Source organism: Limnobacter sp. SAORIC-690 (assembly GCF_002954425.1).
GTDB classification, from domain to species: Bacteria; Pseudomonadota; Gammaproteobacteria; order Burkholderiales; family Burkholderiaceae_B; genus Limnobacter; species Limnobacter profundi.
Map to the genome: position 1 here is coordinate 626,659 of NZ_MQVZ01000001.1, position 57,186 is coordinate 683,844.

Annotated in this window: 59 protein-coding genes and 1 pseudogene (2 of these 60 cut by a window edge); 24 read left to right on the forward strand and 36 right to left on the reverse strand. The window is 51.6% G+C overall.

The genetic code is table 11. From position 1 onward, the window contains the following. Together BSZ31_RS02900 and BSZ31_RS16825 are read left to right on the forward strand one after the other, a co-directional pair. A protein-coding gene (locus BSZ31_RS02900) for a type II toxin-antitoxin system VapC family toxin (protein WP_206018532.1) crosses the window boundary here: on the forward strand, positions 1-185 show its 3' end. The gene continues 217 nt to the left of window position 1, outside the view; the window shows 185 of its 402 coding nt (coding positions 218-402); its start codon lies off the left edge, out of view; it ends in the stop codon at positions 183-185. 19 nt (positions 186-204) lie between these two features. Next, positions 205-357 (forward strand): hypothetical protein, encoded by a 153-nt coding sequence (locus tag BSZ31_RS16825; protein WP_168426824.1) that lies wholly within the window; start codon positions 205-207, stop codon positions 355-357. A 44-nt stretch (positions 358-401) separates the two neighbouring features. Here the strand turns inward: BSZ31_RS16825 and rfbC are convergent, their stop codons facing one another. The 4 genes from rfbC to BSZ31_RS02920 all read right to left on the reverse strand — a co-directional run bounded on the left by rfbC (position 402) and on the right by BSZ31_RS02920 (position 4,512). Further along, the gene (gene rfbC, locus BSZ31_RS02905) at positions 402-956 is read right to left on the reverse strand and encodes a dTDP-4-dehydrorhamnose 3,5-epimerase (protein WP_105027474.1); all 555 of its coding nucleotides are present in this window, start codon (positions 954-956) and stop codon (positions 402-404) included. A 3-nt stretch (positions 957-959) separates the two neighbouring features. Continuing rightward, positions 960-1,829, reverse strand: coding sequence for a glucose-1-phosphate thymidylyltransferase RfbA (rfbA, locus tag BSZ31_RS02910; RefSeq protein ID WP_105029713.1), 870 nt, complete (start codon positions 1,827-1,829; stop codon positions 960-962). Between the two features lie 86 nt (positions 1,830-1,915). Further along, positions 1,916-2,992 carry a bifunctional 2-polyprenyl-6-hydroxyphenol methylase/3-demethylubiquinol 3-O-methyltransferase UbiG gene (locus tag BSZ31_RS02915; protein ID WP_105027475.1) on the reverse strand — a complete coding sequence of 359 codons (1,077 nt, stop codon included), beginning with the start codon at positions 2,990-2,992 and terminating at the stop codon, positions 1,916-1,918. A gap of 32 nt (positions 2,993-3,024) precedes the next feature. Next, the gene (locus BSZ31_RS02920) at positions 3,025-4,512 is read right to left on the reverse strand and encodes a flippase (RefSeq protein WP_105027476.1); all 1,488 of its coding nucleotides are present in this window, start codon (positions 4,510-4,512) and stop codon (positions 3,025-3,027) included. A 107-nt stretch (positions 4,513-4,619) separates the two neighbouring features. Here BSZ31_RS02920 and BSZ31_RS02925 point away from each other — a divergent pair, with 107 nt between their 5' ends. Continuing rightward, positions 4,620-5,411, forward strand: coding sequence for a hypothetical protein (locus BSZ31_RS02925; protein WP_105027477.1), 792 nt, complete (start codon positions 4,620-4,622; stop codon positions 5,409-5,411). Further along, the gene (locus BSZ31_RS02930; RefSeq protein WP_105027478.1) at positions 5,404-6,507 is read left to right on the forward strand and encodes a glycosyltransferase; all 1,104 of its coding nucleotides are present in this window, start codon (positions 5,404-5,406) and stop codon (positions 6,505-6,507) included. The genes BSZ31_RS02925 and BSZ31_RS02930 overlap by 8 nt, the downstream gene beginning before the upstream one ends. Before the next feature lie 18 nt (positions 6,508-6,525). Here the strand turns inward: BSZ31_RS02930 and BSZ31_RS02935 are convergent, their stop codons facing one another. The 11 genes from BSZ31_RS02935 to BSZ31_RS02985 all read right to left on the reverse strand — a co-directional run bounded on the left by BSZ31_RS02935 (position 6,526) and on the right by BSZ31_RS02985 (position 19,569). Next, the gene (locus tag BSZ31_RS02935; protein ID WP_240605627.1) at positions 6,526-8,382 is read right to left on the reverse strand and encodes a nucleoside-diphosphate sugar epimerase/dehydratase; all 1,857 of its coding nucleotides are present in this window, start codon (positions 8,380-8,382) and stop codon (positions 6,526-6,528) included. Between the two features lie 77 nt (positions 8,383-8,459). Beyond that, on the reverse strand, positions 8,460-9,020 hold the full coding sequence (locus BSZ31_RS02940) for a sugar transferase (RefSeq protein ID WP_105029714.1): 561 nt from the start codon (positions 9,018-9,020) through the stop codon (positions 8,460-8,462). Then, positions 9,020-9,973 (reverse strand): SDR family oxidoreductase, encoded by a 954-nt coding sequence (locus tag BSZ31_RS02945; protein ID WP_240605628.1) that lies wholly within the window; start codon positions 9,971-9,973, stop codon positions 9,020-9,022. The genes BSZ31_RS02940 and BSZ31_RS02945 overlap by 1 nt, the downstream gene beginning before the upstream one ends. Beyond that, the gene (gene wecB, locus BSZ31_RS02950) at positions 9,970-11,094 is read right to left on the reverse strand and encodes a non-hydrolyzing UDP-N-acetylglucosamine 2-epimerase (protein ID WP_105027481.1); all 1,125 of its coding nucleotides are present in this window, start codon (positions 11,092-11,094) and stop codon (positions 9,970-9,972) included. The genes BSZ31_RS02945 and wecB overlap by 4 nt, the downstream gene beginning before the upstream one ends. Beyond that, positions 11,087-12,097, reverse strand: coding sequence for a polysaccharide biosynthesis protein (locus BSZ31_RS02955; protein WP_105027482.1), 1,011 nt, complete (start codon positions 12,095-12,097; stop codon positions 11,087-11,089). Before BSZ31_RS02955 ends, wecB begins: the two co-directional genes overlap by 8 nt. A gap of 16 nt (positions 12,098-12,113) precedes the next feature. Beyond that, the gene (locus BSZ31_RS02960) at positions 12,114-12,977 is read right to left on the reverse strand and encodes an SDR family oxidoreductase (RefSeq protein ID WP_105027483.1); all 864 of its coding nucleotides are present in this window, start codon (positions 12,975-12,977) and stop codon (positions 12,114-12,116) included. Next, entirely contained in the window at positions 12,974-14,203 is a 1,230-nt protein-coding gene (locus tag BSZ31_RS02965) for a glycosyltransferase family 4 protein (protein ID WP_105027484.1), read from the reverse strand. The genes BSZ31_RS02960 and BSZ31_RS02965 overlap by 4 nt, the downstream gene beginning before the upstream one ends. Next, on the reverse strand, positions 14,200-15,225 hold the full coding sequence (locus BSZ31_RS17745; protein WP_105027485.1) for a glycosyltransferase: 1,026 nt from the start codon (positions 15,223-15,225) through the stop codon (positions 14,200-14,202). Before BSZ31_RS17745 ends, BSZ31_RS02965 begins: the two co-directional genes overlap by 4 nt. Beyond that, positions 15,216-16,277: an O-antigen ligase gene (locus tag BSZ31_RS17225; protein WP_240605629.1), complete on the reverse strand. Its 1,062-nt coding sequence runs from the start codon at positions 16,275-16,277 to the stop codon at positions 15,216-15,218. Before BSZ31_RS17225 ends, BSZ31_RS17745 begins: the two co-directional genes overlap by 10 nt. 137 nt (positions 16,278-16,414) lie before the next feature. Then, complete coding sequence (locus BSZ31_RS02980) at positions 16,415-17,497, reverse strand: AI-2E family transporter (RefSeq protein WP_105027487.1); 1,083 nt, start codon at positions 17,495-17,497, stop codon at positions 16,415-16,417. Positions 17,498-17,562: 65 nt separating this feature from the next. Further along, entirely contained in the window at positions 17,563-19,569 is a 2,007-nt protein-coding gene (locus tag BSZ31_RS02985) for a S8 family peptidase (protein WP_146106567.1), read from the reverse strand. Between the two features lie 242 nt (positions 19,570-19,811). Here BSZ31_RS02985 and BSZ31_RS02995 point away from each other — a divergent pair, with 242 nt between their 5' ends. The 5 genes from BSZ31_RS02995 to BSZ31_RS03015 all read left to right on the forward strand — a co-directional run bounded on the left by BSZ31_RS02995 (position 19,812) and on the right by BSZ31_RS03015 (position 24,085). Then, positions 19,812-21,815: a PhoX family phosphatase gene (locus BSZ31_RS02995; RefSeq protein ID WP_105027490.1), complete on the forward strand. Its 2,004-nt coding sequence runs from the start codon at positions 19,812-19,814 to the stop codon at positions 21,813-21,815. A 290-nt stretch (positions 21,816-22,105) separates the two neighbouring features. Continuing rightward, on the forward strand, positions 22,106-22,474 hold the full coding sequence (locus tag BSZ31_RS03000) for a DUF4864 domain-containing protein (protein ID WP_168426825.1): 369 nt from the start codon (positions 22,106-22,108) through the stop codon (positions 22,472-22,474). 1 nt (position 22,475) lies between these two features. After that, complete coding sequence (locus BSZ31_RS03005) at positions 22,476-22,832, forward strand: iron-sulfur cluster assembly accessory protein (protein ID WP_105027492.1); 357 nt, start codon at positions 22,476-22,478, stop codon at positions 22,830-22,832. 59 nt (positions 22,833-22,891) lie between these two features. Continuing rightward, a complete protein-coding gene (locus BSZ31_RS03010) occupies positions 22,892-23,362 on the forward strand; it encodes a helix-turn-helix domain-containing protein (RefSeq protein ID WP_240605630.1) in 471 nt (156 codons plus the stop codon). Then, positions 23,363-24,085 (forward strand): nucleotidyl transferase AbiEii/AbiGii toxin family protein, encoded by a 723-nt coding sequence (locus BSZ31_RS03015; RefSeq protein ID WP_105027493.1) that lies wholly within the window; start codon positions 23,363-23,365, stop codon positions 24,083-24,085. Here the strand turns inward: BSZ31_RS03015 and BSZ31_RS03020 are convergent. From BSZ31_RS03020 to BSZ31_RS03065, 11 genes and pseudogenes are all read right to left on the reverse strand, one after another. Then, a complete protein-coding gene (locus tag BSZ31_RS03020) occupies positions 24,072-24,371 on the reverse strand; it encodes a hypothetical protein (protein ID WP_146106568.1) in 300 nt (99 codons plus the stop codon). The two genes, BSZ31_RS03015 and BSZ31_RS03020, sit on opposite strands and share 14 nt — an antisense overlap. 243 nt (positions 24,372-24,614) lie before the next feature. Further along, positions 24,615-24,920, reverse strand: a complete 306-nt coding sequence (locus BSZ31_RS03025; protein WP_105027495.1) for a hypothetical protein — start codon at positions 24,918-24,920, stop codon at positions 24,615-24,617. Next, the gene (locus BSZ31_RS17670) at positions 24,910-25,779 is read right to left on the reverse strand and encodes an RHS repeat domain-containing protein (protein ID WP_369907280.1); all 870 of its coding nucleotides are present in this window, start codon (positions 25,777-25,779) and stop codon (positions 24,910-24,912) included. The genes BSZ31_RS03025 and BSZ31_RS17670 overlap by 11 nt, the downstream gene beginning before the upstream one ends. A gap of 30 nt (positions 25,780-25,809) precedes the next feature. Then, positions 25,810-25,974, reverse strand: a pseudogene (locus BSZ31_RS17750) (hypothetical protein); the annotation flags it as partial. Positions 25,975-26,125: 151 nt separating this feature from the next. Next, positions 26,126-26,362, reverse strand: coding sequence for a hypothetical protein (locus BSZ31_RS03035; protein ID WP_105027497.1), 237 nt, complete (start codon positions 26,360-26,362; stop codon positions 26,126-26,128). Then, complete coding sequence (locus BSZ31_RS17675) at positions 26,362-27,393, reverse strand: RHS repeat domain-containing protein (protein ID WP_304466331.1); 1,032 nt, start codon at positions 27,391-27,393, stop codon at positions 26,362-26,364. Before BSZ31_RS17675 ends, BSZ31_RS03035 begins: the two co-directional genes overlap by 1 nt. A gap of 222 nt (positions 27,394-27,615) precedes the next feature. Beyond that, entirely contained in the window at positions 27,616-27,969 is a 354-nt protein-coding gene (locus BSZ31_RS03045; protein ID WP_105027499.1) for a hypothetical protein, read from the reverse strand. 1 nt (position 27,970) lies between these two features. Further along, positions 27,971-32,950: an RHS repeat-associated core domain-containing protein gene (locus tag BSZ31_RS03050; RefSeq protein WP_105027500.1), complete on the reverse strand. Its 4,980-nt coding sequence runs from the start codon at positions 32,948-32,950 to the stop codon at positions 27,971-27,973. A gap of 124 nt (positions 32,951-33,074) precedes the next feature. Beyond that, the gene (locus BSZ31_RS03055; RefSeq protein ID WP_105027501.1) at positions 33,075-33,356 is read right to left on the reverse strand and encodes a helix-turn-helix domain-containing protein; all 282 of its coding nucleotides are present in this window, start codon (positions 33,354-33,356) and stop codon (positions 33,075-33,077) included. Positions 33,357-33,379: 23 nt separating this feature from the next. Further along, on the reverse strand, positions 33,380-34,780 hold the full coding sequence (locus BSZ31_RS03060) for an aldehyde dehydrogenase family protein (protein ID WP_105027502.1): 1,401 nt from the start codon (positions 34,778-34,780) through the stop codon (positions 33,380-33,382). Then, complete coding sequence (locus BSZ31_RS03065) at positions 34,777-36,432, reverse strand: acetolactate synthase large subunit (RefSeq protein WP_105027503.1); 1,656 nt, start codon at positions 36,430-36,432, stop codon at positions 34,777-34,779. Before BSZ31_RS03065 ends, BSZ31_RS03060 begins: the two co-directional genes overlap by 4 nt. 150 nt (positions 36,433-36,582) lie before the next feature. On the opposite strand from BSZ31_RS03065, the gene BSZ31_RS03070 reads away from it, so the two are divergent. Together BSZ31_RS03070 and BSZ31_RS03075 are read left to right on the forward strand one after the other, a co-directional pair. Next, entirely contained in the window at positions 36,583-36,828 is a 246-nt protein-coding gene (locus BSZ31_RS03070) for an AbrB/MazE/SpoVT family DNA-binding domain-containing protein (RefSeq protein WP_105027504.1), read from the forward strand. After that, entirely contained in the window at positions 36,828-37,175 is a 348-nt protein-coding gene (locus tag BSZ31_RS03075) for a type II toxin-antitoxin system PemK/MazF family toxin (RefSeq protein ID WP_105027505.1), read from the forward strand. The genes BSZ31_RS03070 and BSZ31_RS03075 overlap by 1 nt, the downstream gene beginning before the upstream one ends. 21 nt (positions 37,176-37,196) lie before the next feature. On the opposite strand, the gene BSZ31_RS03080 is transcribed toward BSZ31_RS03075, so the two are convergent. Then, on the reverse strand, positions 37,197-38,750 hold the full coding sequence (locus tag BSZ31_RS03080; RefSeq protein ID WP_105027506.1) for an NAD(P)/FAD-dependent oxidoreductase: 1,554 nt from the start codon (positions 38,748-38,750) through the stop codon (positions 37,197-37,199). Between the two features lie 164 nt (positions 38,751-38,914). Here BSZ31_RS03080 and BSZ31_RS03085 point away from each other — a divergent pair, with 164 nt between their 5' ends. Both BSZ31_RS03085 and BSZ31_RS03090 read left to right on the forward strand, forming a co-directional pair. Beyond that, positions 38,915-39,343 carry a DUF4149 domain-containing protein gene (locus BSZ31_RS03085; protein ID WP_105027507.1) on the forward strand — a complete coding sequence of 143 codons (429 nt, stop codon included), beginning with the start codon at positions 38,915-38,917 and terminating at the stop codon, positions 39,341-39,343. After that, the gene (locus tag BSZ31_RS03090) at positions 39,334-40,398 is read left to right on the forward strand and encodes an AraC family transcriptional regulator (protein WP_105027508.1); all 1,065 of its coding nucleotides are present in this window, start codon (positions 39,334-39,336) and stop codon (positions 40,396-40,398) included. Before BSZ31_RS03085 ends, BSZ31_RS03090 begins: the two co-directional genes overlap by 10 nt. Here BSZ31_RS03090 and BSZ31_RS03095 read toward each other — a convergent pair. After that, on the reverse strand, positions 40,380-41,234 hold the full coding sequence (locus tag BSZ31_RS03095; protein ID WP_105027509.1) for an alpha/beta hydrolase: 855 nt from the start codon (positions 41,232-41,234) through the stop codon (positions 40,380-40,382). The genes BSZ31_RS03090 and BSZ31_RS03095 overlap by 19 nt on opposite strands. Positions 41,235-41,459: 225 nt before the next feature. On the opposite strand from BSZ31_RS03095, the gene BSZ31_RS03105 reads away from it, so the two are divergent. From BSZ31_RS03105 to BSZ31_RS03115, 4 genes are all read left to right on the forward strand, one after another. Then, complete coding sequence (locus tag BSZ31_RS03105; protein ID WP_206018535.1) at positions 41,460-42,425, forward strand: YncE family protein; 966 nt, start codon at positions 41,460-41,462, stop codon at positions 42,423-42,425. A gap of 2 nt (positions 42,426-42,427) precedes the next feature. Beyond that, positions 42,428-42,568 carry a hypothetical protein gene (locus BSZ31_RS17005; protein ID WP_240605755.1) on the forward strand — a complete coding sequence of 47 codons (141 nt, stop codon included), beginning with the start codon at positions 42,428-42,430 and terminating at the stop codon, positions 42,566-42,568. Positions 42,569-42,571: 3 nt separating this feature from the next. Then, complete coding sequence (locus BSZ31_RS03110) at positions 42,572-43,039, forward strand: hypothetical protein (RefSeq protein WP_240605631.1); 468 nt, start codon at positions 42,572-42,574, stop codon at positions 43,037-43,039. Between the two features lie 113 nt (positions 43,040-43,152). Then, positions 43,153-43,632 (forward strand): hypothetical protein, encoded by a 480-nt coding sequence (locus BSZ31_RS03115; protein ID WP_105027512.1) that lies wholly within the window; start codon positions 43,153-43,155, stop codon positions 43,630-43,632. 59 nt (positions 43,633-43,691) lie between these two features. On the opposite strand, the gene pqqA is transcribed toward BSZ31_RS03115, so the two are convergent. From pqqA to BSZ31_RS03145, 6 genes are all read right to left on the reverse strand, one after another. Further along, on the reverse strand, positions 43,692-43,766 hold the full coding sequence (gene pqqA, locus BSZ31_RS17525; RefSeq protein ID WP_008247588.1) for a pyrroloquinoline quinone precursor peptide PqqA: 75 nt from the start codon (positions 43,764-43,766) through the stop codon (positions 43,692-43,694). Positions 43,767-43,860: 94 nt separating this feature from the next. Then, positions 43,861-44,508: a DUF305 domain-containing protein gene (locus tag BSZ31_RS03125; RefSeq protein ID WP_105027513.1), complete on the reverse strand. Its 648-nt coding sequence runs from the start codon at positions 44,506-44,508 to the stop codon at positions 43,861-43,863. Next, positions 44,505-45,734 (reverse strand): LVIVD repeat-containing protein, encoded by a 1,230-nt coding sequence (locus BSZ31_RS03130; RefSeq protein WP_146106569.1) that lies wholly within the window; start codon positions 45,732-45,734, stop codon positions 44,505-44,507. Before BSZ31_RS03130 ends, BSZ31_RS03125 begins: the two co-directional genes overlap by 4 nt. 410 nt (positions 45,735-46,144) lie before the next feature. Beyond that, entirely contained in the window at positions 46,145-46,795 is a 651-nt protein-coding gene (locus tag BSZ31_RS03135) for a response regulator transcription factor (RefSeq protein ID WP_105027515.1), read from the reverse strand. Next, entirely contained in the window at positions 46,792-48,135 is a 1,344-nt protein-coding gene (locus BSZ31_RS03140; protein ID WP_105027516.1) for a sensor histidine kinase, read from the reverse strand. The genes BSZ31_RS03135 and BSZ31_RS03140 overlap by 4 nt, the downstream gene beginning before the upstream one ends. 9 nt (positions 48,136-48,144) lie before the next feature. Further along, complete coding sequence (locus BSZ31_RS03145; RefSeq protein WP_146106570.1) at positions 48,145-48,819, reverse strand: response regulator transcription factor; 675 nt, start codon at positions 48,817-48,819, stop codon at positions 48,145-48,147. A gap of 202 nt (positions 48,820-49,021) precedes the next feature. Between BSZ31_RS03145 and BSZ31_RS16670 the strand changes: the two genes are divergently transcribed. The 7 genes from BSZ31_RS16670 to BSZ31_RS03180 all read left to right on the forward strand — a co-directional run bounded on the left by BSZ31_RS16670 (position 49,022) and on the right by BSZ31_RS03180 (position 56,201). Continuing rightward, complete coding sequence (locus BSZ31_RS16670) at positions 49,022-49,318, forward strand: hypothetical protein (RefSeq protein WP_146106571.1); 297 nt, start codon at positions 49,022-49,024, stop codon at positions 49,316-49,318. A 3-nt stretch (positions 49,319-49,321) separates the two neighbouring features. Further along, positions 49,322-50,560 carry a PqqD family protein gene (locus BSZ31_RS03155; RefSeq protein ID WP_105027519.1) on the forward strand — a complete coding sequence of 413 codons (1,239 nt, stop codon included), beginning with the start codon at positions 49,322-49,324 and terminating at the stop codon, positions 50,558-50,560. 130 nt (positions 50,561-50,690) lie between these two features. Beyond that, positions 50,691-52,841, forward strand: coding sequence for a TonB-dependent siderophore receptor (locus BSZ31_RS03160; RefSeq protein ID WP_105027520.1), 2,151 nt, complete (start codon positions 50,691-50,693; stop codon positions 52,839-52,841). A 94-nt stretch (positions 52,842-52,935) separates the two neighbouring features. Then, on the forward strand, positions 52,936-53,862 hold the full coding sequence (rpoH, locus tag BSZ31_RS03165; RefSeq protein WP_105027521.1) for an RNA polymerase sigma factor RpoH: 927 nt from the start codon (positions 52,936-52,938) through the stop codon (positions 53,860-53,862). Between the two features lie 73 nt (positions 53,863-53,935). Further along, complete coding sequence (locus BSZ31_RS03170; protein ID WP_105027522.1) at positions 53,936-54,613, forward strand: glutathione S-transferase; 678 nt, start codon at positions 53,936-53,938, stop codon at positions 54,611-54,613. Between the two features lie 16 nt (positions 54,614-54,629). Continuing rightward, on the forward strand, positions 54,630-55,355 hold the full coding sequence (locus BSZ31_RS03175; protein ID WP_105027523.1) for a hypothetical protein: 726 nt from the start codon (positions 54,630-54,632) through the stop codon (positions 55,353-55,355). A gap of 210 nt (positions 55,356-55,565) precedes the next feature. Then, positions 55,566-56,201, forward strand: a complete 636-nt coding sequence (locus tag BSZ31_RS03180) for a hypothetical protein (protein ID WP_105027524.1) — start codon at positions 55,566-55,568, stop codon at positions 56,199-56,201. Here the strand turns inward: BSZ31_RS03180 and BSZ31_RS03185 are convergent, their stop codons facing one another. Further along, complete coding sequence (locus BSZ31_RS03185; protein ID WP_105027525.1) at positions 56,202-56,810, reverse strand: SCO family protein; 609 nt, start codon at positions 56,808-56,810, stop codon at positions 56,202-56,204. A gap of 5 nt (positions 56,811-56,815) precedes the next feature. After that, positions 56,816-57,186 carry the end of a heme o synthase gene (gene cyoE, locus BSZ31_RS03190; RefSeq protein WP_105027526.1) on the reverse strand. The gene runs 532 nt beyond the window's last position, so only the last 371 of its 903 coding nucleotides appear in the window; its start codon lies beyond the right edge, outside the window; the stop codon is at positions 56,816-56,818.

Genomic DNA, 57,186 nt, shown 5'->3' on the forward strand with positions numbered 1-57,186 from the left:
CGGCGATATGCAAGCACTATGCAGAACAATTTATGCAATTGAAAGATGCGGGAACTCCCATAGGAGCAAATGACTTATGGATTGCGTGCCATGCACTGGCCGAGAATGCAACGCTGGTAACCCACAACACCAAAGAATTTTTAAGAGTGAAAGGGCTGGCGGTTGAGGATTGGGTGGCTGAATAGATTTGATATAGAAGTGGACTTGGCCGCATTGCGAGAAGACACAACGCTGGCTGAGCTTTGCCAGCAGTTTGAACTACACCCCACCCAAATCGTTGAGTGGAAAAAGCAACTGCTGGTCAATGCGGCGGTGCATTTGGGTCACATTCCAAAGTTACGGAAGCGGTTGATCTGAAGCCACTGTAGTTGATTTTGCCAACCTCAAGCTTCAGACTACCATTAATTTCGAAATACCTCACATAGATTAAAACTTCCGGCAGCCGCATCTTTTACAGAAAGTTTCGGCACATCTTCTAAAGGCCACTGAATTCCAATATCGGGATCATTCCAGCAAATACTTCGCTCGTGCTCCGGATACCAGTAGTCGGTCGTCTTATATAAAAAATCGGCAAAGTCGCTCAAAACCAAAAAACCATGTGCAAACCCCTTAGGGATCCAGAGCATTCGTTTATTCTCGGCTGTCAATTCAACACCAGCCCATTTGCCGAAATTCGCTGACGTTTTACGCATGTCGACAGCGACGTCGAATACGGCACCGCTAACAACCCGTACCAACTTGCCCTGAGGGTGCTTAATTTGATAATGAAGACCCCGTAAAACACCTTTTTCAGAGCGACTATGGTTATCTTGCACGAAATCAACATCAAAGCCTGTCGCGTCGATGAAATCACGTTGATTGAAGCTTTCAAAAAAGAAACCGCGTTCATCACCGAACACTTTCGGCTCTAACATCAACACTTCGGGCAAGCTGGTTTTAGAAACAAGGTATGGCATAGTTCATCTTAATAAATTCAATAAATATTGGCCGTAAACGCCTTTGGCTAGCGGAAGCGCAAGTTTGTGTAGGGCTTCAGAGTTGATCCACCCTTGTTGATAGGCAATCTCCTCAGGACATGCGACTTGCAAACCCTGCCGCTTTTGAAGTGTCGCGATGAAACTGGCAGCTTCTAGAAGGCTATCGTGTGTACCGGTGTCCAGCCAGGCAAATCCTCGGCCCATAATTTCAACGTCAAGTTCGCCCGATTTAAGGTATCGCTGATTGATGTCGGTAATCTCCAGTTCACCACGAGCCGAGGGTTTGATTTCAGCAGCAATATCGCATACCTGCTGATCATAAAAATAAAGCCCGGTTACCGCAAAATTGCTTTTGGGTTTGGCTGGTTTTTCTTCGATACTGACCGCTCTCTTTTGTAGATCAAACTCCACTACTCCATAACGCTGGGGATCATTTACGTGATAAGCAAATACACTCGCGCCATTGACTTTCGAGTTTGCACTGCGAAGTCGCTTAACAAGGTCGTGACCATAAAAGATGTTGTCTCCTAAAACTAGCGCACTTGGATTGTTATCGATGAAAGATTTTCCAATAACAAAAGCCTGTGCCAGGCCATCTGGTGAGGGTTGAACCGCGTATTGAATATTCATACCCCACTGTTCCCCATCCCCCAACAATTCAGCAAACCGGGGGGTGTCTTGCGGAGTACTGATAACCAATACATCACGGATTCCTGCAAGCATCAAGGTGCTCAGCGGGTAATAAATCATGGGTTTGTCGTACACTGGCATCAGTTGTTTGCTGATGGCCTGAGTAATGGGATACAAGCGAGTACCCGACCCACCGGCAAGAACTAATCCTTTCCGATCAATGCTCATCACGGTTACGCCTTTCTAAATTAAGCAACTATTTTCACTACAGTTTCGAGAGTAGACGATATTTGATCCTCAACCACAACCTAATCGGCTGGTTTAATTGCACGAACCGTCACAAATTCTCTCAACCCTGCATTTCGTTTGGCACGTCGCTCTGCTATTGCAATCTTTCGCGCCAAATTGCTCGGCGTATCGCAGCTAGATTGATCATTTAGTTCCCCCGCGATCTTATTACTTTCTTTAAAAAGGTAATCACACAATGGGCGATAAGGAAGATCTTCAAGCTCAGCAAATCCAATCTTCCTGAGCAAATCGAACAAAGATGGTCGATTGAAAAGAACCAAATGCCGAGGTGGCTCCAAGCCCCGCCACGAAGGCCCAAAACTTTCATGCCCCTGAGCATCAACGTTGGGGGTTTCAATCCAAATCCAACCGTTTGGTTTTAACAAAGCATAACAATGACGCAGAGCGGCAGCCGGATCGTGCATATGTTCAATTACATGGCTCAATGTTATACCGTCAAAACTCTCAATCGCTGGATCTAACGATTCGATCGAATCTTGCCTCACATCAATTCCATGATTGCGCGCAGCCTGTGCTGCCTTTGGGTCTGGCTCAAGACCAACCACCTCCCACCCGGCCTGAGAGGCAAGCAACAAAAAGTCGCCATTACCGCAACCGACATCGAGTAATCTGTGCCCTCGTCCTCCGAACGGGATGCAACGCCGCTCAGCATCCAAAAGATTTCGAAATCCAGGTGAGAAATAAGCAAACACCACACCAAGTTTGGTCGAAGGATGCAGATTGGTTCCGAATCTTTTATTGCGATAGCCATTGGCCAGTGCTCGTTTCAAACGCCGCAAAAAGCCTAAATCTCGATAGTCATTCTGCACGGACTGGGAGTGCGTAAAATAAGTGGTGTAAGCCATTCCTATGGTGGAGACCGTTGGCCTGGGATCAAGATATGCACTGCGACAGGCCTGACATTGAAACATGTCCCACGAGCCCGGGGCGCACTTAAAAATTTTGTCAGACAAATCCTTGTGCAGCAAATGACGGCGCTCACTGGAGCAAACTGGGCAAATTTTAACCCTCTCCAAACCATCTTGAGGCCAAGTGCTAGAGCCTTGCACCGAATGCGATTCAGGGAATGTTTGCATTTTCTTAAAACCTTAATCCTTCGTGCTTGAAGTTAAATACTATTAGCATGAGACTTTCTGATAAAAGTGCGAGCAAAAGGTACAGCAAAAGCTAGCGAACTACAAATTACGGCAACCAATACCAACGCCCTGAAATAATGGCTTTCAATCCAGACAAGAGCGGCCATGAATACTATGGTACAAATCGTGACAAATATCGTCCGCATAGCATGCGCCTTTGCCACCGGGAGAACCCTCATTACCAGGCAATTAAGCGCCAACGTGTCCATAACGACTCTAATAACCCATGCCATAGCTGCACCGACTATGCCAAAATTTTTAAGCAACAACACCAAGCCAATTGAATAGAAAACGAACTCGACCATGTGCGCCTTTGCGGTTAAGTCAGGCCTACCCGCAGCCTGCAGTATCACAGAAGCCGGCTGCGCGATGATATTCACCATCCATCCGATGGACAACCAGTAGAGGATGGGGACAGAAATTTCATGAAATTCACCACCAAGCCAAAATTCCAAAGCCTCAGGACCAAACAATACTACGCCCGATAATAGAGGCAACATCAACCAATAAAGGACTTTACTACCTTGAACGTAAAGCGCATTAAACCGCTCCATGTTGGAAACGTATGCTGAGGATACCGCAGGAAAAATAACACCAACAATTGCCTGTGAAACCATTTGCAGGCGCACTAAGATTTCGTAGGGAGTCACGTAATACGTCACAGCCGACAAGCCAGTAATCGCACCAATGAAAAACCGATCCATGTAGGTCATCAGTGGTCCAATGATGTTAGTGACTGTAATCCATCCACCAAAACTTGTAAGTGGCTTAATAAAAAGCCTTTGGGGTCGAATGAATTTTGCAAGTGAATGTTCGGCCTTACAAGCAGCGCGATAGTAAAAAATGGCGGCCACCATACGACCGAACAGCAGAATGCCAGTGGCCCATGCAACGTCCGGCGTGAGCTGCAGGGTGAGCAGTGGCCCTAGATAGGTAAAAATCCCCAATGGCATGCGAATCTTGGCGATGACTTTGAACTGTTGATGCGCTTCCAGAACACCAATAAAACCAGTGGTTAAAACCACCACGGGTATTCCAACGGCCAACAAATAAAATGCAATCCTGGCTTCATCATTGAGCGTATGATTCACATCCAACAACCTCTCGACCAGGATTGCATTGCAAGTTGCAATCAAGAACGATCCGACTAAGCTGACCGCAAATAAAACCACCAAAGCGGTCCAGATTAGCGAGCCAAGGTCGGAAATTTGGCCACTTCCAAGTCTCTCGGAAACCAGTTTTGTTAGGGCTCGGCCAAGACCAAAATCGAACAGGCTAAAATAGCCAACTCCTACCCAAATAACAGCCAACAAACCAAATCGCTCACTACCCATTCCTTCGATTAGAATCGGAATCGCGTACAACGCAACTATTAGTGGCGCAATTAGTCCAGTGAAGTTCCAGACTGCGTTTTTTGCCAATAATCGCGAGGAGGCAGGCTTATATGAGGGCCGGCTCATTCATGTACCGCGTGAAGCAGTGGGCATCCAGACGGATGTAATCTAAGGAGATTTACAGGTACAGTGCTAGTTCTCATAAATCACTTGGGCTAGGAAAATAATATTGTATGCGAAGCGGCGACTACACCTTGATTTTGGCTAGTTACTACCCGAAAAATACTGAACGCACCAAGGCCTTCTGCCAACAATTTCTCAACTGCAAGAAGATTGTTGTTTACAACTCCTCTGATGTACGGCTCTCTGACTTTGATAATTCTTGGACAGCGCTGCGGGGCTCAAACCACGCAGGTGAATTTTCAGCATGGCAAGAGGGCCTCGACTGGAGCCTAGAGCATTCGCAAAAACCGAAGCACGGATACATTTTTGTCAACGATACAGTGAATTCGCACAGGAAGTTCACTCGCATTCGATTTCATTTTTTAAAAAGTTGTATCAAGCAAAATACCAAGCACGCAGTTGGTTTTACTGACGAATTACACGAAAGAGAGACTTTTTCGATTTACGGACTGTCAGGGGATCGATGGATGAGTACGTACTGTTTCTACTTGGGCAATGAAGCCATCGAGAAGATTGATTTCAAAGTGAACAGTGAGCTGGTTCACCAACAACGGGGGGAGACAGTTGATGACTCGATTTTTCCATCGTCAATGTCCAACAATTTAAAGAAGCGTCTAGAGGAATGGCTTTTCGGCGGGGGATGGTATAAAAGTAAGCAATGTGTCGAAAACTACAGCGATGTGGCGAAATTTAAAGCCCGCGCCATTGTTAATGAAAAAATGTTGTCACTACGTTTGTTAAACAAAGGAATTGAGATACACAGTGCCATGAATCAAGCACCGCGACTTTTTGTCAGGTTAGACAATTTTTTAGAAAAACTCCACACAAAGAAAAATGGCTAAAAGTCTTTTTTACATTTCCCCTAGTCTTGAAGACAAGAACTACGGCGGCTCCGTGGTGGCCAAATCAAACCTTGAGGCATTGTCTAGGGTGTTGCAAAGCTATTCGACCACAGTTTTATCTGTAAATAGAAACGCATCTTCAGACTGCGTGAAAGTGCCAACTACCCACAATAAAGTTGGTACGGCATTGGCAAACCTATGCCTACTTTGCGCAACATTAAGCCCTAAGGGGGCCTATTTTTTGATTAGCCGGATCAGAAAAGAACAGCCAGAACTAATTTGGCTCGATTCGTCTTTGTTCGGCATCCTGATCCCGCTAATAAGATTTCTAAGCCGGCGAAGCAAAATTATTTGCTATTTCCACAATATTGAGACACCAATCATAAAACATTACGCAAAGAGACAACCCTCTTACTGGATTTCATATTTGGCAACTGCAGCCAATGAATACCTCTCAATCAAAGGGTCCGATTTACTAATTGCGATACAGCAAACAGATGAAGCAATATTGAAGAGAAGAAACTCGTCCGCCTTAACCTGTTGCATCCCCGTCTCAATCAAGGACGGCTTTAGAAACATTCAAGTGCAACTAGCTCCTAGACATGTAGATATTCCTTATGCACTCTTTGTTGGATCTGACTTTCCACCAAATGTTGAAGCACTTGCATACTTGAATTTCAAAATTGCCCCTAGGCTTAACAATAAGAGAATTATTGCGATCGGCAACGGGATTGATAAGTATGCACATCAATTCAAGAATCTTGATGTTCGAGGAAGGGTGGACGATATCGCTGACTTCTACACACAAGCCCAAATCGTTGTAGCCCCGATATTTTCGGGAGGAGGGATGAAAGTAAAAATTGCTGAGGCCCTAATGTTCAACAAAATGGTGCTTGCGTCAAATTTCGCAGCAGTTGGCTATGAAGATGTACCCAATAGTGTCTTAATAAGGACTGACGATGACGAGACCTTTTTAAACACCATACAGAACTGCGACTCAAACACCGATTCAAAAGCAAGAGAATACTACCTGAGGTTATTTTCACCCTATGCAATTCAGCAAAGAATTGAACAAGCAATCAGTCGCATAGAATAAAAAAATAATTTGATTTCTTCAGAAGACCCAGTCCACCACTCCGCCTGCTGAATAACCCTCAACACACCGACATAGAGTTTCGGATGCCTCTCGAAGTTTTCCCTGATTCAAGAAACGAGACAATTCAAGAAGTTCGAGTTCAAATTCCCGTATAGGTAGATATGATTCTGTTCCCATCAGGATCCTCGAATGAACTGTTTGTTTTGGTTCATTCCCAATCAACAACTCTTCATACAACTTTTCACCTGGCCGTAGCCCTGTAATCTGAATTTCAATATCGCCCTCGGGATTGGATTCATCCTTCAAGGTGAGGCCGGATAGCTCAATCATTCGAACAGCGAGATCGTAAATTTTGATTGGCTCCCCCATATCGAGCAAAAACACATCCCCGCCCTTTGCCAAAGCGCTGGCTTGAATCACCAGCTGCGCTGCTTCGGGTATCGTCATGAAGTAACGGGTAATGTCTTGGTGAGTGAGGGTGATTGGCCCACCATCGCGAATTTGCTGGCGAAACAATGGAACAACTGAACCCGATGAGCCAAGTACGTTTCCAAAACGCACCATAGAAAAAACGGTTGTGCTTGATGTTTCAGCTAGGGCCTGTAACGACATTTCTGCAAGGCGCTTGGTGGCACCCATGACATTGGTCGGGCGAACCGCTTTGTCGGTACTAATCAACACGAAATTTTCCGTACTATGCTTCAAGGCCAGCTTGGCCATTGTGAAAGTACCGAATACGTTGTTATGAATGCCTTCACTCAAGTTGTGTTCAACCAACGGCACATGCTTATAGGCAGCGGCATGAAATATTGTGTGCGGTTTAAATTTGGCAAGAATACTGTCCATACGGACTTCATCCCGAACTGAGGCCAGAAAGGGAATTAAGACAACCCGCCCGTGATTATTCGCTACTGGCTTCTGCTCAAGTTCTTGGTGAATTTGATACAAGGCGAATTCACTTTGCTCAACGAGTAAAAGCTGCGCTGGACCTACTTTCAAAATTTGACGACACAGCTCGCTGCCGATAGAGCCACCTGCGCCAGTCACCAAAACTACTTTGCCAAGAATATTTTTTGAAAGTAATTCGGGGTCAGGGCTAACCGGGTCACGCCCCAGAAGATCATCGATATCAAGTTCGCGCAGATCAGAAACACTGATTTTTCCTGCTGCTATTTCAGTAACCCGCGGCAAAGTTCGAACCGCTACTTTGCTTTTTGAAATACTGTCGAGAATTTCATTTCTACGTTTGCGACTTGCAGCATTGAATGCGAGCAACACAGTATTCACGCCTAGTGTTTCAACAAGACCCTGCAGATCTTGCGGATTAAAAATTTTCAGATCATTGATGGTTTGTTTGTGCAAAGCTTTGTTGTCGTCAATAAAGCCTACAACGCGCATTTCATGGCTGTTGGCCAAGGCACCTGCCAGTTGCCTGCCTGTGGCGCCGGCACCATAGATAAGCACACGTGGCAAATTGGCCAACTGCAATTGATTACGGTACAAACCACCCAACCAAAACCGGGCAAACAGGCGAGTAAGGCCCACAAACACCATAAGCAATATTGGCTGAATAATACCCACTGTACGCGGCACACCCGATACACCCATGGCAGTGAAAATAGCCGCATAAATAACGCCATAAACCGCAATCACTTTGGAGACAGTAAATATGGCAGACAAACCTGAATACCTGAATATTGCCCGATAGAAACCATTGACGATGAACAGTGGAATCGCGATTAGAAGGCTCATCCCTACAGCTGCCATTGGATTCCAGCCAAAATCGGGATTGGTTAATGAGATCCAGTAATCAAGACGCAAATAATAGGCAAGCCAAACCGTGAGAACACAGAGGCTTGCATCCACTGCCAACACGATTAGTCTCTTGGCGACGCGGGGCAAATTAAGAACAGGACTGGCGAATTTTGAAAGAAACATGTTGAACGTGTGCCTTAGTGCGAAACACCGTCGCGTTTAATCACTTTCAGGAATGTAAGCCAAAGTATTTGAATGTCGAACAACAAACTTTGCTTTTGCAAGTATTCATAATCCAACTGTACTTTGCGGGGAATAGGTATGTCATCACGACCATTCACTTGAGCCCAACCCGTCAAACCAGGAAGAATATGGTGTACACCTTTTTCTGTGCGCAATTCAATTAAGTCGTGCTGATTAAACAAGGCCGGGCGCGGGCCAACAAAACTCATGTCGCCTTTGAGGATGCTCCACAGCTGGGGCAGTTCATCAAGACTGGTTCTTCGTATGAATGAACCTATAGGCGTGAGGTGCGATCGCGGATCATTCAGCAGGTGAGTTGCCACAGCGGGTGTGCCTACACGCATGCTGCGAAATTTTGGCATTCTAAAAATTTGATTGTGAACGCCTACCCGGTCGCTCCAGTACAAAACCGGACCTTTGGAAGTTACGCGTACCGCAAACGCAACAACGAGAATTGGCAAAGCAAGAATTGCCAACACAACAACACCCAATAACAAGTCGAACAAACGTTTCATCATCGTAGTTTCAATTGGACCTGCTGCATGTACCAGTCGGCCGTTTCCTTCATACCTACCTGCATGCTATAAGGTGGCTCCCAATCCAAATCTTCATGCAGTGCTTGAGGGCTCACCGTAAGGTTACCCAATAGGCGCTGGGCAGCTGCACGCTTACCCAGCAAAGCGGCCACGACCTCAATGAGCCAAGGCGAGATATTAATAAGGTTGGCTTTTCGCCCCAGGGCTAGTGCCATTTCGCGAACCAGCTGTGGCGTAGAAACATCTGAATTGTCAGAAACCAAATAAGTTTTGCCAACCGCGTTCGAATGATTCAGGCAGGTAGCAATAGCATTGGCCAAATTACCCACATACACCAAGCTGCGTTGGTTGTTCACGGCCCCAAGTGGCAATGGTGTTCCCCGAGCCACAACGCTAAGCAGTTTCAGGAAGTTGGCCCCTACACCTGGCCCATACACCAATGGTGGGCGCAGTATAACCACCTCCAAACCACTTTGACGGCTCAGTTCGAGTAACTGTTGTTCAGCTTCATATTTTGAAATCCCGTAAGGATCAATTGGATTTGGAATTGAACTGGCGGTGAACTCGCCCGCTTCGCCATTCACTTTAATGGAGCTGATAAACACCATGCGTTTGACACCACACTGCACTGCCTGCCTTGCCAACTGCAAGGTACCCTCAGTATTGGCCTGACGAAATTCAAACAATGGGTCAACCGCATTCTCATTCATCACATGCACACGCGCAGCAAGATGTACCACCGAGGTACAGCCTTGCAACGCCTCCCGCCATTGAGTGTGCGGGCCCAGTGCTTGAACTTGAAAGGTATTGGGTTCACTCGATGGTGCCCTGCTGGTTTTAATCACCACAGCCCCCAGATTCTCGAGCTGGCTGCAAACACGCTGGCCAACAAAGCCAGTCGCGCCGGTTACCAGGATACGCTGACCATTCACTTGGACCACACAGTGCGATTGATGTAGTCGGTGTAGCTAAGCACTACTCGCAGTACCTGGCGGGCCACATGGGGGTTCTCGTAGTCTTTTACCACGGGAGCCACACACGGTTGCACAGCTTTCTGTTCAATCACAACTCGAACAGCATCCAGTACACGGGCTTTTTTCAGCCCTGACATGATGAGAATGCCTTCATCCATTCCCTCGGGCCGCTCGTGTGCATTGCGAATGGTGATAGCCTTCAATCCAAGCAATGAGGTTTCTTCAGTGATGGTGCCGCTGTCAGAAATCACGCAGGAGGCGCCCATTTGCAAGCGAATATAATCAGTGAACCCAAATGGCTTCAGGAACTGAATCAGGGGATTCATGCTGCTTAGATCAAGTTCTGCCAAACGTTTTTGAGTGCGCGGGTGGGTGGAAACGATTACCGGGTACTTGTATTGCTCAGCAATGGCATTCAAGGTTTCAAGCAAATCAGCCACATTCTCTGGGCTGTCTACGTTTTCCTCGCGGTGTGCGCTCACGATGAAAAACTTGCCCTCTTCCAGCTTCATGGTTTGAAGCACTTTGCTTTGCTGAATTTTGGGCATGTAATAATTCAGCACTTCACGCATGTGCGAGCCGGTTTTGATGATTGTTTCAGGGCGAATACCTTCAGCGATCAAATAACGACGGGCATGCTCGGTTAATACCATATTGATGTCGCTAAGGTGGTCCAGCACCTTGCGGTTCAATTCTTCGGGCACACGTTGATCAAAACAACGATTGCCCGCCTCCATGTGAAACACGGGAACCTTGCGGCGTTTGGCAGAAATTACAGCCAAACACGAGTTGGTATCGCCGTACAGCATCAGCGCATCAGGCTTGATCTGTTCAAGAACTGCATCCGATTTTTCAATTACGCGAGCAATCGTTTGTGCTGCATTTTCACCCACAGCTTCCAGAAAAAAATCAGGTTTTCGAATACCCAGATCATCAAAAAAAACCTGATTCAATTCATAGTCGTAGTTTTGACCGGTGTGCACGAGGGTGTGCTCTGTGTGCGTGTCCAGCTCCGCAATTACGCGGCTCATCTTGATGAGTTCAGGCCGGGTACCAACCAGAGTCATGACCTTAAGCATTCAAAAACTCCTGCACATAGTCGAGCTTTTTGAGTACATCCTTTACGCCCTGTACATCCAGGCGATGTGTGTTGTGAGACGTGTAGTCATCGAATTCGGAGATACGCTGCTCGCCCTCTACAAAATACTTTTTGTAGTTCAGGTCGCGATTGTCTGCTGGGATGCGGAAGTAGCGCCCCATGTCTTCAGCTTTGGCCATTTCTTCGCGCGACACCAAGGACTCGTAAAGTTTTTCACCATGCCGGGTACCGATGACTTTAACCGGGTTGTTTTTGTTCAGAAGTTCTTTCAATCCTTGGGCAAGATCCGCCACAGTAGAGGCTGGTGCTTTTTGAATAAAAATATCGCCTTGCTGACCGTGTTCAAACGCATGCAAAACCAGATCAACCGACTCTTCAAGTGACATCAAAAAACGGGTCATGCTGGGGTCGGTAACAGTGATTTCCTGACCATCCAGCAACTGCTGGATGAACAAGGGAATGACCGAGCCGCGACTGGCCATGACGTTGCCATATCGGGTGGCACACACCACCGTACCTCCCTCGGGAATGGTGCGGGACTTCGCAACCATGAGCTTTTCCGCCATGGCCTTTGAAATTCCCATGGCGTTGATGGGATACACCGCTTTGTCGGTACTTAAAACCACCACGCGACTAACACCCTTGGCAATGGCTGCGTTCAGCATGTTCTCGGTGCCCAACACGTTGGTGCGCACGGCCTCCATAGGGTAGAACTCGCAGGAAGGCACCTGCTTCAGTGCTGCAGCATGGAACACGTAATCAACGCCAGTCATGGCTTGCGCAAGACTGTCATAATCACGAACATCACCGATGTAGAACTTGACCTTGTCGCAGCCCAAGGCAATGCGCATGTCTTCCTGCTTTTTTTCATCACGACTGAAGATGCGGATTTCTTTCACTTCAGTTTCGATAAAACGCTTCAGCACGGTGTGGCCAAACGACCCTGTACCACCGGTGATCATGAGTACTTTTCCGTCGAACATGGGGACTCGTCAGTATTTATTGAATTCGGGATTGGCGCATTTTGTGAATCAAATCAGGCCATTTAGGGGCAGTATACCCGCTTGCCTGCTGGAAGCGCGCAGCGCAAAGTGATCGATCGATGACCAAGCCGCTGTCGGGGTTGATTGTGGTTTGTACGCCATACTCTTTGGCCACGAGTTGCAGCAGGCTCAGCTTGGAAATGGGTTCAGCAGCCACATGATACAGACCATGCAACTGAGGCTTTGGCAGAACATATTCAATGATGATTCTGGCCAGTTCACAGGTGGGCACACCGGAGAATATTGCTTTGGAAAAACCTTTCACGCTGCCTTGCTGCGCCAGAAACCATTCAAGCAGAGCGAAGCTGGTGCCCAATTCATGTCCAATAATCGAGGTTCGCAGGGTAATTGCGCTTGGGCTGTCGTTAAGCTCGCCGATGTACTTTGACCGACCATAAAGATCCTCGGCATCAGAAGGATCACTTTCAAGGTAATTGCCCTTCTTGCCATTGAACACGCAATCGGTACTGATATGTACCAGGCGCGCACCACCCAAGATACACAGGCGCAATAAACGATGCGGTAGCATGGCATTAATTGGCAAAACGATTAGCGGGTCGTTGGCTTGCTCGAGTTGCTTGATCAGCCCCACGCAGTTGATGACCACATCGGGCTTAACCTTTGCAAAAGTATTGACCAACGTGTCCTGATCCAGGACATCCACCCCGGTGAGAATGCCTGCCGAGGGCAAGGCAGCAAGCTTTCGGTGACAGCTAAGGCTGCGTTGACTGCCCCACACTTGAAATTGTTTGCTTTCACACAACGCTTTGAACACTGCACTACCCAACATGCCTGTAATACCCAACACCAGAATTTTCATTTTTTACCCTTTGCCATGGCACTGAGCGTTTCAGCCAAGTGGCGCGCCTGGCTTTCAGTTTCAAAATATTCGAGGAAATACGACTTTCCCTGGCTGCCCATTTCGGCACGTTCTTCGCTTGTCATCGCCTTGATCTTCAGGATATTGGCTGCCAAGGCAGCGCTGTCGCCAGCGGGCGAGACCAGGCCAGCTTTTGCCTCTAGTACCACTTGGGCGCCTTCGCCGTTCAAACTGGCCAATACTGGTTTACCGGCTGCGAGATAAGCCTGTATTTTACTAGGAACCGTTAGCCCGAAAATCGGATCGTCTTCAAGTGAAACGAGCAAGGCACCCGCCCTATTGAAAATGGAAGGCATGGTTTGCATTGGAAACCGGCCGGGCAACTCAAGGTTGCCAAGTCCCCGTTCCTGTTTTTGTTGGATCAACCATTCGCTTTTGCTGCCGCTGCCAACGAGCACTATTGAAATATCGCGGTGACCGTTCAACAATTCAGCGGCATCAACAACGCAATCGAGCGCTTGAACCTGGCCAAGATTGCCTGCAAAAACCACACAGAACTTGCTTTCCAGGGTAGCGAGCAACGGTGCAGGCGCATCCACAAGCGCGTCTGTACTTTGCTCGGGAAAAGAATTGGGCTGATACCGGATCTTGCTGCGGTTTGCATATTCATTCAACGGCTGAATAAATGCTTTGGACTGGGCCAGCAACAGGTCGCAACCCTTGTAAATCCAATACACCATGTAGCCCACAGCCGACAGGGCTTGGGGGTTACGCACAAACCCTGTGGCCTGCAAACTTTCTGGCCACAAGTCTTGAACCCATAAAGCCAGAGGTGCGCGCTTGATCCATTTCAATAAAATTGCGGGAATTGTTTGTGTAATTGGCGAAGGCGCGTACACCAAAATTGCGTCGAACTTCAAACCACGCAAAGCCCATGGCAAGCAGAACATGCCGGCCAAAACAAAAACAAGATAGTTCAAGATCAGATTCTTGGCGCCCCCATGCTTGCGCGGCCAAGTGGGTATGCGCACAACAAGCGTTTGGCCATCAAACAGTTCACGCTGAACGCCATTGGCCCGGTAGCCTGCAAACACTTTGCCTTCTGGATAGTTGGGTTTGCCGGTGGCAACCACCACCCTGTGCCCCTGCTTTACCAGTGATTTGACTACGTCGTTGATCATGAAACTTTCAGGCCAGAAATACTGGGTGACGATCAGTATCCTCATGCTTGGCCTGTTTCTTGAATTCGCGCCAGAAACTCAGCAGCGCAAATAGGTTGGCTTTTGGCGTTTTCAATATTCATGTGGCGCATTACAGCCCGTGCTATCGATGTAGGGGAATCGGCATTGAATGTTTCACTGGGTTCGACCACATCGCGAACATAGTCAAGTTCAGGTGCAAGAATCGGCATACCCAATTGTTGGGCTTCAAGCAAGGGCAAACCAAATGATTCAAGCTTTGACGGGAAGATCAAGGCTTTGGAATTGGCGTACAGTGATTGAACCTCACCGTGCTGCAAGGTACCAAAATTCGTGATTTTCAAGCCATGTGAACTCTTGTAACGCTCGATTAGTTGGGCTACCGGGCTCGACTCGCTCACGGTGAGCGCAAGGTTTGGATAAACACCTTGATTGGCCAGAATTGCCCACGCGTCCAAAAGCGCAGCATGGTTTTTGTGGGGCTCTGCAGACGAGACATAAACAAAATCAAATTCTTTGATTTCGTCCATGTTGTGATTCCCTGAAACGGACTGGTTCGTGCCCGTGGCGACAAAGGGCAGCACAAGGGATTCAAAACCAAGGCTATGTTTCAATTCTCGCTGCATGGTTTGAGATTGCACGATGATTTTGTAATGCGATTGCATGCGAGTTCGAAACCACCAACGTTCAAGTTGCAAACGTAACCTTGTTGCAATCGAAAATCTTGAGAAATCATGATGACCAAACAAATATCGATTCTGCAGAAAAACCTTGACGGTCGCTTGCGATTTAATGAGTGGAGGCAAGTTACCAAAACAAAGCACTGTGTCGCCTGATTTAGAATTTTTTGCCAGTAACACCTCAGCTTTTAAACGACCAACAAGCGTAGGCTTGATTGAACAAATGGCAACACATGGATTTATGTTGGTTGTAGTCATGCGTTCATCAACCACACAACAAGCCGATTGATCAGCGTTAGCCAGAAGCGCGTTCAGTAGCGTTCGACCACCACCTTGATGCACATTGGGGGCGTGAATAATCAATCCCATTCGGTTGCCCCCAAAAACACGGCATAGAGAACGATGAATGCGACACTCTCCGCAAAATCGAAGTGAAACGAGTTCAATATGTTGCCCACAAAATAAATCATGAGCAGGGGTAATACATAGGTGCTTGACCAAACGCTAGTCGCGCTTTTGATAACGGCCAAACTAAAAAACCAGATGTATAAAATCAAGGCCAGCAATCCACCTTGCAACATCAGCATTAAAAACTGGTTATGCGGATTGTAAAAGGTGGGCCACCCGGCCGCTGAAGTGAAAGGTTGCACAGCACCTTGTACGCCACCCAAGCCATAACCAAAAAAAGGTGCCTGGAGGAAGGCAGACCAGCTTGATGTGAGATACATGACCCTTTCACCAATGCTGGTTCCCTGTTGGGGTTTGTCACGAAGAACCTGCTGAATTTCAAGCCAGGTGGTCGAGAAACGGTCATGAATATTGTCGACCAGAAAATAGGCAGCGACCAGCATGGCTGCGAATACAAGCCCAGCCAACAGAAAACCTTTAAGACCCAGTTTTTGGTAACCGAAGTACAGCGGAATGACCATGAACACCAACCACCCTGTTCGACCATCAATCATGCCAAACAGGTTTACAAGCCCAAGCAAGGTGAGTGCAGCATAGACCCACTTGAAAGCCGGCTTTGCCGTTCTGACGAAACACTGCAACCACAGGTAGATCGCCACAACCAAAAAGAAGTTGTGTGTGATGTGCGACTTGAACACTGTTGGGTTACTGGGGATTGCATACATGTCGGTGGCTTTGGCACCAAGGTACAGTGGATCAATTCCGAACCAGATGGCGTAGGACATTGCCAGCACCAGTGCCATTCCTGACAGAAAACCTTGTCCAACAATGTGACGGTTTTTTTTACTCACCAACACGCTGGCCAGCACGGGGATCAAGGCAAGACGCCCATATTTACTTATGAATTCCAGATAACTTGTTTCATCGTTACTTGGATAAAAATAGGTAATTGCAAAAAAAACCAGCAGCAACCAAAGTGGAATTAATTCAGCACGGGAGAAGAAACTTCCCATGCTGCGTCTGCATTCAGAATTGAGTAAGGCGAAAAGAGTTGCAAGAGCCAGAAGCAAATTCACCGGCGCCGGCTTGATCGGCAAAAAAAACGCCGCCCCTGCCAGAAACCAGGCTGGGTTGATTCGCTGAAGAAAACTCAAACCCACCCCCACCGTTGCCAGTGCATTTTCAAAAATGCATAAGTAACCGGCGCGGTAATTAGCCCAGGCAGGCCGAAAGCCACTTCACCCAGAATGATGGCGATGAGCATTTCAGGCACGCTGGCACGCACGTTGCGGCCAATGATGTAGCCGTTCACAAAGTATTCAAGCTTGTGAATGATGAACAGGTAAAGTACCGAGCCCATGGCCACAAACACGCCGTAGCGAATGGTAAGCACCAGAATAAGGGTGTTGGCCATGATGTTGCCGGCCGCCGGGATAAGGCTGGCCACGGCGGTGAACATGAGCAGCAACTCCCGGAAGGGAAGCACCACATCGAATGCGGGCAATATGCCGTAAATAAACACGGCCGTACAGAAGGTGTTCCAAATGCTGACGTACACCTGCGCGCCCATGAGCAAAGTGAAACAGCGCACATACTTTTCAAGGGTTTGCAGCCAGGCATCAGCCAAAGGTTTGGCAGGGCCACCGGCCACTGGGGCTGGCACCATGAGTGCTGCGGAAACACCCAGAATAAGGGCGAACACAAATTGCAGGAAGATAAAGAAGCTGGCACCGCCGAAGCTGCGGATGTAGCCCACAAAGTCGCTGTCGTCTTTGCTGATCATGCGGAACAATTCGCTGGGTTTGCCAGGTATGTGTTCTTTAATGGCCTGGGGCAGGCTGGCGGTGACCGAATTCAGGTTGCGCAGTGCTTCCTCAACCAGTTGTGGGCCTTGCTGGGTCATGGTGGCCAGCACAAAGCGCACCCCACTGTTCAAGCCGATTCCCAACAACACCACGGCCGCAGCCACCACAGCAGTGGTTAAAAAGGTGGGCAACCAGCCAAACAGGCCGCGCATGAAACGGCCCTTGAATTTGTTGATGTGCGGCTGCAACAGGCGCACAAAGCCGCGGCGGGTAAAGCGGGTAAGGGCAAAAATGGCGAGGCCGGCAATAAGGCCAACCCCGATTTTCAGGCTCAACATGCTGACCCAAATGGCCAAAATGCCGACTACGGACGCATATTCCCAACGAAGGGTGGTGTGTTCTTGATGCTGCGGTACTGGGCTGGGCATTTGGATTCTTGGCTGATTGTCGGTTGAGGTATGACCAAGTGAATCCCGATTCTATCCCAACTTTTTCAGGCAACCCCAGGCCTTTGCCGCCAAACCCCAAACAGCATCAACATCCCCAGCAATCCTGCCAACCCCAACACTCCCCCACCACCGCCACCACCGGAACTGGTGGCCACGGGAGCTGGGGCGGAAGTACCCGTGCCCGATCCACCCGTGCTGGTTCCACCGCCGCCGGCGCTACTGGGAGTGAAGGTGCGCTCGTTTACAGAGGTATTGGCCAAACGAACCACGCTGGTGTTGCTGCGATTGGTGCTGGTGTCGGTGACTGTGAGCGCGAATTCAGCAATATTGCCCGCCATGCCCGACTGCACCTGCAGGGCGCTGGTGCTGGTACCTGCCAACGCAACCGGGTTGCCAAACACCTGTCGCCAGCTATAGGTGAGGTTGGCATTGCCGCCGGCGCTGTTGGTGGACAAAGCCGCATCCAGCACAAACGGGCCATTGCTGGCCACCACCGCCGACTGCTGCACATTGGCCACAGGCAAGGGGTTGGTCAGTGAACGTGCGGCTTGAACCGCGCCCAGAACATTCAGCAAACCCACGCCACAGGTTGAACTGGTGCAATTTCGCCGGGTAAATCCGAACAAACCTTGGGTGAAATCGGCATTGGCCGGGTAAGCCAAGGCGGTATTGCTAAACAAACTGTCAATTTGACTGGGCGTAAGGCTGGGGCGCACAGCTTTTAGCAAGGCAATGGCACCGGCCACCATGGGCGCGGAAAAACTGGTGCCTGCAAACAAAAATGCGGTGCTGCCATTTGGATTGGGTGAAGAACCACCGGTGTTGCTTGCACCCAGGTACAAGCCATTTGAATTGCCTGGCGCGTGCAGGGTTACAAAGCCGGTACCTGCACCCTTGGCTGTGTAAGTGGCCAGTTGGCCGTCTTGCTCGGCTGCCCCTGCTGCAATGGTGCCCGCGCAGTTGGCCGGGTATTGTACGGCCCCGCCAGAGTTGTTGCCTGCGGATACCACCACAGACACATTGCGCGCCCTTGCATCGGCAATTGCCAATGCCACCATGTCGTTTGCGGCGCAACCGCCGCCAAACAGAGGTGTGTCGGTGGCGAAGCTGAGGTTGATTACATTGGCTGGGTTGGGGTTCACGCCAATGGTGGGGTCAACCCGGCCCGAGCCGGTGGCCCAATAAAAGGCATCCACAATATCGGAGCTTGTGGCAATGCCGCACCGGCCAGAAACACGCACCGGCAGTACCTTGGCATTCCAGTCCATACCGGCCAGAAACTGCCCGTTGTTGGACTGTGCCGCCGCAACAGAAGCCACGGTGGTGCCATGCCACGAGCTGGTCGTTGAACCATCGGGGCAATTAAAACCGGGGGGCGGTGCATCGCCAGGGTCTGAAGGGTCGGGGTCTCGGCCATTGCCATCGTTGGAACCCGAGTCAACGACTGTGCCACTTTCCTGTGTACCGGTGGGCGGGGTGACTCGGCTAACAAAATCATACCCGGGCAACAGGCGGCCTTTCAGTTCAGGGTTTTCAAACAACACGCCAGAATCGAGCACAGCAATCACCACGTTGCTGCTGCCACGGGTTTGCTCCCACACGTCCTGCATGCGCAGCGAGGCATACGCGCCGGTGTGCATGTAACTGGCTTGGTTTACCGCATAGGCGCCATCGTTTGGGGCAGGCACCGCCGTGCGTTGCAATTGAATGTCGGGGCTGGCAAAGCGCACACCCGGCAGGGCCTGAAGCGCCGCACGAATGGCTTGGGGTGTTTGCAAACTGCCCAGCACAGGCAGGCTTTGCATTTCAACCAGGTAGCTGTTGGGCTGCAACAGCGGACGGACCATGCTGACAGGAACCCCGAGGGTGTTTTGCAACTTTTGCAACATACCGGCGGGTGCGGTGCCCTGCGTTTGATTGCCCATGTTGACTACCCAGCGCATGGGAGTGGGCGTGGCTGTGGTGGTAACCACATTCAACGCCTGTGCCAACCCGATGGAGGGAAGCGCCCAAAGCGCCACTGCAATTGCCCTGCTGAATGCTGCCGCCACTGAAACCACTCCGAAAAAAACCGGTTCAATTCAATTGTACCCACATGCGCCTTGCATGGATTCAAATTGAATTCTGTCGCACTGTGTCATCGACAGACATGCGACTAAACACCCCACTTTCCCCGTTAATTTTGAAATTTTTATGACATCGCGGCGATATGACGGTTTGTCACATTTCTGCATACAAAACGCGATTAGATACGCCTGCTTTTTCAAATAACCTATTCGATGAGAGTTGAGAGATGTCATACAAACTTGAACCAGAAGACATTGGCGTAAATACCGCCAAAGAATTGAGCCTGACCGAGATCGTTGAACGCGCGATCAAGGTGAACCAGGGCCGTCGCAATGTATTGAAAAGCGGTGCCGGCCTGGCGGCGCTGTCAATTTTTGGTTTGAATGCCTGTGGATCGGATGGTTCAGTGGCAGCAACTGCCCCCGCCAACACTGAGGTGGCCTTTGCAGCCGCAGCGGCATCTTCGGGAAGCGAAGTAGTGGTACCCGATGGCTACGTGGCTGAAATTCTGTACCGCTGGGGTGATCCCTGCGTTGCCGGCTCACCCGCATTCGCAGGTGACTTGAGCGAAACATCTGCGGTGGCGGAACAGCAAAGCGGCGACAACCACGATGCGATCAACTTCTTCCCGTTCAAGAATGCAGATGGCAGCGAACGCAGCGATGTTGGCCTGCTGTGTATTAACCACGAGTACCTGAACGCTGAGTATTACTATGACAAGGTGGTCAGCGACTCCACAGTCACATTCACTTTTGAAGATGCACGTAAAGGCCAAGCCGCCCATGGTGTATCTGTGATCGAAGTTATGCGAAACAGCAACGGCACTTGGACTGTGAACCGCAACTCAACATTCAACCGCCGCATTCATGGCAACACGCCGATCGACATTTCCGGCCCAGCACGCGGTAATGTGTTGATGCAAACTGCAGCAGACCCCACAGGCACACGTGCACTGGGCACGCTGAACAACTGCGGTGCCGGCCAAACCCCATGGGGCACCTACATTACTTGTGAAGAAAACTTCAACGGCTATTTTGGCTGGACTGACACAACATTTACACGCAATGCGCTGGAAGCCCGCTACGGCTTGAGCCAAAACGGCTTTGGTTACCGTTGGCACGAAAGCGACCCCCGCTTTGACATCAGCGCGGCTGGTAATCGCAACGAACCCAACCGATTTGGCTGGGTGGTAGAAATTGATCCGTTCCGCCCTGCAAGCACACCCAAAAAGCGCACTGCCTTGGGCCGCTTCAAGCATGAGAATGCTGAATTGGTAATTGATCCAACTACCAAAAAAGTGGTGGTGTACATGGGTTGTGACGAGCGCTTTGAATACGTGTACAAGTTTGTTTCGGACGCGGCTTACGACGAAAACAACATGGCAGCCAATGCCGACATTCTGGACGCGGGTACTCTGTATGTGGCCCAGTTCAATGACGATGGCACAGCTGGCGACGGCGTGGGTGTTGGTGTATGGATTCCCCTGGTGCATGGCCAAAACGGCCTGACCACTGGCAACGGTTATATCGACCAGGCCGATGTGTTGATTCGCACCCGCCAAGCTGCAAGCACCGTGGGCGCCACCCCGATGGACCGCCCAGAGTGGCTGGCTGCAAACCCCAACAAGCCAGGCGAAGTGTTTGTAACATTGACCAACAACAGTGCCCGTACAGCGGGCCAGGTTGATGAGGCCAATCCACGTGCCAACAACATCTACGGCCACATTATTCGCATCAACGAGACGAACGAAGACGCCACCAGCACGACCTTTGACTGGAACATCTTCCTGTTGGCCGGTGACGCAGGCCAGGAACTGTTCAACAGCCCCGACGGCTTGCAGTTTGACCGTTTGGGCCGCTTGTGGGTGCAGACCGACGGTAACTTCAGTAACACTGGCGCCTACGCGGGCCACGGTAACAACCAGATGCTGGTTGCTGACCTGGATGCAGGCACAGTTCAGCGTTTCTTTGTGGGCCCGGACGGCTGCGAGGTAACCGGCGTGACATGGACACCTGACATGCGAACCATGTTCGTGGACATTCAGCACCCCGGCGAAGTTGGCCGTCACCCCAACGCCACCAACCCAGCCACGGGTATGCCATACACCGAGGCTGAATTGATTGCCAACCCCACTGCGTTTTCAAGCTGGCCCGATGGCGCAACTGCCAGCCGCCCACGCTCGGCAACTGTGGTGGTTCGCCGCACAGACGGTGGCATTATTGGCACCTGATAAGCATGTAAGTCATTGATTGTTTGTGACTTCAGTTGACAAAGGGCATCTTCTTCGGAAGGTTGCCCTTTGTTCTTTTCGGGCTTGCAAATGCTCCCGATTCGATGCAAACTCAAAATTCGATTGTTTGCACAGGTAGTTCGCAAATGCCAAGTGACAGTTCTTCCCGCCCCCCCTCCAGCACAAAGCAAAAATTCAGGCTTGATAAAGAAAACAGTTTTAGGCAGCGAATATGGAAGCTTTGGCTGGTTATTTTTGCTGGAGTTTTAACTGCTGCCTTTACCACCAGCATGGTCCAGGCTGACGAAGCCAGCGACCGCAAAGAAACCCGAGCAGTCATTGAAGCCCAACTTGAAGCCTTCAAGCAAGGCGACGGCCCCAAGGCCTTTTCCTACGCAACCCCCAATATTCAAACCATGTTTGGCGATGCCGAGACTTTCATGAAAATGGTTCGTGAAGGCTACGACGTGGTGGTGAAGCCCATGACAGTGCGCTTCGTGAAATTCGAGACGGATGGAATGAATGCACTACACGCGGTGCAGATGATCGACCGCCAGAAAACGCTTTGGAACGTATACTACGTATTGCAAAAGCGCCCGGACGGCACCTGGAGAATTTCCAGCTGTGAGACCGAGAAAGCGGAAACCAACCTGATTTGACATGACCACTGAAGCAGCAACACCCACTTGTAACATTGCCCTGACCGACGCAGCCCAAGAGCGAATTCTGGACCTGCGCGACAATATGCACAAACCGGCCATGATTCGCCTGTATGTGCAAGGTGGCGGCTGCTCAGGCTTTGAATACAAAATCGACCTCGCCAAGGAAACGGACGAGGACGACATTCTGGTGCAAATCAACCCCTACATTCACATTTATGTAGACCCCGTTAGCGCACCCTACCTGGAAGGCACCACCATCGACTACGAGGCCCACACCTTGGCTTCGCGTTTTGTGTTCAACAATCCGCAGGCAAAGAGCACCTGCGGTTGTGGGTCGAGCTTTTCGGTGGAATAAGCGATAATTTGTTTCTGGTTGTATACAAAATTCTATTTTTGTATAGAATGAGAAACACTATGCCAGCCAAATTCAATTTACAAACTGCCACACCGCGAGATCAATTGCTTGCTTTGGGCAAACAATTGAAGCAATACCGCAAGGCCAACAAATTAAGTGCCGAGGCGGTGGCCACTGCCGCAGGCCTTTCACGAACTACTCTGCACCGGATTGAACTGGGGGAGCCCTCTGTAGCCGCGGGCGCCTATTGGGCTGCTGTGGCCGCACTGGGCTTAAGGTGCGGAATTGTGAGTGCTTGCGATGATAGAACTGCACCGATTCCTGAAGTGATCGCTTTGGACAACTACCCTCAATTGAAATCGCTTGCCTGGCATGTGCAGGGGGTTGAATCGATTACTCCCCGGCAAGCCTGGGATATTTATGTGCGCAACTGGCGGCATATTGATGAAACGAAAATAACTGCGGATGAACAACAGTTGATCGAGCGACTGCGGGCGAAGTTTGAACCTGGTTCGAAGGACGGTGCCTGAATGTTTAAACGCACACACCACCAGCCAATTGAACAGGTACTTCGCTTGATGAATGCCGACTTGCTGAAAGCACACCAGTGCTACTTTGGCGGAGGTACGGCAATTGCGCTGCGACATGGGGAATACAGGGAGTCAGTGGACATCGATTTGATGGTGTCTGACCTTGCCAGCTACAGGGCCTTGCGTACATTGGTGCGGGAATCTGGAAGCGTGTTGGGGCTTTTCAATGAAAACACCACTTTGATTTCGCAACTTCGAGAAGTGCGTGCAGACCAATACGGCATTCGCACTGCAATTGGACTGGGCCAACACAACATCAAATTTGAAATTGTGCTGGAAGGCCGGATAGAGTTTGAGACGCCCAAGGTTGCGGATGAAGTGTGCGGCGTTGCCACGCTGAGTGTTGTTGACTTGCTTGCAAGCAAATTGCTCGCGAATTCCGACCGCTGGGCGGATGAAGGTGTGTTCAATCGCGACTTGATTGACTTGGCGATGATGAAGCCAGGTTTTGACGTGTTTGCAAAAGCGCTTGCCAAAGCTGAAACGGCTTACGGCCAGAGTATTCAGCAAGACCTTGAAAAAGCAATTGGTAAATTATTGGACAAACCAGACTGGCTGGAAAAGTGCATGCGTGCCATGGGTATGAGTGACACTGCGCCAGCCAGTCTTGTCACAGCAATACTTTCGCTTCGCGGTGTATTGCGGAAACTCAACGGCATTTGATTTCTTCTTTGAACTCGTCGTATTTGGCCTCTCGCTTCACCTTGCATTCGCCATCGCGATATTCCTCTTTCCAGGGTGCATCGGCCACAGGCGAAAAGCCATCTTCGCACTTCACTTCTTTTTTGTATTCATAGGGCTTGGATTCAATTTTGACCAGGCACGGGCCATCCCAATACTCTTGCTTGCTGCGTTCCCAATAGCCATAGTCGCCGCCACCCCAAGCCAAGGCAGGTACAGTGAATGCAAATGCGGTCACGGTTGCGGTTAAGACGATGAACGGCTTCATGGGTACTACCTCGAGGTGTTTACGGTTGAGGTAATAACGGGTGGGGCGAAGGGGGAGTTGACGAGTGCTGATTGCGAACAACACAATCGGATATCCAATCCGTTCTAGACGGTTTGAAGCTGAAAGGTTCGACAGATAGGTGCGGGCCGCGCTCGATAACTTCTTCGGCGTGGAGACCTTGGCCTTACGGCGTTTGCTTTAATGTCCGTAGCTGTAGTTAATACTATGACGGTACAAGTCGTATTACCTCTCTATGCGAAGTGATGTGTCATGCAATTCAACAAAGTTTCCACGCCAACTTACACCAAGAATTTCAATTGAATGAAGTTCAATGTAAGCCCCTGAAATATCAAGCTTGATAGGCTTAGATATTTCGATCCTTAAACCATCGGAGAAGTTAAATACTCCCATACCGTCTTTCAATGTGGCATTCAAATATTTATATTGATTATCGCCAGGCCGTCCAAGCACCGGATTTTCCAAATAAAACACCACACACCCAACATCTGCCAACCACTGCTTTAAAAGCAAAAAATCTTTATGGAACATTTGGCTTAATTAACCTCGCATCAACTTTTGGAACATAAATTTGAATTCCCCCGCCCATCAGTTGAGGGCGCATACCCACGGTACCGGTTTGTGGCGCGGCTGGCCCCTCATAGTAAACAGTCCCTTCTGGCAAAGTCATTTTGGATTGATTCTCAAAAGTATTGCCCCATTCTGGTAAGACTGCACTATCTAGCTGAGATTGAAGTGGGCCTGCAGAGGGCTCTGGAGTCCAAAAACGACCATCAGCCGACGCTTTACCACCATGATCTCGATATACAGTTACATTCCCGTCAGATACCTTTTCGGTGTAAGTGCCACTTCTAAAAGTTGAGGCCTTCGACCTCGGATCATTTGGATCTCCAAGCGGCCCCTCTTCATGTGGACCGTATTTACCACTAACTCCCCCACCATCCTTACAACTCAACCCCCACGGATCCACCCATGTCATGGGGTTCGGTGCGTACTGGTAGACGTTCATTCCACCCAGCAAACCGATGGGGTCTTGCGTGGTGAACTGCCCGCTGTTGGGGTCGTAGTAGCGGTGCCTGTTGTAGTGTAGCCCCGTTTCTTCGTCGTAATACTGCCCTTGAAACCGCAGTGGGTTATCCACTTCGTTCACATGCGCAAGGGCCAGCGCACCGTAGGTTTTGAAGGTGCTGGACCACACAACTTCGGCTTTTGCGTTGGTGATTTCTCGCGGAGTGCCGATGTGGTCGGTGTGGTAGTGGTAGACCTGCCCGTGTTGCACCAAGGCCAGCGGTTTGAAGCTCAAAGGTTCAAACAAATAAGAGCGGCTTGGTTTGGTACTGCCATCACTGCTGGTGTTGCTCACACCCTCATTGATTTCACCCAACAGCACATCACCATTCCAGTAAAAGGTGGTGGTGCCCTGCTCAGTGCTTTTTGAAATCCGCCTGCCCAGCGCGTCGTAGGCGTAGCGGGTTATAACCCCCGCCACGTTCACTTCAACAAGCTGGTTTTGGGCGTTGTAGCGGTAGCGCGTTACCTGCCCTTGGCGTGGTCCGCGCTCAACAATTTCTTCTACGCGGTTGCCGCGATCGTCGTAATTAAAGCGCCTGTTGCCTTGGCGCTTTAACCTGTTACCCGGGGTTTGTTGTGGCGTTGGGGCCGTTAGCTTCTGGAATGACCTCGCACCAAAGTTTACTTAAGTCGTTTGTGCAAAGCGTTCAAAAGACTCAGATAAATCAAGCAACAAATCGAACACTATATTTGGACGTGTTATGACGAATGTCCTCAGCCAATATTTTCAAATATTTTTGACCCTCTGATTGATACTTCTCGATCTCCTCTTTACTCAGTTTAATCTTAGCCTCGAACATACCTACCCCCCCGCATAAAACACCAAAAAAAAGCTCTCCAGACTCATTTTCAAAAAGTCGATAAGACTCGTAATAGTCTAAAAAAATATCTTTCTCTTTCATTATGGTTTAACTCCAATCGTATTTGCCGAATAGCCGCCGATGGGGAACTGATCCACAACTATCTCTGGCATGCCTCCCTTTGTATATCCGCCCCATTTAAATAATTCATTAGCTCCACGCTCAAAACCAGACGGAAACCTAGCGTTATGCAAAAGAGGATTGTGAACATCAACTCGCATAAGTTCTTCATTCCAAGCATTTTCGGGGATACTTAGTTCCTTTTTAATAAAATCCAAGCTTCCATTGGCTTTACCTAATAACTTATCCATTGCCGATTTAGTAGTTATAAATTGACCTGTAGGATCTCCGGCCATAGGTTTGCCTGCTACGAATCGTTCATAAGCACTTTTGGGGATCAAATAGGAACCTCCACCTCTGAAGGTTTCCAAGTGTGAAACAACACCAACTCTCTTGTCTGACAACCAAGGGCTTGTTCTAGAATCTCCAGAGAATTCAGACTCATTTCCTTCCTTACAACTCAACCCCCACGGATCCACCCATGTCATGGGGTTCGGTGCGTACTGGTACGCATTCATTCCACCCAGCAAACCGATTGGGTCTTGCGTGGTGAACTGCCCGCTGTTGGGGTCGTAGTACCGGCGCCTGTTGTAGTGTAGCCCTGTTTCTTCGTCGTAATACTGACCTTGAAACCGCAGTGGATTGTCCACTTCGTTCACGTGGGCCAGGGCCAGCGCACCGTAGGTTTTGAAGGTGCTGGACCACACCACTTCAGCGCGGGCGTTGGTAATTTCTCGCGGGGTGCCGATGTGGTCGGTGTGGTAGTGGTACACCTGCCCGTGTTGCACCAAGGCCAGCGGTTTGAAACTGAAGGGTTCGAACAAATAAGTGCGGCTGGGTTTGGTGTTGGAATTTATTTCACCCAGCAACACATCACCATTCCAGTAAAACGTAGTGGTGTTTTGTTGTTGATCACGTTCACTGGTTTTACTAATCCGCCTGCCCAATGCATCGTAGGCGTAGCGGGTAGTGGTGGCGTTTGCATTGGCGTTTGAGCCAACACCCGTTCGCACTTCAACCAACTGGTTTTGTGCGTTGTAGCTGTAGCGTGTTACCTGCCCCCGGCGTGGGCCGCGCTCGATTATTTCTTCTGTGCGGTTGCCGCGTGCATCGTAAGTAAACCGCCTGTTGCCTAGCGGGGGCTTACTGCTAACCCATCGAACAAGGCTCGGTAAACAGTGAACTCACATGAATTTGTTTAATGGCTCGGAATATTTTTTCAGGTTCAAAAAAAGCTAGCACGCCATCTGCATGAAAAGCATGCGCAAACGTTTTACTCCCCAAGTAGTCTCCAAACACTCACTGGGAGAATAGCCACCCAATCCATCGATGTCATCTCTTGTAAGCCAGTGTTCATAACTTTCCCCTACGAAGTGAGCAATTATCCAAGCCAGTCGATGATCACCGTTAACTTTTTCCAATAAATCCTGCTGCCTAGAAAACTTCCCCCATTCCTCCTGAGCGAGATCAGAGTAGCTATTCCACCACTCATCAGCATTAGCGAACTTTCGGTTGAGACGACTACTGTACCTGTCGTAATCCAATTCAAACCCTTGGCCTTCAGGTGTTCTTTCACGTTTATGGCTCAAATTAAAATCCTCCAAATACAATCACATTGGCTCCACCAGGATGTCGAGCTGACGGAGCAACGATACCCTTATAACCCATATCCTTTGCATTTCTGCCGATCTCATGAGTGATGTCATATTGGCCTGGTCCGGTTTTTGTCAAATCGTCTAGTGACACGCCTAAGTGATCTCTTACCTTTGGATCAGTTAAATCCAAAACGTCATCAATCTTTACATCTTTATATTTGTATTTTCGGAGGCCTGAGTCATAACCCACTTTGTTGTCGTAATGCCTCACCTCCTCCAACGCAGTTTTTTTGGTTGTACCGCCATATACGGCACCAATACCGGGCTCGGAGTAGCGATGTGACGCATTTTCATTCCATGAACCAGCCTCCCAAGTTGTTCCTTCCTGCCCTGGCTTCTCTAATCTGTGCATACGCCCTTCATAACTTGAACGCGGCGCTGTACGAAACTTTTCCTTACATAGCAAACCAGATGGATCAACCCATGTCATTGGGTTCGGTGCGTACTGGTATGCATTCATTCCACCGAGCAAACCAATCGGGTCTTGCGTGGTGAACTGGCCGCAGTTGGGGTCGTAGTAACGGTGCCTGTTGTAGTGTAGCCCTGTTTCTTCGTCGTGGTATTGCCCCTGAAACCGCAGCGGGTTGTCCACTTCGTTCACATGCGCTACGGCCAGTGCGCCGTAGGTTTTGAAGGTGCTGGACCACACCACTTCTGCGCGGGCGTCGGTGATTTCTCGCGGGGTGCCGATGTGGTCGGTATGGTAATGAAACACCTCGCCGTTTTGAACCAAGGCCAGCGGTTTGAAGCTGAAGGGTTCGAACAAATAAGTGCGGCTGGGTTTGGTGTTGGAATTTATTTCACCCAGCAACACATCACCATTCCAGTAAAACGTGGTGGTGTTTTGTTGCTCGCCATGCTGGCTGGTTTTACTAATCCGCCTGCCCAATGCATCGTAGGCGTAGCGGGTAGTGGTGGCGTTTGCATTGGCGTTTGTATTGGCGTTTGAGCCAACACCCGTTCGCACTTCAACCAACTGGTTTTGTGCGTTGTAGCTGTAGCGTGTTACCTGCCCCCGGCGTGGGCCGCGCTCAACAATTTCTTCTACGCGGTTGCCGCGATCGTCGTAATTAAAGCGCCTGTTGCCTTGGCGCTTTAACCTGTTGCCCGGGGTTTGTTGTGGCCTGCGGGCATTGGGGCTAGCAGGCTCTGGCAGGGCACGGCTTGCTTGTGCATCGGTGGCCTCTTGCCCCTCCAGCGCCTCAAGCAAATTGCTTGCGGGGTCGAATAAAAATGCTTCCGGTGTGGGGCCTTCCACCACGCGCAAGCGGTCGAGCAGATCGTAGTGGTACAGGCTGGTGCCGTGGCCTTGGTCGTCAATGCGCACCAGTTGGTTGCGCTGGTTGTAGCAATAGCGCCGGCGGGAAACGGTGGGGGAAAGTTCATCCCTTCGTTCGGTTTTAAAACCGTTTGCTCTGCGATTGACCTGCCCCACCAGCCTGCCCTGTGGGTCGTACAGGCTTTGGGTGTGAACCTGGTTGCCCAGCTTGCGCACCACTTCACGGCCCAAGGTGTCGCGCTCGAACTGCGCCAGCAGTTCACCGTTGAAGTTGATTTCGCTGAGCAAACCCAATGCGTTGTACTGGTAGGCCAACGCACCCGAAGGTAGCCCGCCACACATTGCGCCCCAGCTGGTTTGCTTTAGCCAGCCAGCCGGGTTGTATTGGTGTTCTATGCGGTGTTGGTCTTGACGCTCGGCCAGTACGCGGCCTTCGGCATCTACCTCCCATTGCAGGGTGCGGTGCGCGTTGCTAGCTTGAACCAATTGGCCTTGCGGATTGTAGGCAAAGGTGGCTTCTTCACCATCGCTGTGCCGGGCTTTCAGCAATCGGCCCAAGGCATCGCGCGTGTAGCGTGTGTAGGCCAGTGGTTGATCATTCGAAATGCCCCATTCCTGCTTTTCAAGCAAGTGGCCAGCCGCGTTGTACTGGTAGGTTTGAACGCGGCCATCGAAGCCGCTTTCTTTGGTTAAGCGTTCGGCAAGGTCGTATTCAAAGTGGCAGCTTTGACCATTTTCGTTTTGCAGTTCGATCAAATTGCGTTCGCTGTCGTAGCGGTAGCGAAGGGTAAAACCTTGTGCATCAATGCGTGTGGTGGGCTGGCTTAATTTGTCGGCATACTCGTAAACCGTGCTGCGGCCGGTGGGGTCGGTAATACGTTCAAGCTGGCCCAGTGGGCCGTAGCTGTATTCGGTGCTTAGGCCCTCGTGGTTGGTGGCGCGGGTGCATCGACCCAGTAAGTCGTAGGCGTAATAGGCACTGCGCCCCAGCGGGTTGCTTATGCCTGCCAGCCGCCCCCAGGCGTCGAATTGGTAAGTGTTGCTTTGCCCCAGTGCATTGGTTTGCGCTTGCAGCTGGCCTTGCGCGTTGTACAACATGCGCGTGCTTTGGCCCAAGGGGTTTGTTACTTCACACAACAAACCCAGGTGGTTGTAACGGTAGCGAGTGGTGGCACCTGTGGCATCGGTGTGGCTGGCCAGCAAACCTTCGGCTGTGTAAGTGTTGCTGCGCACATGGCCTTCAGCATTGATGTGCTTTAACACCTGCCCCTGTGCGTTGACTTCAAACCTGTGCAGCTGCCCAAGCTTGTTGGTGTACGCCACCAAATGGCCTTGGCTGTTGTACTGAAACTGCTCTCGGTGGCCCAGCGCATCAATGCGTTCCAACACTTGCCCATTGCTGTTGTAGGTGGTGCGTGTAACAGCGCCTTCAGGGCCCTTTTCAAGCACGGGTAGGCCTTGGGCATTGAACTGGTATTCAGTGCGTGCACCGCGGCTATCCATGGCAACGTTGGTAGCCGTGCCGTGAATATCCCATTCAAACCGGTAGTGGTAGGTGGGTTGACCACCCACAGGGTCGCCCCACTGGCGCACGCAGCGGGAGTGTTCGCCCGCCTGCTCCCATTCAAAGTAAATGTTGTAACCGCTTTTTAGCGTGCGCTGAACCAGCACATTGCGTTTGTTGTAGGCGTATTGTTCTTCAAAGCCCGCAGCATCGCTTACGGCCACAAGCTGGCCCTGTGCGTTGTAGCGGTATTGCACCAGTATCAGTTGATTCAAACCCAATTGGTTTTGTTCAAGGGCGGTGTCGGTTTCGTCTGCTGAACAACCTTTGGCCAGTTGGGCAATTTGTGCAAGCAAGCCTTGTTCGTTGTAACCCAGTACCCAACTGCTTTGGCTGCTGTAGAGGTGGGTGGGAACGCCGTGCGTGTAGTCGATAGCAAGTGCATTGCCAAAGGCGTCTTCAATGCGAACCAGCGAGAAGCGCTGTGTTTCGTTTTGCGTGGGTTCGCTGCCCTGCGCCAATTCAAGATGTTCAAAGTGCCAGGCCAAGCCCAACCCGTTGCTGGCTTGCAGACGGTAGGCTGTTTCTGCGGTGCGCGTCAGGGTTAAAAATTCACTGGTGTTGGTGCAGCGCTGGCCTACCTTCAAGGGCTTGAAGTAAACCGTGCGGCCTTCCTCGTCGATGTAGTTCAGGCTGCTTTCCAGTGCACCCGCCTGGGCTAGCAGGTGCTGGCTTAAGGGGTGCGCCCAACCGGCCCCAAGCCCTGCATTGAATCCTTGTTCTGCAAGGCTGCTGCGGTAAGTGCGCTGCCAGTTCAAGCCCACCAGGCCGGGCATTGAGCAATCGAGCAATTGCAGCAGTTCTTCACCGTTGATCATGCTGATGGGTTCACCGGCTGTTTTGGTGTCGGCCACTTTGGGTGTGTTTGCACCTTGTGTATTGCTCGCTGCCGGCTTGCCGGGCTCAGCAGGCTTTGCCGCTGCGGTGGTGGTGGTGCTGTTTTTTGAAGATCGGTTGCCAGAGGGCGCACCATCGATTGAACGCAGTTTGGAGGCCTGTGCCTTTTCAAGCGCCTTGGCGTAATTGGCCAGGTGTCTAATTGCAGCCTGGGTAAATGGGCCCACTTTGCTGGCACCGTTTGCAACCCTGGCACCCACTCGCGCTGCGCCCACGGCAAGGCTTCCGCCGAATGTGGCCAGTGCCAGCAGCACTTCAATGCCTATGGCCACCACCACCGTGGCTGCATTACGCAAGCGCCGCAGGTGGGGTACGCTTTCAGAATATCCGTCCAGAAATTCAAACAGGCCTGTGCGCAACAGGCGATCTGATCCAATCAGGTTGAACAGGCGCATGCCTTCCTTCAAGGCCGCGATCATTTCTTGCGCGGTGTTGTAGGCCGCCATGCCCGCACCCACCAGCATTTGCTGAATTTGCGCAAAGTTGGAATTGATCAGCGTCTCGAACCCAGCGCAGGTGGCCTTTACTGCATTCACAGTGAACTCAACACTGATCTTGATCAGGCTCCACAAACCTTCGATAAAGCCCATGGCTGCAGCGCCAGCGCCCTGCCCAACGGCTTTGCCTTCTTCCCACAGTTCATGAATGCGGTGTTTCACCTTGAACTCAAGGTTTTGTGCATCGTGTTCGCGCCAGCGGGCCAGCAAAATAGTGGCCATTTCAACCAGTGCTTTTCCGCGTTCGTATTCCGTGCTGCCAGCTTGGTGTGCAAGCAGTTTGGTTTCACTGGCCCAGTAAATGCTGTTGGGGTTGAGCAGGTCTTTTTGCGGGTTGGCTGTCAGCGGTATTTTTATCACCAGCAAATCGCCAGTGAATGCGGCTGTGCGTTGCCTTTCGCTGCGGCCCACGAAAAAACCATCGGCATACATATCGCCCTGCACCAGGCCAAAGTGGGTAAGCACTTTGCAATCGACGGTGTCGCCGGTGCGCGTGCGCGGAAACCCATGCAGCATCAGTTCATCGAGTTCGGTGTCGTTGATCGACTCTCTGTGCAGCGCCAACCAGGGCGACAGTTCGGTGCGTTTGTCGAAAAACGCCCAATAGTTGCCGCGAAAACGCAGCCCCAAACCAGACTTTACCGATTGACCAAAAACGGGAAGTTGAACGAAATCCATAGAAGCGGTGCTGGCGAATAACCGTGCGAAGTTACTTGCCAGCCTGGATTTCGGCGAATTGAATCAGTTTGGGTGATGTTTACCGGGTGATGGGGTGAGCACCCGGCTTTGAGCTTGCCCCTAGTTAAACGATTTTTGCGTTTCTAAAAAGCTGGTCAACTGTGAGACGAGCCAGGCTGCTTTCATCGCGAGGGTCGGTGGATGAATACATGCTGACTTGCAATGCGTCAAGCACAGCGAACAGGCGGTTCACGCTGATCGACCCCGGGTTCTTCTCCAAAGAAGACACCGTGCGCTGATCTATACCAAGCCTCTCGCCCAATTGTTTTTGGGTAAGGCCCAATTCTCGCCTGCGCGTGCGGATCAGCACGGTGACATCACTCAGATTTACTTTTTTCAGTGCCATAGTGTTTTGAATCTACTCGGTAATTACAACTTGATGACCGCCATTTTTTCCTGTGTCATGTCGTGCATGGTGTGGCCAATTCCGCCAACCCCGTACCCCGACTGCCGACGACCGGCAAATGGCATCCAATCAACACGAAACGCAGTGTGGTCATTGACCATGACCGCGGTGGCATCAATTTCACGCACACAGCGCAGGGCCACTTTCAACTTTTGGGTAAACACCGCAGCCTGGAATGCAACCGGCAGGCTATTGGCCTGCGCAATTGCATCAGTCAGCGATTCGGTGCCGTATACACACACCACAGGACCAAATACTTCCAGGGTACTGACCTTGGAATCGCGGGGCGGGTTCAACAACACAGTGGGTGCATAAGTGGTGTCACCCAACCTTTGGGCGCCACACAACACCTGTGCACCACCTGCTACGGCTTCATTTACCCACTGCTCAACGCGCTTGACTTCATTCGGGTTGACGAGTGGACCGCATTCCGTATCCGCCAGTATGGCGTTGCCTACTTTTAGCTTCGAGGCCTTGTCAGCAATGGCTTGCGCCAGGGCGGTGGCCATGTCTTCGGGCACGTAAACCCGCTGCACGCTAACGCAAACCTGCCCGGAATGATAAAAACCACCCTTGACCAAGGCCGGGATCATGGCCTCAAGGTCGGCGCAGTCGTCCACAATAACCGGGGCCACACCGCCATGCTCAAGCGCACAGCGCGTACCGGGCGCCAATTTACTTTTTAGCCGCCAGCCGACGGCACCCGAACCAATAAAGCTGAAAAATGCCACGCGGGCATCGGTCACCATTTGCTCGGCCACGTCGCTTTTGCAAGGCGCAAAGCGGCACCATTCTTCGGGCAAGCCTGCCTCGTACAGCATGTTCACAAAGGCCTGGCAACTCAGGGGGGTGGCACTGGCCGGCTTTACCAACACTGGGCAGCCCGTGGCAATGGCGGGGCCCACCTGGTGAACAATCAAATTCAAGGGGTGATTGAACGCAGACACGGCAACCACTGGGCCAATGGGCTCGCGGGTGGTGAATGCCATGCGGCCTGAACCTGCTGCGGTCAGGTCCATTGGAATTTCCGTGCCGGTGAGGTGGCCCAATTCTTTGATGCACAGCTCAACCCCATCGATTGCGCGTGTTACTTCCACTTTGGCATCCATCAAGGGCTTGCCGCCCTCGTTGGCAATTTGAAAGGCGAGTTCATCAAACCGGCCTTGCATCAGCTGTGCCGTTTTTTTGAGAATGGCGATTCGCTGGTGCATGGGCAGCCAGTTGGCGCGGGTTTTGTGCAATTGGCTGGCGGTGTTCAACCAGGCATCGATGGTGGGCCAATCGACCAGCTTCACTTCACCAATCGGCTTTAGATCAAAGGGGTTGACTACTTCCAAAGCGGCGTTGTTCATGGAGGTACTCATATCAAACACACCTTTGCGGCCAATTCGTCAATCAGCACACGTTTGTTTTCAGAATAGTCCACGGGCACGTCTACGATGTGCACGCCCCCGGCTTTGAAGGCCCGGTCAAAGGTGGGCACCAGTTCAGCGGCACTTCCCACCCGATGGCCGGTTGCACCATAGGCCTCGGCGTACTTCACAAAGTCGGGGTTGCCAAACTCAAGCCCCCAATCAGCAAAGCCCGCGTGCTCTTGTTTCCAGCGAATCATGCCGTACGAGCTGTCGTTCAAAATGGTAACGACCAAGTTGAGCTTCAGGCGCACCGCAGTTTCAATTTCCTGCGAGTTCATCATGAAGCCTCCGTCGCCACAAATGGCCATGACCCGGCGATCGGGGTACAACATGGCGGCCATCATGGCCGAGGGCAAACCGGCTCCCATGGTGGCCAGCGCGTTGTCCAACAACACGGTGTTGGGTTCATAGGCTTTGTAATTGCGGGCGTACCACAATTTGTAAATGCCGTTGTCCAGCGCAATGATGTCTTTGGCACCCATGGCGCGGCGGGTTTCGGCCACCAGGCGTTGGGGGATGATGGGGAAGCGGTCGTCGTCCGCACCTTCTTTGATGTGCAATTCAATTTCTTCGCGAATGCGCTTGAAGTAGGCGAGGTCGCACACCACTTTGCCGCCAATTTTCTGGGTCAACTTTTGCACGGAGCGGGCCACATCGCCCACCACTTCACATTGCGGAAAATACACCTGGTCGACTTTGGCAGAACGGTAGTTCACATGGATTACTTTCTTGCCGCCATGGGCCATGAAAAACGGCGGCTTTTCAACCACATCGTGGCCCACATTGACAATGAGGTCGGCACGTTCAATGGCACAGTGCAAATAATCGCCGTCTGACAATGCTGCGGTGCCCAGAAAATGAGGCGAGCCCTCATCCACCACGCCCTTGCCCATTTGCGTGCTGAAAAATGGAATGCCGGTGGTTTCAATGAATTCTTGCAAAGCCAGCCTGGCCTGTTTGCGGTTTGCACCGGCGCCCAGCAGCACCAGCGGCATGCGGGCAGAGCGGATCATGGACACCGCTTCGTTGAGCACCACATCATCGGCCACGGCATAGTGCCGCTCGCTGCGGGGAATGATGGGCGCAGTGGTTTGTTCAGCGGCAATGTCTTCGGGCAGCTCGAGCAACACGGCGCCAGGGCGTTCTTCTTCGGCAATTCGAAAGGCCTCGCGAACCAGGGCGGGAATGTTGTTGCCGTGAACGATTTGCTTGCTCATTTTGCAGATGGGCGCAAACAGATTGACCACATCGATGATCTGAAATTGGCCTTGCTTGGACTTCTTGATGGGCTTTTGCCCGGTGATCATGATGAGCGGAAATGCACCCAGGTGGGCATAGGCGGCGGGTGTGGTGAAGTTGGTGGCCCCAGGGCCCAAGGTGGCCATGCACACGCCGGCACGGCCAGTGAGTCGACCATAGGTGGCGGCCATAAAGCCTGCCCCCTGTTCGTGGCGGGTCAACACCAGTTTGATGCTGCTGTTGCGCAGGCTTTCAACCATGTCCAGGTTTTCTTCGCCGGGCACAGCGAATATGTGCTTTACGCCTTCTGCTTCCAGGGCCTGAACAAACAGATCAGATGCTTTGGTGCCTTGGGTCGACATGGTCGCTCTCCTTTTTTGGGGGAACGACCAGTGTCTGCCTCTTAGGTTTCAATATCAATATCTTTATCCATTCTGGGTAGTAGAGCCAATGTTTTACTTAAGTAGGATTTTATGTTCTACTAAAATTAAACTTTCATGTTGGGAACTAGCATGCGCCAAACTTTACGAAAAGCAGGTGGATCGTTGGTGATGACGATTCCAAAATCGTTTGTTGCCCAAAACGGGCTCTCTGAAGGATCGCAAGTGGAACTGGTGTTGAGCGGAAAAAAAATGATCGTGGAAGCGATGCCCAAGCCAAAATACAAGTTGAACGAGTTGCTTGCGGAAATGCCGCAAGAATTTCCATTGGTCGAACAGTGGGACGAACTGCAAGAAACCGGTTTGGAAAAGAACTGATGCCCTACGTTCCTAACCGCGGCGATATTGTTCACCTTCAATTCGACCCAGCCAGTGGGCAAGAAATGAAAGGACCACACTTTGGTTTGGTGGTCAGCAGCAAGCCATTCAATCAACGCGGATTGGCGATGATTTGCCCTATTTCGCAAGGGGCCGCGGCCGCAGCACGATCATTCGGTACCGTGGTTACATTGATGGGGTGCGGCAGCGACACGCAGGGTGCAGTGCACTGCCACCAACTGAAATCACTCGATTGGCGAGCCCGCAAAGCTGCAAAAAAGGAAAGCGTGCCGCAACATGTTTTAAACGATGTGATGGCACGCCTCGAGGCTATTCTTTTCGAATAGCCACGCCGGTTTGTAAAGCTTTTATGCGGCTTTGATCGCCATCAAACCAGTGCTGATGTGGTCTGTCACTTTCGGCTTCACCGTTTTGCCATTGCTGGCCGTCAGCACATATTCTGCCGGGTTGAAACGTGCAATTCGCATGCGGTATTCAGCGTTCAAGCCAGGGTACAAAGTGTTGTTGCGGCCATTGGGGCTGAGGTACCAGCTTGCGCAACCGCTTTTCCACACCGTGTGTTCGCTGCGGAAGTCCATGGTATTTACAAACTTCTGTTCCACTTCGGGTTTCACAGAAATGGCTTTAAGCTTGCGCTTTTGGCGCAATTTGATGGCCTGAATCACATAACCAATTTGCGCTTCAGCATAAGCGATAACAGACGTGTGGCCAGGGCCAGTGAACGGGCCCACGAGGAAGTACAAGTTGGGGAAACCCGCAGTTGAAATGCCCTGGTAGGCTTCCGAGCCGTCTTTCCACTTGTCGTTCAAGCTTGCGCCGCCAATGCCTTTGGCGTCGATTGGCGAACCTGTGTGGCGCACTTCATAGCCTGTGGCGTAAATGATCACGTCGAGTTCGTGCTCAACGCCATCGGCGGTGCGAATGCCTTTTTCGGTGATGCAATCAATCGCATTGGTTTCCAAATGCACATGCTCTTTTTGCATGGTGGGGTACCAATCGGAACTGACCAACACGCGCTTGCAACCGAACTTGAAGGTGGGGGTCAGCTTTTTGCGAAGCTCAGGGTCTTTCACCTTGCGGGCCAGGTAGCTGCTGGCCATTTTCTCGGGCTGGGCCTTGAACATGTCGTACTTCAAAATCAAAAACGGTGCAGTCAGTTCGTTGAACCAGTACACACCCAGGCGGTTCATTTTCATGTTCAACGGGGTTTTGCGATTCAGTGCTTTTTCAGCTTCTTCAATGTTGCGGTCTGGGCGCGGCATGATCCAGTTGGCCGTGCGCTGAAACACCACCAGGTTTTTGACCTTGTCGGCAATGGCGGGGCCAACCTGCACGGCCGTGGCGCCAGTGCCAATCAAGCCAACACGCTTGCCTTCCAGTTCTACGGAATGGTCCCAAGCGGCGGTGTGCACCGTTTTGCCTTTGAACTTTTCGGCACCCTTGAATTCTGCAACCTTGGGTGCGCTGAACGGGCCCACTGCTGTAACCACATTGCGGGCCTGAATGGTTTTGCCATCGGCTGTGGTGATGTTCCACAAACCAGCTTGCTCGTCGAATGCTGAACCAGTGATGCTGGTGTTGAATTGAATGTAGGGGTACACACCATACTTGGTGGCGCAGTGGCGCAGGTACTTGTAAATTTCGCCCTGCTTGGCGTAGCTGTTGCTCCACTCGGCCCAAGGCTCGAAGGAATAGCTGTACAGGCTGCTTTTAACATCGCAACCACAGCCGGGGTAAGTGTTGTCGCGCCAGGTGCCGCCCACATCGTGGCCTTTGTCGAAAATCTTGAAATTGGTTTCACCTGCCTTGAGCAATTGAATACCCATGCCCAGGCCTGATACGCCTGCGCCGACGATTGCAACTTCAAGAATGTTTTGTGCTTCTTTTTTTGAACTGGCCATGTGGTGTGTCTCGTGTTGTGTTGGTTTTCGATGAGATGCAGTGTAGGGGTTTGGGTGCAACAGGCGTGAGTGTGAAAAGTGACGACTTTAGAGTCAATTTGGGCCACAAACTCACCCCACTGATGCACAATCAATGCTCGAAGTAACTTTGCAGCAGGTGATGTATGGAATGGTTTCAAGCACTGACAACCTTGGCCCTGGGTGGTTTGTTCGGCGGCATTCTGGCCTTCTCGGCCTTGTTTGCACCGCTGGTGTTCACCAAATTGCCAATGGAACAAGCGGGGCCATTCATTCGCGCTGTGTTTCCTTGGTACTACCTGTATGTGATCGTGTTCGGCTTTCTCAGTGCCATTTCTGCAGGGCTTTCCGGTGGCGGCTTTTGGGTGTTGTTTCCATCGGCGTTGGTCGGCTTGGCCAGCGTGTACACACGGCAAATTCTGATGCTCCAAATCAATGAACTTCGCGACCGGGAACTGGCTGGGGACACAGCAGCCGGTGCGGAATTCAATCGCAAACACCGGCTTAGCGTGATCATCAACAGCGTGCAACTGCTGGTAGCGGGAGCAACCCTGGTGTACTGGGCATGGAACTGAAAGACCTGCCGCAGCTTCGGCTGCTGGAACAAACCACGGTGGCACAAGCCTACCCGCTGTTTTTCGTGAACTATGCGGTGCAACGCGGCTTTGCGACCGAGCAAATTCTGGAACACAGCGGGCTGACACTGGCCCAGCTGCAAGTGCCCAACAGCCGCATCGCCGCGGCCCAGCATGGCATCATCGTGATGAATTTGCTGGCACTGTTTCAAAGCGAACACATTGCCATCGACATGGGTTTGCAAAGCAGCCTGACCAAAGCGGGCATGATCGGTTTTGGTTTGATGAGTTGTGCAACCCTGCGTGAGGCCATTGAGCTGGGTATTCGCTTTTTGCCCACCAAAGTGCCCTTCTACACCATAGACACCAGTGAAGACGAACGCACCCTGACGTGCCACGTGCGCGAAGCCATGCCGCTTGAACCCGTGCGCAAATTCGCGATTGAAAATTTTGTGATTGAAGTGTGGCGGCTGTTTGAAAGCCTGTTCAACCCCATGGGCAGCAAGCGCGAGGCCAGCGGAATTGAATTGTGGTTTGACTGGCCTGAGCCGCCTTATTATGCGAGCTATGCCAGCAGCCTGCCCAAGTGCCGTTTCAATGCGGCTGGTAATCAAATTCGAATTCCCGGCAGGTGGCTTGACCTGCCCTTGCCCACCGCCAACTCCACCACTGCACAAATGGTGATTCAGCAATGCGAGCAAGAATTGATTGCTCTGGGCCTAGGCGACAATTTAAGCGGGCGCGTGAAAAACCTGCTGATTTGCCGGGACGGCCGCTACCCGCAACTTGAAGACATGGCAGAAACCCTGCACATGTCGGTGCGCACATTAAAGCGCAAGCTACAGAACGAAGGGCGAAGCTTTACAGATTTATTGGGCGAGGTGATTCAACGCGACGCCTGCCTGTTGCTTGAGACCAGCAAGCTGAATGTGGATGAAATTGCGCAACGTGTGGGTTACCAGGACCGCGCCAATTTCACACGTGCATTCAAAAAACTGACTGGCAAAACACCCAGCGAATACAGGGAGTGGGTAAGCTACGTCGTCAAGAAATGACTGACCAAACCTTGCGCATCGGTATCGTGCGGCAGGCTGACATGGTCGGTTCCCTTCACCGTGGCCACGAGGGGTTTGACCGCAAAATGCTGCATCAAGCGCAATGAGGAATCATGCGGTACCACCTCATCGTTTTCAGCCAGCAACACAAAGGTGGGGTTGCGTACATTCGCGGCACATTCATTCGATTTGAACTTGCTGCGCAACAACAGCGACACCGGGGCCAAAGGCACTTTCTTTTTGGCAATGCTGATCAAGCTGTCATAAGGGGTAAACAACACCAGTTTGTGCACTGGTGTGCTGGCGGCCAACTGCATGGCAACCCCTGTGCCCAGGCTGCGCCCGATGACAGAAATTTGATTGCGGTCGCACCAAGGTTGTTCGGCTACCCATTTGTAAATGGCACGCGCATCGGCCACCAAATTTTTCTCCATCGGCGTGCCTTTGGAATTGCCATATCCCCGGTAATTGAAAAACACCAGGGGCAAATTCTTGAAGCCTTGCGCTTCATTGAGCAACCAGCGCACGTCTTCGCTGCGGCCACCGAAATAAATGGCGCACGGTGCCTTGCTGCCTGCACCACCCAGGCCAGCAGGCATGCGCACCCAACCTTCCAGTTCAATGCCGGGAGCCACTTGCAAACGCAGTTCAGTGAATTCGTGTGCGTGGTGGGTCAGCACCTCATGGTGCTTCAACGCAGGGCTGAAAATATGCCGGGTTTGGCTGAAGTACAGGTAAGTCCAGTACGCAGCAAAACCCATGGAGGCAGACAGCGCCATGCGGGGCACCAAACGCGACTCGGGGTTGCGCACTACTTTCTCTTGAACATACTTCATGGATGTACTTCTTTACAAAATGGTTACTGGTCACACTACACAGTGTATTGAAACCAAACTGTCACAAAGGTTCAAAGTGCTTGCAGAAATGGCGTTAAATCAACGTTTGGAAGGAATTGCCCACATGACCTGTCACAATGACAATTCATATTTCAGGAAATCTTCCCGGGACAAAACAGGGAAACTTCCATAGCGTTGAACGATTAGAAGGGAGAGGACAAGAACATGAAATTCAAAACAAGCGCGATTGCGTTGGGTTTGGCTGTGGCATTGGCGGCCTGCTCCAAGAAAGAGGAAGCAGTTGCCCCGGAAGCAGCAGCCCCAGTTGAACAGGCTGCACCACAAGCAGTGGCCTACGTAACCCACCAAGACGGCCCAGTGACCATTTACTCACTGGCCGACTACACCAAGATCGGCGAAATTAACGTGGGTGAAGGTGGCCGCGGAGTAGGCTTGACCGAGGACGGCAAGCTGCTGGTGGTGGCCGTAAAAGAAACCAAAGATTTGGCCATTGTAGACACCGCCACCAACCAGGTGGTACGCCGTGTGCCTGTGGGTATCAACCCTGAATTTGTGCGGGTGTTGGGTAACCTTGCATTTGTAGCTTACGAGCCTGCCTCCAAGGGCGGCCCTCCGCCAAAGCCCGGTTCAGCCGAAGCCAAAGCCATCGAGAAAGAGCGAGAAGAAGGCGATGAACTGCCAGCACAAGTGGCCATCATCGACTTGGTGAAGGGCGAAAAAATCAAGGAAATTACGGCGGGGTTTGAGACCGAAGGCATTGAGTTTTCTGCCGATGGAAAACACATCATTGTGACCAATGAAGCCGATGAAAATGTATCGGTACATGACATTGAAACTGGCGAGAAGATCAAACAGATCGATACAGAAAGCTACGGCATTCGACCACGCGGCGTGAAACGCTCGCCCGATGGTGAGCAATTCGTGGTCACACTTGAGTACGGCAATAAAATGCTGATTCTGGACAAAAACTACAATGTGATTAACGAGGCTGCCACGGGCGAAGTACCCTATGGCGTCACTTATACCCGCGATGGTTCCGAGATTGTGGTGGCTTGGCACGTGGTAAAGCGATTCAGGTATTTGATGCAAAAACGCTTGAGCTCAAGCGAGAAATGCCGGTGGGCGAGCGTTGTTGGCACTTTAGCTTTACACCCGATGACACACAGTTGATTGTGGCCTGCGGCCGCAGCAACAACATTCTGGTTTTGGACTACGCCACTGGCAACGTGATCAAAGACATTCCCGAAGGCAATATGCCCTGGGGCGTGATGGTGTCGCCGAAGTCCGTAGGATCGCTGGATATACCGGGGTAAGCCATGAAACGCTCGTTGATTGTTGCATGCTCGACTCTTGTCACTGGTTTGCTGCTCAACAGCGCAAGCCATGTTGCTTATGCTGCGGGAGATTTGACCAAACAGGAGCCTGTGCACTTCACTGTTGAGTTGAGCAACCAGGCTGGTGAGAAAAAATTTTCACCATCCACCCTGCAGTTTGAAACGGGCACCCTGACAGTTTTAAACATTCACAACAAAGGCGAAAAGTCCTATTACTTTGGCTCCAATGGCTTGGCAGATTCGGTATACACGCGCAAGGTTGTTGTACTCGGATCTGCCAGTGAAACACCGTTGGCTGAAATTTACGGCCCGGTACGGCGGGTAGAAGTGTACCCGGGGCAGACCGTTCAGTGGTGGTTCGTTCCGATAAGGACGGGCAACTTCAACGACCTGGTTTCCAGACAGTCTGAGACAGAAGCAGGCATGAAAGGAACCGTGAAGATCAACTAAAGGAAACAAAAACTCAATCCTTTGTATTCCTAAACGAATTTTCCGCGTTAATCAATGAAACGGTTGCCACCATGCAACACTTTAATGTGATTAACGTGGTTTAGGAGTTACCTATGAGACGCGTATTTAATGTAATCGACAGAGGCATTGCAAACAGCCCAACGAACACTGAAACCGCACCAGACAATAGTATTGAAGCCATTCAAGGCACTTGGGCGCAAGCGCTTCGCTGCGACTTTGGCCGTACTCGCGATGCCATGCTGTGTCGTTTGGCTGAAACTACACAGGAACTGGCGCACCAATACCCGAATGACGCAAAGGTTCTACTTTGGAACGGTATTGTGCTGACAGGGTACGCGAAATCACTGGGAGGACTGTGTGCGCTGCAGTTTCAGGCTCACGCAAAAGCTTCACTTGAACGTGCAATTGCATTGGCACCAAACGACGGGGCAGCCTACCTTTACTTGGGCCTGCTGTACGATCACTCCCCAGCAGCCCCTTACGGCTTTGGCGATGAAAACATTGCCAGGTCGCTGCTTGAGCAAGGTTTGAAACTGACCTTGAATTCAGCCGAGCAACTGCGCCGCGCATAAAAAAGGAAAGCCAACTCTGCTTGGCCTTCCTTTTTTATTGCTGCAACAACCGAAAAAAATTAACGGTTTGCAATGTACATGGTGATTTCAAAACCAAAACGCATGTCTACAAATTGTGGGGTGGTCCAGCTCATGTCTATTTCTCCAAAGTGTTGTAAAAATCAGCAAATACCTTTGCCGTTGAAATAAGCATATCCCTACTTCCTCAGGAATTTTGCCCGACGTCAATCATCGTGTTTCCAGCAAACTCCGCATTTGGGCAGTTTCCTGTGTTTGTCGCTGTAGTACATGCTGCGCAAGGTTTCGAATAAAAGGGGTGTTTGCAGCACGTGACGGCAAGGTAGACATGCCCACAGCGCCCTCGTGGTGTTCAATCATCAACTGCAAAAAACTCAATTCTCTTTGGTGCCTGGGTATTGACTCATCCCCCAATTTCTTGATGGATAAAGAATCCACCAGCCCTGCCATACCCAAGGGACTGCTTTCACAACGCTCCAGGTACAGTGTTTCATTCACATTCAACAATTGCCGATTATTTTTCATCCACCCCATTAAATCGCCATTCAAAGGCAAGGCCGCCGCATGTTGCCCTGCCAACCAACCCTTTATGTTTTCCATCTCCAATGATTGCGCATGAACGATACGTTTTGCCAATTCCTGTACATCAGACTTTTGCTCACCTTGTATCAAACTGGCCATGATCAAAGCTTGTTGATGGTGAACCAACATGCTTTGCGCATACCCGGTGTCAATATCGATATTCGCCACCAATGCGGACTCGGCTACTACCGGTGCGCGATAGTCAAAAGTGCCCAAAAACCACCCGATGGTAAGGCCCAAAAAAAACAGTCCGTATTTGCCGATTTTTACGATCATTTGGGCAATACAGCAGGATCTATTTTGACCACCTGAAAACCTGCACACTGCGAAGTAAACCAGATCTCGTTTTTCTCCAAAACGAATCTCGGTTGAGATGATGTCCAGTCTGCACCAAAACAATTGCCAGTCACATTGAATGTAGAACCACCTTTTTGACCAGGTCTCATCGCCGGATTGAAATAGGCGATTTCCTTCACTGCATTGGGCTTTGAAATATCAAATACTCTCAGCCCTGAATTGAAATAACCACAGGCCAATACCTTTGCGTTGTTCGGATCATCGACCTGGCAATAGTGGCTGTCATAGCCGAACAAAGCCAACCCGGCAGTGTCCGCAGAGGCTTCAACACAGTTTTCTGGCTGATTAATTTCAAGGGTGAGCTTTGATAAAAGTTGAATGTTATTCACATCACTCACATCAAATATGCGGGGGATACCAAACGGCAGTCGATCTGAGCCGCAAGTAACAATACGACTGGCAGCGGCGTTTACTCCATCAGACCCCAATTCATCCACCGTAATCAGGTGGTCTTTGCCTGCGATTTTCACCGGAATTGTGTGCTGGGCCACTGAGCCATCCGCCCAATACACTTCGGCCAAAAGTTGAGGGCTTGGATCCACTTTGCGCTGGCTAATGGGCGTGAAATCGTAGATCGCAAAGCCATTGGTGTTGTTACCCTCATTGCGAGCAGTGCCAGACAAAGTAACGTAACCGCGTGTGCCATCGGGACTAACAGACAAACCATGCACACCAACGGGCGGAGTAAACTTTGTGATGAATTTAGGTGCGGAAGGATCTGCTACATCGATTGCGTAGTACTGCCCCTGATTCAAATCCCCGCCGTAATAGGTCAGGCCATCGGGTGCCCACTCGCCTTCATGGCCGATAACAGTGTCATCAGCCAAAGGGCCACTAAAAAGCAAACGGGGCTGTGAACAGTCTCTGGATATATCGTAAACGTCAAATTCCGGCCCCCCACCTGAACTGGTGCCATTCACCGCCGCCAACAAACCGCGTGATTGATTAACCTTCAAAGACTCCCAGGGATCAAGCATGGACACACTGGTCAGTCGACCTGCATCAACGGGATTGGATGAATCGCTCACATCCATGACCACTGTGCCAGGCCGCTGCAGGGTTGCTCTTGGAACACTTGGAGAAGACACAGCAGTGGCAGCAAAGGCCTGGCCGTAATAAGAGCAGTCACGATACGAGGTATGCATCCAGCTTGCGCCCTCGCCCTCGTACTGAGAAACCAGGTCAATATTGCAATTATTACCCTGGAACCCAGCCAACCTGTCGCTTAGCGGAACTTGGCCCTGAAGAGCCAGTTCAGGCCGATCGCCCTCTCGGCACTGAGCCCTGGGTATTTCAGTCTGAGTTATGACGACATCGCCCTCATTGGGCGACACGGGGCTGTTGTTGCCAACGTTCGGACCTACTGAATCACCTCCACCCAAACACCCACCCAACAACAATCCGATGCAACATAGGCCCCACCTTGGCCGTGCGATATCCCGTACCATGCTTTGTCTCCCAAGCGTTCTTGATTTAGTGTTTTGTTTTTATTACTTTTTTTTGAACGCTACGGATTCAAACTGACGAGGTCCTGACGCGTGAGAGGGATGTGAAATCAAACCAGCGGAGTGGTCAATCCCCAAGCAATCGCAAGCTTGGTCAGTTCAATGTCACTACTAACCTGTAATTTCTTTTTGATCTGGTAATGAATGTTGTGAATGGTTTTTGCGCTCAGGAAAAGCAAGTCGCCAATTTGCTCAGCCGACTGACCAGCCACCAGCAAACACAACACCTCGAACTCGCGGCTGCTCAATTCATCAAGCCCACCCCTGTTGTCGCGCAAGCGCGAGAGTGCCATTAAACGCGACAAGTCAGCACTCATGAAAGTGCGGCCTGCCAAGACCTCGCCAATGGCGCGCAACAGCACTTCGGGCCTGCTGCTTTTGGTGACATAACCTTTTGCGCCAGCGTCCATACACGCACGCGCCAGTTCGATTGAATTGTGCATGGTAAACATCAGAAATTTCACCTCAGGCCAACGCCCCAACACCCGCTGAACCAGGTTCAAGCCGACCGGCTCGGGCATGCTGATGTCGCAAATCACCAGCGCAGGCAAGTCTTTTTGGCAAGCGGCATAAGCCTCCTGCGCGTTTTCAGCCTCACGCACCTGCTTGAAACCACCTTGTGTTTCCAACAAATGCCGATAACCGGCACGCACCACGGCGTGGTCATCCACCAGCAAAATACTGAGGTCAGCGTTGTTCATGAAGTACCTTTTTGTTGAAAACGGGCAGACACCACAAACCGGTTTTCTTCAACCTGGGCTTTGAATACACCACCATGTACACGTACCCGTTCAGCCAGCAAGTTCAAGCCCATGCCGCCCGATGGCACCTGCGTTTCAATCGGTTGGGGCAAGCAGTTTTCAACACGCAGTTCTAGCACCCCAGCCTGCAATGCCAAACCCAAATTCACGGGCACCCCCGGTGCTGCGTGCCGCCGCACATTGGCCAGGCACTCTTCCACGGTACGGTAAACACACAGGGCGCGGTCTTGGTCCAAACTGTTCAAGGCGGCAGGTTCTAGATTCAGGTTCACCGTCCAACCGCTGCCCGCATTAATTTCCCAGCGAGTGCACAGGTCTTGAATGGCCATGCCAAGATCAGCCCCCTCTAACACAGGCGGGCACTTGTTGACCAACACCGCCCGCATGCGCTCGAACGCGCCCTCAATTTGCAGCTCGATTTCTTCCAGCTTTTCCTGCACCTCAGTATCGCCACCTTTCACTTGCGCGCGCAGCTGGGCGCAATTCACCGCGATCAGGCTAAGAGACTGGCCCAAATCTGCGTGCACCAAGTGGGCCAACTCCCGCCGTTCATCTTCCTGCACATTCAGCAACTTCATCATCAGGTTTCGGCGGGTTTGGGTAAGCCGCCACAAACGCTCGTTCAAGCGGTTTACCCCTTGCGCAATACGGCCAAACTCCCGTGGCTGCACATCTGGAAGTTGCGCTGGCGGCGGGCTGTCCTCGGAAATGGCAATCGAATCGATTTTTTCGACCAAGGTTGCGGCGGGCTGCAAGGCGCGACCAATGACCACATAAGTCAAGGCGGCAAGGCTGGCCACGATCAGGGTGCTAAGCAACAGCAAGTCGCGCAGCGTATTCCAGAATTTGGCCAGCACCAACTGCGGGTCAGCGGTGATGATCAACTCACCGAATGGTTGGCCCCACAGGCCAACGGGGCGCGGCTGCGCTTCAATTTGTACACCCAACAGGCGCATCAACTGGGCCTCGACAGGATGGCGTACCAGCTGCTCACAACCCTCTTGCCGCACCTGTCCGTTCCAGCCCTCGTAACGTATGCAATAAGGTGCCAACAACAAACCGTACTGGCTGCCCACCAGCACGGGCGAGCCCTCGATTTCGGGATTAATTTGCCGCTTGTACATGGAGTACTCCACCATCTCGTGCAAGCGCGTGGCATCGCTGGCCAAGGCTTCGTCCACCTCATTGGCCGTGCGCAGCACCACATAGGCGGAAATCAGCACCCAGCACAACAGGCCAAGGGTGATCATCCGCACCAGCAAATAGCGTTTCAGGTTCATTCAAACAGTCTAATCGGCGTTGGGCTGCAAGTGCGCCAGCGCGGCCTCCCCATGCAGGCGGGCCGCCAGCTTTCTTGCAACCGAATAATTGCTCACTGCCTCGCCACGGTTTTGAACACCCAGTCGCCCAAAGGCTTCCTTGATGTGGGCATTCACCGTGTCGGGACTCATGCCCAGTATCTTTGCAATTTCCTTGCCTGTTCTACCAAGGGACACCTGTTCCATCACCTGTGCCTGTTTGATGGTCAAAGGCTTGGGGCTACCGGGCATTTGAATCAGACTTTGAAACTCGTTCCGTTGTGAAATTGAATTCAGGTTGACTGAATCACGTTTCAGGAAAGCTTGAACCTGAACCATTAATTCTTTGTAATGCTGGCTTTTGGAGAGCAGCAGCGCACCCGAATTGGCCACCTGCCTTTCAATTCTCGCATCGCCCAGAGCGGTAAAAAAAATGCGAAGTGAGCTGGAAAAACGTTGTGACACCATATCGATTACCTCAGCAGGTTTGCTGTCGGGCAACACCAGGTCGGAGACCACCAGGTCTACATCCGCTGGCTCTATTTGCTGAAGCTGCTCAACAGAATCAACCACCCGAGCAGTTAAGCCCGGCACGACAGCAGCAATAATTTCCTCAACGACCATGGCCGAGGTCGGATGGTCTTCCAGTATCAATAAGTTCTTCAAACCCTTTTCCCCAAAAGTGTGGTTGTCGCTTGGCGTTTTCAAATAATTTTTTTATGAATTGTTAGTGCGATTATCAATTGAAATGTTTAGTTATGTAAAGAATGCAAACAGGCTTACAACTCTGTCAGCACTTTTTGAATAGCTGCGTTTCAAGTGAATGGGCGCAATTCTCGAGGCGACCACAATTGACAGGGGAAGTAGAATGTCACACACAGACGATGAGAAATTAAAAGCAAGAAGGGCCATGCTGGCCAAAGTGGGTTTGGCCGTGGGTGCGTTGTATGCCGCGCCTGCAATGGTGGGCTTGGCCACGGCACAGGCAGGTAGCCGTTCCAGGCCCAGCCGAAAGTCACGCCCATCCCGGTATGACCATTACCACACACGCTATGGCCGGGGCTACCGTTCTTCCCGGCGCTCACGCCCAAGCAGATATTCACGATATTCCCGCTACTCGCGTTATTCCCGGGTAAGCCGCCCCTGGTTTTATATTCGCTTCTAGACAATGAACGCAGTACCACAACAAAGCCCCGCCTGCCTGTTGCTGAGGTTCGAAGGCACGGCAGGTGAAGTGTGCGTGCCCAACGAGCCGGCGTTGCTCCAAGGCCTCACACAGCTTGTTCCAAGCTGGAAATACACCTGCACACCAACACATGGCAAAGCCTGTGACATGCCACACAACTGCATTACGAGGATTAACAACAGCCAGAACACCCCCTACACTTTTGACATTGAATCTGTTTATCTGGACGAGCCATTGCTTGGCTTGCCCGCCGCCAGTGCACTGTGCGCACTGCTGGCCGATGTGCTTGAAACCCACATTGAGGAAAGTCCAAACCCGATTGCCCTGCATGCAGGGGCTTTTGCAATCGGGGGTCGGCTTATTGCGGTTACAGGCCCGCGACGGGCAGGCAAAAGCACGCTGATTGCAAGACTTTGCGCCGAACCAGACCTGCAAATTTTCTGTGACGATGTATTGCCCATCAGCCCTCAGGGGGAAGGTGTGGCGCTGGGTGTAGCACCACGTTTGCGCCTGCCCCTGCCCGCCAAGGCGAGCATGCATTTCAAGCAGTTTGCCAGGCAACACATGGGGCCACACGACAGCCGCTACGGTTACCTGTGTGCCAGCAACGTGGCACTGCACGGCGTGCGCCTGCCGCTTGGCGCAATCGTGGTACTGGACCGGCAAACCGACACCCCGGCATGCCTTCACACCGTGAACGAAGACGATGCCCTGTTTTACACACTTGAACAGAATATGGGGCAGTTCAACTCGCCCGGCGAAGCCTTGGCAACAACGCAAGCACTTCTGGGCAAAATTACTTGCGTTCGACTGGTGTACAGCAACCTGGAGGAAGCCGTGCAACTGCTTCGAAAAGCTTTTGATGGCAAAGAGGCCATTAATCCTGATCTTCAGGTGAAGCCTGCACAGGGTTGGGTGCCGCCAACCCCCGAGACCCATACGCTTGCAGACACGGGCCGCGTATTCAAACGAGCACCTACCGCAGCCTTGCGCCGCATCGATCAGTCCGCCTTCCTATGGCAAGCTGGCGAACACACCCTTTGGCGCCTGAACACCGAGGGGCAAGCCGTGTGGGCGCTGCTTGAAATGCCGGGCAACGCCGGGGAGCTGGCCGAAGCATTGGCCGAGGTATTTGTAGAAGTGCCACAAAAACAACTTGAGCACGATGTCCTGAAGATGCTTGGCAAAATGTGGGCTGAAGGTTTTTTGATCGAGCAATAAAGCGGCAAACTCGGGTAGTGACAAATTTTCAAGAGAACCACTATTCCAATTTAATTGATAATGATTCGCATTATTGTTACTATTAATAAATCTTTATTCCGATCACTCAAACATCCCCCAGAACCTTGCCATGCAAAAACCCCAGCAACCCTATGCCCTGTTACACCTACTCATCGTCGCTGCCCTGAGTGGGCACACAGTTGCCTTCGCCAACACAACTTCCCCGGCCGGACAAACATTGCCCGAAGTGAAAGTGGTAGAACAAACCCCAGCCCAGGAAAATCCTGCCGGCCCTTTTGAGGGCTATGCTGCCAGCCGCAGTGCCACTGCAACAAAAACCAATACAGCAATCGCTGAGACAGCCCAAGCCATTTCAGTGATTGGTCGCGATCAACTCGAAGATCAAAACGCAAACGATTTGGGCCAGGCATTGCGCTACACGCCCGGTATTCAGGGCGAGCCATTTGGAGTGGAACCCCGTTTCACCTTTTTCAGAATTCGTGGCTTTGATGCGTCCACGACAGGGCTGTTTCGCGATGGCCTTAAACTCAGCAATCCCGGGTTTTCAATCAGCTATGGCCTGGAGCCCTTTGGTGCTGAGCGAATTGAAGTGTTACGCGGCCCCTCCTCCGTGCTGTACGGGCAGGCCAGCCCTGGCGGTTTGGTTAATTTTGTGACGCGCCGGCCCAGCCAGGAAACACACCGTGAATTTGGCATTGAAGTGGGCAGCTTTGACAGAAAACAAGCCACTTTGGACATTGGCGGTGCGCTTGAAAGCAATGATGAATTCAGCTATCGCCTGACCGGTTTATTGCGAAACAGCGACACACAGGTGGATTTTGTGCACGACGACAGAATTTACATTGCGCCAGCGATCACCTGGAAACCCAATTTTGACACCAGCTTAACGCTACTCACCCACTACCAGAAAGACGACACCATTTCTTCACAGGCCTTGCCTGCTGCAGGTACGCTTCTGCCCAATCCAAACGGACCAATTCCACGCAACCGCTTCTCGGGCGAACCCGGTGTGGACAAATACGAAAGGGAGGAATTTTCTGTGACCTCGCTTTTGGAACACAAGCTCAACGACTCCGTCACACTTCGACAGAACACGCGCTACTACCAAACCGATCTGAACGATGTGGTGGTGTTCAGCAACTCACTTCAGGCTGACCAACGCACAGTGGACCGTGCTTACTTCAGCAGCTTTGGCAATTTGGCTTCCCTGACATTGGACAATCAATTGGAATACCGCTTTTCCCTGGGGGCTGCAAAGCACACCTTGCTGAGCGGTATCGATTTTCAGAATGTCGAGCTTGATTCCATACAAGCCTTTGGCGCAGCCCCTTCGCTTGACATCTACAACCCAGTCTACGGATCGCCGGTCAATATTCCCGCGCCGTTCAGAAATGACAGCACTGAGCAGCAACAGTTGGGTTTTTACCTGCAAGACGAAATTCGCTACGAGCAATGGATAGCCACCCTGGCGGGCCGCTATGACGAAGCAAAAAACAAGGTTAACGATCTACTAATGAATAGGCAAAGCAGGCAAGACGACAGCGCCACAACCGGGCGCGCAAGCTTGATGTACCAATTCGTCAACGGTATGGCGCCATACCTTAGTTACACCGAGTCTTTCCTGCCGGCTTTGGGCACCGATGCGAACGGGCGGAATTTTGATCCCGAAACCGGTCAGCAATTCGAGGTGGGGGTCAAGTTTCAACCCAACGCTGCCAGCCAGTTCAATGTGGCCTTGTTCGACTTGACTCGCGAAAACTTCCTGACCACAAACCCAAACACATTTGCTCAAGAGCAAACGGGCGAAGCCCGATCCAAGGGCATTGAACTTGAGGCACTGACGGCAATCACCGACCAACTCAACCTGATCGCGAGCTACACCTACACCGACGTTGAAATTACGCGCTCAACCGACCCAGCGGAGTTGAATCGCCGCCCGGTTCAAACACCAGAGCACTTGGCCTCATTGTGGGCTGATTACACCTTGCGTGGCGATGTGCTGAATGGCGTCGGTATTGGCCTGGGCGCACGCTACCTGGGTTCTACCTTTGCAGACGCCAGCAATACCTTGAAGGTACCCAATGCAACAGTGTTTGATGCAAGTATTCACTATGACTGGAAACAGGCCCGTTTTTCCCTGAATATTCAGAACCTGTTCGACCGCGAGTACGAACCCAGCGCCTACATTCGCGGGGGAACGCCGTTCACGGTTGCAGCACAAGAGCGGACCGTTCAGGCGCAAGTCAGTTATCGCTGGTGATTCCAAGGAACTTTTCCGGGTGATTAGCACTCTTTCGCAGGGAGTGCTAAAATTAACTGGAAATTGGTTCATTAATTCGGAGAACACCGCAATCATGACCACCGCATTGACCCTTGCTAACCCACGCGCCGCTGGCAGCAGCCTTGCTGTGCGCGACCCATGGGCACTGGTGGCCCGTGGCCCGCTTGGCAACCTAGATGCCTATATTTCAGCCACACACCAAATTCCCATGCTGTCGCCCGAGGAAGAAGTTGAACTTGGCGAACGCCTGCAACGCGACAACGATCTTGAAGCGGCCCGCCGCCTGGTGCTAAGCCACCTGCGACTGGTGGTTGCAGTGGCACGCCAGTATTTGGGCTATGGCTTGCCCCACGCCGACCTGATTCAGGAAGGCAATATTGGTCTGATGAAAGCCGTGAAGCGATTCGACCCCACACGCGGCGTGCGGCTGGTCAGCTTTGCGCTGCACTGGATCAAAGCTGAAATTCACGAATACATTATCCGCAACTGGCGCATGGTGAAAATGATCACCACCAAAGCGCACCGCAAGCTGTTTTTCAACCTGAACAGTTTCAAGAAGTACGGCCAAACCCTGTCGCCCGACCAAATCAACGAGGTGGCCAGTGAGTTGAATGTACGCCCCGAAGATGTGTACGACATGGAACGCCGCATGGCGGGCCATGAATTCAGCCTGGACCCGGTGGTAGACGTGGACAGCGAAGAAAACAGTTACAATCCCGTGCGCTATTTGGCCGCCGAAGGTGCCGAGCCCACAGAGGTGCTGGAAGGTGTCAACATGGAGCGCCTGCACAGCGAAGGTCTGGACCTGGCCTTGGCCAGCCTGGACGAGCGTAGCCAGCGCATTATTTCCAGCCGCTGGTTGGCCGGTGACAACGCCAAAACCCTGCACGACCTGGCTGCAGAGCTGGGTGTGTCGGCCGAGCGGGTTCGCCAAATTGAAACCCAGGCCATGAAAAAAATGAAAACCGCTTTGCTGAAATATGAACAGGGCGAGGTTTAAAACAGGGCTGTAATCATTTTGGGTGAAAACTAACCTACACTAAGGGCTTGGCAACAAGCCCTTTTTTACGACCATGATCGAAGTACACCACCTGGAACACTCACGCTCGCAGCGCATTATCTGGCTGCTTGAAGAACTTGGCCTGCCTTACAAGGTAACCCGCTATGCGCGCGACGCCAAAACCTACCTGGCCCCACCCGAATTGCTGAAAATTCACCCCCTGGGGAAATCGCCGGTGATTACCGATGGCGACATTACCGTGGCCGAGAGCGGCGCCATTGTGGAATACCTGATCGACAAGGCTGGCGGCAAATTTCGCCCTGCTGCAGGTACCCAGGCACACCGGGACTACACCTACTGGATGCACTTTGCCGAGGGCACAGCCATGCCCCCACTGGTCATGACCCTGGTGTTCAATAAAATTGAAAATGCCCCTGTACCCGCTTTGCTCAAGCCAATTGTGCTGCCAATTGCACGCGGCATTTCCAAGCAAGTCAAAACCAGTTTCATCAACCCCAACCTTGAAAAGCAGTTCGCTTACATTGAAAGCGTGCTGGCCAAAAATGAGTGGTTTTGCGGCAGCGAGATGACCGGCGCTGACTTCATGATGAGTTTTCCACTGGAAGCAGCCATGAGTCGCGCCGAGAGCATCAACAGCATGCCCAAAATTGCAGCTTACGTAAAACGCATCCACGCAATGCCCAGCTTCAAAAAAGCACTGGAAGTGGGCGGTCCTTACAATTACGCTTAATTTCGCTGAATAACGCATGAACGCAGTAAGCACGTCGATAGAACAACAGGCAAAAATCACCAAAATCAACGGCAGTGTGCAGTTGATTAGGGATGGTTTCTTCCTGCCCGCGCAAGCAGGCATGGTTCTATTGCCGGGCGACCGTGTTTTCAGCGATGCGGGCGGCAAGGCAGTCATTGAGTTCACTGGCGTGAAAGATGCGCTGATTATTGAGAATGGTGCGGCTGCCACCTTCAACCTGGAAGTGGTTGAAATGGACGAAGCACCGCAGTGGATCGCCACCGACCTGTATGGCCAGGGAGTGTATTTCGACGGCCAACAGGCTTCCGAAAACAACGCAGGTACTGCGGACAACCCGGACCTGTTCGGACTGTTTGGCACCACCAACGCCAATGGCGAGTCGACCGGCTACCCGGTGCTGGAAAGCCTGGTGTTTTTAGGTGCCACCGCAGCCATATACAGCGACAACGAAGACAACACAAACACCACTGAAACCACCAGCACCACCGAATCGGGCAACAACGACTCAGGCACCAGTGGCAACAACAACCCGCCACCTGCCCCTGAACCGAATCCCAACCCGGAACCTGAAGAACCTGCTGCCAGCCCCCTGGACGCCGTACTTTCCCCGGTGACCGATGCACTGGATGGTTTACTCTCAACCCTTGGTGCGCCCTCCCCTGTGGGCAGTTTGGCCGTACCTTTGCAAGCAAGCAGCAACAGCCCCGATTTGCCAAGTTAAGACCCTGGCACTTGAACACTCGATGGGTTGGCCTGTCCTCTCAATAGGATATGACTCGTTAGTAACTTAAGAGACAATTCCTTTGCGGATCGAGCGAAGCTCTGTTCTGCACAACGGAATTAGCTTTGTGCATAGAACTATGCGTGACGAGAATACGCTCATTCACTGAATAAGATGTGAATTGAGTTTGGCAGCAAAGGACCTTTTTTTATGAGCGGTAACACCAACTTCGGACTCGATTTTTCAGAGGCCAAATCAATTGTCAGCACTGGCAAACCTCTCGAATTCACCACAAACCCCAAATTCGATTTATCAACCCTTTACGCGTTCACAGCACCTGAAGGTGTACAACGCGCAAGCGGCCCCTGCGCCCTGGGTACCATTTTGCACCACCATGACATTGGCTGGAACCACCTGCCCAAAGATCGGCACGGCCACCCCTTGAATGACCCCTACATTCACGAAATCATGCGCTGGGCCGAATGCCCAGATTTGCTAGGTGGCAGTATGGGTACCTCGCCCGCGACCATGCTGAAGGGCCTGAAAAAGGCCGGGCTTGTTGCCAACTGGTACGCAGGCAACAAGCCACAAGCCACACTGAACCTGATCCGTAGCGAACTCTTTGAAGGCAGACCCGTAATTGCACTAATCAATCACGGCCCGGAAGGCGAACCACTGTTGCTGGAATGGGAGGTTGTGTTCAACATTGAAAACGACACGGTGAGCTCGAAACAGACAAGCATGGCGCAGCGGCACAAAAAGCGCAGCATTGCAGAATTCACGGCTCAAATGGCCATGAACCTGCAACAGCTCAGTTGCAGCGTAATTACTGCGAGAAAAGACTAGTTACTTGCCGTCGAGAATTTGTTCAACATCGCTGACCACGGGTGCAGAATCTGCGTTGTGGCGAACCAGCAAACGGGCGCGACCTTGCTGGTCGAACACATAGCTTGCGGAGGTATGGTCCATCAGGTAGTTGTCGGGCCTGCTGCCTTCCACCTTGCCGGCGTACACCCGCAAGCCAGCCAACAGGGGCTTCAATTCTTCGGAAGATTCCGCGGTAAGTGCATCAAAGGTAGGGTTGAACTGGGGCACATACTTTTTCAGCAACTCGGGCGTGTCGCGCTCTGGGTCAACAGACACAAACAGCACCTGCAAGTTGTCGCCCTTCTCGCCCAGTTTGGCTTTCACCTCGCTCCATTGCTGCATGGTAATGGGGCACACATCGGGGCAATGGGTGTAGCCAAAAAACATGGCCACCACTTTGCCTTTGTAGCTTTCCATGGTGCGCTCTGTACCCGACAAGTCTTTTAACTTGAAGTTGGCCACCAAAGAAGAACCCGTGATGTCTGTGTTGATAAAGGTGGCAGGGCCTGCACTGCAGGCGGCCAACAGAGCCACCGCGCCGAAAGCCAGCCATGTTTTTACCCAACGAAACTGTTTGAAACTGCCCATACTGCTTACACCGTTACATAGTGATCGACCAACAAGGCCGCGAACAAAAACGCCAGGTAGGCGATGGAATAGGTGAATGCCTTTTTGGCCAAGGCATCGCTGTAGTTCTTCCAGATCTTGTAGCCATACCCAATGAATATGGCGTTCAGCACCACAGCGCTGAGCAGATAAATCAGCCCGCTCATTTTCATGGCGAAAGGGATCAGCGTGGTAGCTGCCAGCATGATGGTGTACAAAAACACATGGAACTGCGTGAATGCAGCGCCGTGGGTGACAGGCAACATGGGCAGGCCCGCGCGCGCGTATTCTTGCGTGCGGTACAGGGCCAGCGCCCAGAAGTGCGGCGGCGTCCACACAAAAATAATCAGGAACAGTA

Bases quoted from the DNA above. Each gene is read 5' to 3' on its own strand.
- rfbC (WP_105027474.1), bottom strand. From the start codon at position 956: ATGCCATACCTTGTTTCTAAAACCAGCTTGCCCGAAGTGTTGATGTTA.
- BSZ31_RS02915 (WP_105027475.1), bottom strand. From the start codon at position 2,992: ATGCAAACATTCCCTGAATCGCATTCGGTGCAAGGCTCTAGCACTTGG.
- BSZ31_RS02920 (WP_105027476.1), bottom strand. From the start codon at position 4,512: ATGAGCCGGCCCTCATATAAGCCTGCCTCCTCGCGATTATTGGCAAAA.
- BSZ31_RS02925 (WP_105027477.1), top strand. From the start codon at position 4,620: ATGCGAAGCGGCGACTACACCTTGATTTTGGCTAGTTACTACCCGAAA.
- BSZ31_RS02930 (WP_105027478.1), top strand. From the start codon at position 5,404: ATGGCTAAAAGTCTTTTTTACATTTCCCCTAGTCTTGAAGACAAGAAC.
- BSZ31_RS02940 (WP_105029714.1), bottom strand. From the start codon at position 9,020: ATGAAACGTTTGTTCGACTTGTTATTGGGTGTTGTTGTGTTGGCAATT.
- wecB (WP_105027481.1), bottom strand. From the start codon at position 11,094: ATGCTTAAGGTCATGACTCTGGTTGGTACCCGGCCTGAACTCATCAAG.
- BSZ31_RS02955 (WP_105027482.1), bottom strand. From the start codon at position 12,097: ATGTTCGACGGAAAAGTACTCATGATCACCGGTGGTACAGGGTCGTTT.
- BSZ31_RS02960 (WP_105027483.1), bottom strand. From the start codon at position 12,977: ATGAAAATTCTGGTGTTGGGTATTACAGGCATGTTGGGTAGTGCAGTG.
- BSZ31_RS02965 (WP_105027484.1), bottom strand. From the start codon at position 14,203: ATGAGGATACTGATCGTCACCCAGTATTTCTGGCCTGAAAGTTTCATG.
- BSZ31_RS17745 (WP_105027485.1), bottom strand. From the start codon at position 15,225: ATGGGATTGATTATTCACGCCCCCAATGTGCATCAAGGTGGTGGTCGA.
- BSZ31_RS17225 (WP_240605629.1), bottom strand. From the start codon at position 16,277: ATGGGAAGTTTCTTCTCCCGTGCTGAATTAATTCCACTTTGGTTGCTG.
- BSZ31_RS02980 (WP_105027487.1), bottom strand. From the start codon at position 17,497: ATGCCCAGCCCAGTACCGCAGCATCAAGAACACACCACCCTTCGTTGG.
- BSZ31_RS02995 (WP_105027490.1), top strand. From the start codon at position 19,812: ATGTCATACAAACTTGAACCAGAAGACATTGGCGTAAATACCGCCAAA.
- BSZ31_RS03000 (WP_168426825.1), top strand. From the start codon at position 22,106: ATGGTCCAGGCTGACGAAGCCAGCGACCGCAAAGAAACCCGAGCAGTC.
- BSZ31_RS03005 (WP_105027492.1), top strand. From the start codon at position 22,476: ATGACCACTGAAGCAGCAACACCCACTTGTAACATTGCCCTGACCGAC.
- BSZ31_RS03010 (WP_240605630.1), top strand. From the start codon at position 22,892: ATGCCAGCCAAATTCAATTTACAAACTGCCACACCGCGAGATCAATTG.
- BSZ31_RS03015 (WP_105027493.1), top strand. From the start codon at position 23,363: ATGTTTAAACGCACACACCACCAGCCAATTGAACAGGTACTTCGCTTG.
- BSZ31_RS03020 (WP_146106568.1), bottom strand. From the start codon at position 24,371: ATGAAGCCGTTCATCGTCTTAACCGCAACCGTGACCGCATTTGCATTC.
- BSZ31_RS03025 (WP_105027495.1), bottom strand. From the start codon at position 24,920: ATGTTCCATAAAGATTTTTTGCTTTTAAAGCAGTGGTTGGCAGATGTT.
- BSZ31_RS03035 (WP_105027497.1), bottom strand. From the start codon at position 26,362: ATGAAAGAGAAAGATATTTTTTTAGACTATTACGAGTCTTATCGACTT.
- BSZ31_RS03050 (WP_105027500.1), bottom strand. From the start codon at position 32,950: ATGGATTTCGTTCAACTTCCCGTTTTTGGTCAATCGGTAAAGTCTGGT.
- BSZ31_RS03055 (WP_105027501.1), bottom strand. From the start codon at position 33,356: ATGGCACTGAAAAAAGTAAATCTGAGTGATGTCACCGTGCTGATCCGC.
- BSZ31_RS03060 (WP_105027502.1), bottom strand. From the start codon at position 34,780: ATGAGTACCTCCATGAACAACGCCGCTTTGGAAGTAGTCAACCCCTTT.
- BSZ31_RS03065 (WP_105027503.1), bottom strand. From the start codon at position 36,432: ATGTCGACCCAAGGCACCAAAGCATCTGATCTGTTTGTTCAGGCCCTG.
- BSZ31_RS03070 (WP_105027504.1), top strand. From the start codon at position 36,583: ATGCGCCAAACTTTACGAAAAGCAGGTGGATCGTTGGTGATGACGATT.
- BSZ31_RS03075 (WP_105027505.1), top strand. From the start codon at position 36,828: ATGCCCTACGTTCCTAACCGCGGCGATATTGTTCACCTTCAATTCGAC.
- BSZ31_RS03080 (WP_105027506.1), bottom strand. From the start codon at position 38,750: ATGGCCAGTTCAAAAAAAGAAGCACAAAACATTCTTGAAGTTGCAATC.
- BSZ31_RS03085 (WP_105027507.1), top strand. From the start codon at position 38,915: ATGGAATGGTTTCAAGCACTGACAACCTTGGCCCTGGGTGGTTTGTTC.
- BSZ31_RS03090 (WP_105027508.1), top strand. From the start codon at position 39,334: ATGGAACTGAAAGACCTGCCGCAGCTTCGGCTGCTGGAACAAACCACG.
- BSZ31_RS03095 (WP_105027509.1), bottom strand. From the start codon at position 41,234: ATGAAGTATGTTCAAGAGAAAGTAGTGCGCAACCCCGAGTCGCGTTTG.
- BSZ31_RS03105 (WP_206018535.1), top strand. From the start codon at position 41,460: ATGAAATTCAAAACAAGCGCGATTGCGTTGGGTTTGGCTGTGGCATTG.
- BSZ31_RS03110 (WP_240605631.1), top strand. From the start codon at position 42,572: ATGAAACGCTCGTTGATTGTTGCATGCTCGACTCTTGTCACTGGTTTG.
- BSZ31_RS03115 (WP_105027512.1), top strand. From the start codon at position 43,153: ATGAGACGCGTATTTAATGTAATCGACAGAGGCATTGCAAACAGCCCA.
- BSZ31_RS03125 (WP_105027513.1), bottom strand. From the start codon at position 44,508: ATGATCGTAAAAATCGGCAAATACGGACTGTTTTTTTTGGGCCTTACC.
- BSZ31_RS03130 (WP_146106569.1), bottom strand. From the start codon at position 45,734: ATGCATACCTCGTATCGTGACTGCTCTTATTACGGCCAGGCCTTTGCT.
- BSZ31_RS03135 (WP_105027515.1), bottom strand. From the start codon at position 46,795: ATGAACAACGCTGACCTCAGTATTTTGCTGGTGGATGACCACGCCGTG.
- BSZ31_RS03140 (WP_105027516.1), bottom strand. From the start codon at position 48,135: ATGAACCTGAAACGCTATTTGCTGGTGCGGATGATCACCCTTGGCCTG.
- BSZ31_RS16670 (WP_146106571.1), top strand. From the start codon at position 49,022: ATGTCACACACAGACGATGAGAAATTAAAAGCAAGAAGGGCCATGCTG.
- BSZ31_RS03155 (WP_105027519.1), top strand. From the start codon at position 49,322: ATGAACGCAGTACCACAACAAAGCCCCGCCTGCCTGTTGCTGAGGTTC.
- BSZ31_RS03160 (WP_105027520.1), top strand. From the start codon at position 50,691: ATGCAAAAACCCCAGCAACCCTATGCCCTGTTACACCTACTCATCGTC.
- rpoH (WP_105027521.1), top strand. From the start codon at position 52,936: ATGACCACCGCATTGACCCTTGCTAACCCACGCGCCGCTGGCAGCAGC.
- BSZ31_RS03170 (WP_105027522.1), top strand. From the start codon at position 53,936: ATGATCGAAGTACACCACCTGGAACACTCACGCTCGCAGCGCATTATC.
- BSZ31_RS03175 (WP_105027523.1), top strand. From the start codon at position 54,630: ATGAACGCAGTAAGCACGTCGATAGAACAACAGGCAAAAATCACCAAA.
- BSZ31_RS03180 (WP_105027524.1), top strand. From the start codon at position 55,566: ATGAGCGGTAACACCAACTTCGGACTCGATTTTTCAGAGGCCAAATCA.
- BSZ31_RS03185 (WP_105027525.1), bottom strand. From the start codon at position 56,810: ATGGGCAGTTTCAAACAGTTTCGTTGGGTAAAAACATGGCTGGCTTTC.